The sequence below is a fragment of the Streptomyces exfoliatus genome (assembly GCF_000725545.1).
GTDB lineage: Bacteria > Actinomycetota > Actinomycetes > Streptomycetales > Streptomycetaceae > Streptomyces > Streptomyces exfoliatus.
The window spans coordinates 1-56709 of record NZ_JNZP01000020.1 but is presented as its reverse complement, the minus strand read 5'-3'; the positions used below and the strand labels follow the sequence as shown (position 1 = coordinate 56709).

At 71.7% G+C, this 56709-nt stretch carries 53 protein-coding genes (1 of these 53 only partly in view); 29 read left to right on the top strand and 24 right to left on the bottom strand.

The genetic code is table 11. The features are described from left to right. Positions 1-838, top strand: the 3' portion of a protein-coding gene (locus IO20_RS0124035; RefSeq protein ID WP_030553274.1) for a hypothetical protein. The gene continues 434 nt to the left of window position 1, outside the view; the window shows 838 of its 1272 coding nt (coding positions 435-1272); its start codon lies beyond the left edge, outside the window; its stop codon occupies positions 836-838. A 64-nt stretch (positions 839-902) separates the two neighbouring features. Here the strand turns inward: IO20_RS0124035 and IO20_RS0124030 are convergent, their stop codons facing one another. Continuing rightward, positions 903-2456, bottom strand: coding sequence for a serine hydrolase (locus IO20_RS0124030; protein WP_030553276.1), 1554 nt, complete (start codon positions 2454-2456; stop codon positions 903-905). A gap of 79 nt (positions 2457-2535) precedes the next feature. Beyond that, positions 2536-3273 carry a cobalt-precorrin-6A reductase gene (locus tag IO20_RS0124025; protein WP_030553278.1) on the bottom strand — a complete coding sequence of 246 codons (738 nt, stop codon included), beginning with the start codon at positions 3271-3273 and terminating at the stop codon, positions 2536-2538. A gap of 15 nt (positions 3274-3288) precedes the next feature. Between IO20_RS0124025 and IO20_RS0124020 the strand changes: the two genes are divergently transcribed. The 3 genes from IO20_RS0124020 to IO20_RS42395 all read left to right on the top strand — a co-directional run bounded on the left by IO20_RS0124020 (position 3289) and on the right by IO20_RS42395 (position 5334). Next, positions 3289-4413, top strand: coding sequence for a cobalt-precorrin-5B (C(1))-methyltransferase (locus IO20_RS0124020; protein WP_030553280.1), 1125 nt, complete (start codon positions 3289-3291; stop codon positions 4411-4413). Positions 4414-4492: 79 nt separating this feature from the next. Continuing rightward, complete coding sequence (locus tag IO20_RS0124015) at positions 4493-5041, top strand: GNAT family N-acetyltransferase (protein ID WP_030553282.1); 549 nt, start codon at positions 4493-4495, stop codon at positions 5039-5041. 218 nt (positions 5042-5259) lie between these two features. Then, entirely contained in the window at positions 5260-5334 is a 75-nt protein-coding gene (locus IO20_RS42395) for a 50S ribosomal protein bL37 (RefSeq protein WP_099895366.1), read from the top strand. A 103-nt stretch (positions 5335-5437) separates the two neighbouring features. Here IO20_RS42395 and cobM read toward each other — a convergent pair whose 3' ends face one another. From cobM to IO20_RS42030, 3 genes are all read right to left on the bottom strand, one after another. Continuing rightward, positions 5438-6187: a precorrin-4 C(11)-methyltransferase gene (gene cobM / locus IO20_RS0124010; protein WP_030553283.1), complete on the bottom strand. Its 750-nt coding sequence runs from the start codon at positions 6185-6187 to the stop codon at positions 5438-5440. Further along, entirely contained in the window at positions 6184-7416 is a 1233-nt protein-coding gene (locus IO20_RS0124005) for a bifunctional cobalt-precorrin-7 (C(5))-methyltransferase/cobalt-precorrin-6B (C(15))-methyltransferase (protein WP_030553285.1), read from the bottom strand. The genes cobM and IO20_RS0124005 overlap by 4 nt, the downstream gene beginning before the upstream one ends. A 68-nt stretch (positions 7417-7484) precedes the next feature. Next, positions 7485-7646, bottom strand: a complete 162-nt coding sequence (locus IO20_RS42030; protein WP_169749540.1) for a DUF6126 family protein — start codon at positions 7644-7646, stop codon at positions 7485-7487. A gap of 99 nt (positions 7647-7745) precedes the next feature. Between IO20_RS42030 and IO20_RS0123995 the strand changes: the two genes are divergently transcribed. Both IO20_RS0123995 and IO20_RS0123990 read left to right on the top strand, forming a co-directional pair. Next, positions 7746-8825 (top strand): LLM class flavin-dependent oxidoreductase, encoded by a 1080-nt coding sequence (locus IO20_RS0123995; RefSeq protein WP_030553287.1) that lies wholly within the window; start codon positions 7746-7748, stop codon positions 8823-8825. A 4-nt stretch (positions 8826-8829) separates the two neighbouring features. Beyond that, positions 8830-9453: an FMN reductase gene (locus IO20_RS0123990; protein WP_030553288.1), complete on the top strand. Its 624-nt coding sequence runs from the start codon at positions 8830-8832 to the stop codon at positions 9451-9453. Between the two features lie 22 nt (positions 9454-9475). Here the strand turns inward: IO20_RS0123990 and IO20_RS0123985 are convergent, their stop codons facing one another. From IO20_RS0123985 to IO20_RS0123960, 5 genes are all read right to left on the bottom strand, one after another. Beyond that, entirely contained in the window at positions 9476-10084 is a 609-nt protein-coding gene (locus tag IO20_RS0123985; protein ID WP_030553290.1) for a DUF6879 family protein, read from the bottom strand. Continuing rightward, positions 10077-11303 carry a M50 family metallopeptidase gene (locus IO20_RS0123980; RefSeq protein ID WP_106978639.1) on the bottom strand — a complete coding sequence of 409 codons (1227 nt, stop codon included), beginning with the start codon at positions 11301-11303 and terminating at the stop codon, positions 10077-10079. Before IO20_RS0123980 ends, IO20_RS0123985 begins: the two co-directional genes overlap by 8 nt. Positions 11304-11337: 34 nt before the next feature. Then, entirely contained in the window at positions 11338-12489 is a 1152-nt protein-coding gene (locus IO20_RS0123975) for a ThiF family adenylyltransferase (protein WP_245685018.1), read from the bottom strand. Positions 12490-12968: 479 nt separating this feature from the next. Further along, a complete protein-coding gene (locus IO20_RS0123965; RefSeq protein WP_030553296.1) occupies positions 12969-13835 on the bottom strand; it encodes an ABC transporter permease in 867 nt (288 codons plus the stop codon). Further along, positions 13832-14836 carry an ATP-binding cassette domain-containing protein gene (locus tag IO20_RS0123960; protein ID WP_051874627.1) on the bottom strand — a complete coding sequence of 335 codons (1005 nt, stop codon included), beginning with the start codon at positions 14834-14836 and terminating at the stop codon, positions 13832-13834. Before IO20_RS0123960 ends, IO20_RS0123965 begins: the two co-directional genes overlap by 4 nt. Before the next feature lie 186 nt (positions 14837-15022). On the opposite strand from IO20_RS0123960, the gene IO20_RS0123955 reads away from it, so the two are divergent. Next, entirely contained in the window at positions 15023-15595 is a 573-nt protein-coding gene (locus tag IO20_RS0123955; protein ID WP_030553299.1) for a hypothetical protein, read from the top strand. Here IO20_RS0123955 and IO20_RS0123950 read toward each other — a convergent pair. From IO20_RS0123950 to IO20_RS0123930, 5 genes are all read right to left on the bottom strand, one after another. Next, positions 15553-15957, bottom strand: coding sequence for a hypothetical protein (locus IO20_RS0123950; protein ID WP_030553301.1), 405 nt, complete (start codon positions 15955-15957; stop codon positions 15553-15555). The genes IO20_RS0123955 and IO20_RS0123950 overlap by 43 nt on opposite strands. 83 nt (positions 15958-16040) lie before the next feature. After that, on the bottom strand, positions 16041-16469 hold the full coding sequence (locus tag IO20_RS0123945) for a RidA family protein (protein ID WP_030553302.1): 429 nt from the start codon (positions 16467-16469) through the stop codon (positions 16041-16043). Then, positions 16466-17692, bottom strand: a complete 1227-nt coding sequence (locus IO20_RS0123940) for an MFS transporter (protein ID WP_030553303.1) — start codon at positions 17690-17692, stop codon at positions 16466-16468. The genes IO20_RS0123945 and IO20_RS0123940 overlap by 4 nt, the downstream gene beginning before the upstream one ends. Before the next feature lie 50 nt (positions 17693-17742). After that, positions 17743-18216 carry an RrF2 family transcriptional regulator gene (locus IO20_RS0123935; RefSeq protein WP_030553304.1) on the bottom strand — a complete coding sequence of 158 codons (474 nt, stop codon included), beginning with the start codon at positions 18214-18216 and terminating at the stop codon, positions 17743-17745. Between the two features lie 73 nt (positions 18217-18289). Next, a complete protein-coding gene (locus IO20_RS0123930; RefSeq protein WP_030553305.1) occupies positions 18290-19627 on the bottom strand; it encodes an aminotransferase-like domain-containing protein in 1338 nt (445 codons plus the stop codon). Positions 19628-19709: 82 nt separating this feature from the next. Here IO20_RS0123930 and IO20_RS0123925 point away from each other — a divergent pair, with 82 nt between their 5' ends. The 8 genes from IO20_RS0123925 (at position 19710) to IO20_RS0123890 (ending at position 27653) form a co-directional block, all read left to right on the top strand. Then, a complete protein-coding gene (locus IO20_RS0123925; RefSeq protein ID WP_030553306.1) occupies positions 19710-20507 on the top strand; it encodes an alpha/beta fold hydrolase in 798 nt (265 codons plus the stop codon). A 37-nt stretch (positions 20508-20544) separates the two neighbouring features. Then, positions 20545-20982: a DUF7144 family membrane protein gene (locus IO20_RS0123920; RefSeq protein ID WP_030553307.1), complete on the top strand. Its 438-nt coding sequence runs from the start codon at positions 20545-20547 to the stop codon at positions 20980-20982. A 10-nt stretch (positions 20983-20992) separates the two neighbouring features. Then, the gene (locus tag IO20_RS0123915; RefSeq protein ID WP_030553309.1) at positions 20993-21424 is read left to right on the top strand and encodes a hypothetical protein; all 432 of its coding nucleotides are present in this window, start codon (positions 20993-20995) and stop codon (positions 21422-21424) included. A 5-nt stretch (positions 21425-21429) separates the two neighbouring features. After that, the gene (locus IO20_RS0123910; RefSeq protein ID WP_030553311.1) at positions 21430-22449 is read left to right on the top strand and encodes an endonuclease/exonuclease/phosphatase family protein; all 1020 of its coding nucleotides are present in this window, start codon (positions 21430-21432) and stop codon (positions 22447-22449) included. An 18-nt stretch (positions 22450-22467) separates the two neighbouring features. After that, positions 22468-22704, top strand: coding sequence for a DUF2630 family protein (locus IO20_RS0123905; RefSeq protein WP_030210138.1), 237 nt, complete (start codon positions 22468-22470; stop codon positions 22702-22704). A 165-nt stretch (positions 22705-22869) separates the two neighbouring features. Beyond that, on the top strand, positions 22870-24837 hold the full coding sequence (locus IO20_RS0123900) for an FUSC family protein (RefSeq protein ID WP_030553314.1): 1968 nt from the start codon (positions 22870-22872) through the stop codon (positions 24835-24837). A 207-nt stretch (positions 24838-25044) separates the two neighbouring features. Further along, positions 25045-26520, top strand: coding sequence for an APC family permease (locus IO20_RS0123895; RefSeq protein WP_030553316.1), 1476 nt, complete (start codon positions 25045-25047; stop codon positions 26518-26520). Positions 26521-26654: 134 nt separating this feature from the next. Then, a complete protein-coding gene (locus IO20_RS0123890) occupies positions 26655-27653 on the top strand; it encodes a hypothetical protein (protein ID WP_051874623.1) in 999 nt (332 codons plus the stop codon). Between the two features lie 30 nt (positions 27654-27683). On the opposite strand, the gene IO20_RS0123885 is transcribed toward IO20_RS0123890, so the two are convergent. Beyond that, positions 27684-29741 carry a PhoX family protein gene (locus tag IO20_RS0123885; RefSeq protein WP_030553320.1) on the bottom strand — a complete coding sequence of 686 codons (2058 nt, stop codon included), beginning with the start codon at positions 29739-29741 and terminating at the stop codon, positions 27684-27686. Positions 29742-29999: 258 nt separating this feature from the next. Between IO20_RS0123885 and IO20_RS38065 the strand changes: the two genes are divergently transcribed. After that, positions 30000-31607 (top strand): VWA domain-containing protein, encoded by a 1608-nt coding sequence (locus IO20_RS38065; protein ID WP_030553322.1) that lies wholly within the window; start codon positions 30000-30002, stop codon positions 31605-31607. Between the two features lie 130 nt (positions 31608-31737). Further along, entirely contained in the window at positions 31738-33342 is a 1605-nt protein-coding gene (gene metG / locus IO20_RS0123875; RefSeq protein ID WP_030553324.1) for a methionine--tRNA ligase, read from the top strand. A 63-nt stretch (positions 33343-33405) separates the two neighbouring features. Here metG and IO20_RS0123870 read toward each other — a convergent pair whose 3' ends face one another. From IO20_RS0123870 to IO20_RS0123855, 4 genes are all read right to left on the bottom strand, one after another. Beyond that, positions 33406-33756, bottom strand: a complete 351-nt coding sequence (locus IO20_RS0123870; RefSeq protein WP_106978636.1) for a DoxX family protein — start codon at positions 33754-33756, stop codon at positions 33406-33408. 98 nt (positions 33757-33854) lie between these two features. Further along, a complete protein-coding gene (locus IO20_RS0123865) occupies positions 33855-34421 on the bottom strand; it encodes a Uma2 family endonuclease (protein ID WP_030553328.1) in 567 nt (188 codons plus the stop codon). Positions 34422-34456: 35 nt separating this feature from the next. Further along, on the bottom strand, positions 34457-34723 hold the full coding sequence (locus IO20_RS0123860; protein WP_030553329.1) for a DUF397 domain-containing protein: 267 nt from the start codon (positions 34721-34723) through the stop codon (positions 34457-34459). Continuing rightward, a complete protein-coding gene (locus IO20_RS0123855) occupies positions 34720-35595 on the bottom strand; it encodes a helix-turn-helix domain-containing protein (RefSeq protein ID WP_030553331.1) in 876 nt (291 codons plus the stop codon). Before IO20_RS0123855 ends, IO20_RS0123860 begins: the two co-directional genes overlap by 4 nt. A gap of 155 nt (positions 35596-35750) precedes the next feature. Here IO20_RS0123855 and IO20_RS0123850 point away from each other — a divergent pair, with 155 nt between their 5' ends. The 6 genes from IO20_RS0123850 (at position 35751) to IO20_RS0123825 (ending at position 43617) form a co-directional block, all read left to right on the top strand. Next, positions 35751-36182: an ATP-binding protein gene (locus IO20_RS0123850; RefSeq protein WP_037636155.1), complete on the top strand. Its 432-nt coding sequence runs from the start codon at positions 35751-35753 to the stop codon at positions 36180-36182. A 296-nt stretch (positions 36183-36478) separates the two neighbouring features. Beyond that, positions 36479-37333 (top strand): hypothetical protein, encoded by an 855-nt coding sequence (locus IO20_RS0123845; RefSeq protein ID WP_030553335.1) that lies wholly within the window; start codon positions 36479-36481, stop codon positions 37331-37333. 224 nt (positions 37334-37557) lie between these two features. Next, entirely contained in the window at positions 37558-37995 is a 438-nt protein-coding gene (locus IO20_RS36825) for an SseB family protein (protein WP_425423745.1), read from the top strand. Beyond that, complete coding sequence (locus IO20_RS0123835) at positions 37992-38639, top strand: hypothetical protein (protein WP_030553340.1); 648 nt, start codon at positions 37992-37994, stop codon at positions 38637-38639. The genes IO20_RS36825 and IO20_RS0123835 overlap by 4 nt, the downstream gene beginning before the upstream one ends. Next, the gene (locus IO20_RS0123830; protein ID WP_078946124.1) at positions 38639-43279 is read left to right on the top strand and encodes a putative T7SS-secreted protein; all 4641 of its coding nucleotides are present in this window, start codon (positions 38639-38641) and stop codon (positions 43277-43279) included. Before IO20_RS0123835 ends, IO20_RS0123830 begins: the two co-directional genes overlap by 1 nt. A gap of 17 nt (positions 43280-43296) precedes the next feature. Continuing rightward, a complete protein-coding gene (locus tag IO20_RS0123825; RefSeq protein ID WP_031127631.1) occupies positions 43297-43617 on the top strand; it encodes a hypothetical protein in 321 nt (106 codons plus the stop codon). A 68-nt stretch (positions 43618-43685) separates the two neighbouring features. Here IO20_RS0123825 and aspS read toward each other — a convergent pair whose 3' ends face one another. Continuing rightward, the gene (aspS, locus tag IO20_RS0123820; RefSeq protein ID WP_030553345.1) at positions 43686-45515 is read right to left on the bottom strand and encodes an aspartate--tRNA ligase; all 1830 of its coding nucleotides are present in this window, start codon (positions 45513-45515) and stop codon (positions 43686-43688) included. 214 nt (positions 45516-45729) lie between these two features. On the opposite strand from aspS, the gene IO20_RS0123815 reads away from it, so the two are divergent. Together IO20_RS0123815 and IO20_RS0123810 are read left to right on the top strand one after the other, a co-directional pair. Continuing rightward, on the top strand, positions 45730-47856 hold the full coding sequence (locus IO20_RS0123815; protein ID WP_030553347.1) for an ATP-binding SpoIIE family protein phosphatase: 2127 nt from the start codon (positions 45730-45732) through the stop codon (positions 47854-47856). 105 nt (positions 47857-47961) lie between these two features. Next, positions 47962-48780 (top strand): oxygen-binding di-iron domain-containing protein, encoded by an 819-nt coding sequence (locus IO20_RS0123810; protein ID WP_030553349.1) that lies wholly within the window; start codon positions 47962-47964, stop codon positions 48778-48780. 18 nt (positions 48781-48798) lie between these two features. Here the strand turns inward: IO20_RS0123810 and IO20_RS0123805 are convergent, their stop codons facing one another. The 3 genes from IO20_RS0123805 to IO20_RS0123795 form a co-directional block, all read right to left on the bottom strand. Further along, positions 48799-49872 (bottom strand): AI-2E family transporter, encoded by a 1074-nt coding sequence (locus tag IO20_RS0123805; protein WP_030553351.1) that lies wholly within the window; start codon positions 49870-49872, stop codon positions 48799-48801. An 86-nt stretch (positions 49873-49958) separates the two neighbouring features. Then, positions 49959-50921 carry a pirin family protein gene (locus IO20_RS0123800; RefSeq protein WP_030553352.1) on the bottom strand — a complete coding sequence of 321 codons (963 nt, stop codon included), beginning with the start codon at positions 50919-50921 and terminating at the stop codon, positions 49959-49961. A gap of 174 nt (positions 50922-51095) precedes the next feature. Continuing rightward, positions 51096-51581: an SseB family protein gene (locus IO20_RS0123795; protein WP_030553354.1), complete on the bottom strand. Its 486-nt coding sequence runs from the start codon at positions 51579-51581 to the stop codon at positions 51096-51098. Positions 51582-51711: 130 nt separating this feature from the next. Between IO20_RS0123795 and IO20_RS0123790 the strand changes: the two genes are divergently transcribed. The 4 genes from IO20_RS0123790 (at position 51712) to IO20_RS0123775 (ending at position 56542) form a co-directional block, all read left to right on the top strand. Then, a complete protein-coding gene (locus tag IO20_RS0123790; RefSeq protein ID WP_051751002.1) occupies positions 51712-52164 on the top strand; it encodes a hypothetical protein in 453 nt (150 codons plus the stop codon). Positions 52165-52169: 5 nt separating this feature from the next. Further along, positions 52170-53963, top strand: coding sequence for an alpha/beta hydrolase (locus IO20_RS0123785; RefSeq protein ID WP_030553356.1), 1794 nt, complete (start codon positions 52170-52172; stop codon positions 53961-53963). Positions 53964-54030: 67 nt separating this feature from the next. Continuing rightward, complete coding sequence (locus tag IO20_RS37705; RefSeq protein ID WP_051874624.1) at positions 54031-54513, top strand: hypothetical protein; 483 nt, start codon at positions 54031-54033, stop codon at positions 54511-54513. Positions 54514-54712: 199 nt separating this feature from the next. Continuing rightward, positions 54713-56542 carry an acyl-CoA dehydrogenase gene (locus tag IO20_RS0123775; RefSeq protein WP_030553360.1) on the top strand — a complete coding sequence of 610 codons (1830 nt, stop codon included), beginning with the start codon at positions 54713-54715 and terminating at the stop codon, positions 56540-56542. Positions 56543-56709: the final 167 nt, after the last annotated feature.

Here is a 56709-nt window from a genome sequence, read left to right as displayed (position 1 = left end):
CTACGCCTACGCCGGAGAGCGCGACGGCAGGCTGGAGATGCGGGACTCCGACGGCACCGTGGTCGCGAGCGGACCGGTGGGCTTCCATTTCGTCCCCGGCACCCCGGAGGCGGGGGACCGCACGACGGTGCACGCCCGCGACAAGGACGGCGTGCTCTGGCAGTACGAGAGCACCGCCGACCCCGCGCGCCCCTTCAAGCCGCGGACCCGCGTCGGCGGCGGCTGGAACGGCTACACCGCCCTCACCAAGCTCTCCTGGACCACCGCGTCCGGCCACGGCAGCCTGGTGGCCCGGGACAAGGACGGCGTGCTCTGGTACCACGAGGGCTCCGGCGACCCGGCGGCCCCGTTCAAGCCGCGCGTCCGCGAGGGCGGCGGCTGGAACACGTACACCTCCATCTCCGCCGGATACCACGGGCTGATCGCCCGTGACCGCGACGGCGTCCTCTGGAACTACCCGTACGAGCGCGGCGACAGCACCGGTGCACCGCTCAAGCCCCGCGTGCGGGTCGGCGGCGGCTGGAACGCGTACAACCTGATCAGCACCATCGGCGACCGGGTAGTGGCCCGGGACAGCGCCGGAGTGCTCTGGTCGTACGAGCCCAGGGCGTCGACGGCGCCGGACATGGACCGCGCCCCGTACAAGCCGCGCGTCCGCGTCGGCGGCGGCTGGAACACGTACAACGCGGTCCGGGGCACGGGCGACATCGACGGCTGGAGCGGCCGCGACGGCATCGCCCGCGACACGGCCGGGAACCTCTGGCTGTACAAGGACACCCCGGCCGCCACCCGCATCAAGATCGGCTGGAGCTGGCAGATCTACAACGCCATCGTCTGACCGGCGCACAGCCGACCGTGCCCTGCCGACCCGTGCTCGGCCGAGCGGCCCTGCCGACCCGTGCTCAGCGGGCGCGGGTGAAGGTGCCCAGGCCCTCCTGGTCCAGGTACTCGACGCGGACGGTCTTCCCGTCCGGGGAGAACGTGACGCCCGTGAGGCCGACGGCGTTCTCGCCGCGGGTCGGGAAGCTGAACGTGTTCCCGGCGTAGTGCGTGAGCCGGTACGACTGGGGCTCCGGCCCCAGTCGCAGGACCAGGCCGCCGCCCTCCTCGGCCACCGTCAGCCTGCCGTAGTAGGCGTTGGTGTACGTGCCGGTGTAGGCGCTGTCGGCCTTCGCGGGAGCGGCGTCGGCGGGCTTCTTCGCGTAGTCGGTCGGGGACCGGTCGGCGTCCGCCTGCTGCTGGTAGATCCCGTCGAGGAGCGGCACCCAGTCCCGGCTGGGCTCGCCGTTCTGCGCGGTCTCGAAGAAGTCGAGGGAGACGGCGTCCGCGACGCCCACCGGGGCACCGTTGGTGAGGACGACGATCCCGAGCCGCTCGCCCGGCAGCATCGTGACGTTGGTGTGCGCGCCGAGCTCGAACGCGCCGGTGTGCGAGAGGCGCAGCCGGCCCTCGTCGTCGTACGCCACGTTCCAGCCGAGACCGTAGAAGCCGGTCCGGCCCGCGGGCGCGTGCGCCGGTGAGGCGACGGACTCGGGGTGGTGGGTCAGGTCGAGGGCCTCCTCCTCGATGATCCGCTTCCCGTCCAGCGAGCCGTTCGCGAGCTGGAGCCGCAGCCAGGTCGCCATGTCGCGGCCCGAGGAGCTGACGCCGCCCGCGGGCGACTGGGCGTCCGGGTCCCGTACGGACGCCTTCCACGTCCCGTCGGCCTCCTTCACATGGCCGACGGCCCGGTCGGGGTTCGAGGCGAAGTCCTGGAAGCGGGAACTGGTGTCGTTCATGCCGGCGGGCCTGTAGAGCGTGTCCTCGGCGAGCTTCTCCCACGGCACACCCTTCTCGGCGGCGACGGCCTCCGCGGCAGCCGTCAGACCGAAGTTGGTGTACGCGTAACTCGCCCGGAACGGCGCCAGGGGCTCGTATCGCAGGTGGGACAGGATGTACTCCTGGTCGTAGCCGAGGTCCTCCAGGAGGTCGCCCGCGTGGTCGGGCAGACCGCTGCGGTGCGAGAACAGGTCGGCGACCGTCACGTGGGAGCTCACCCACGGGTCCTTCAGCCGGAACTCGGGCAGCTCGGGGGCGACGGGCTTCTGCCACCCCTCGACGCCGACGGCCCCGGCGACGACGGTGGAGGCGATCGGCTTCGACACCGAGGCGAGCTGGAAGACGGTGTCGCCGTCGACCCGGGCGTCCTTGCCGACCTCGCGCACCCCGTACCCCTTGAGGTGGACGACCTTGTCCTCGTACACGACGGCGACGGACACCCCGGGCACCCCGGTGCGCTTCATCAGCGCCGCGACATCGGCGTCGATCCGCCCGACGGCCCGATCGACGTCCGCCCGGTCGAGCACGGGCGGCGGCTGCGCCGGCGGCGGCTCGGGGGTCGGGGTGGGCCCTGTACCGGAGGCCATGCCCAGAACGGACACGAGCCCTGCTGTGACCAGCCATCGGACGGTCTCCATTCCTCCATTGAACGCCGGGAGGAATCACCTGTCGCGCGGAGGGAACGGGCCGGACGGAGCCGGGGCACCCCGGCACGTCTCAGGTCCCGGTCGGCCCCCGCAACACCCAGGCGGCGGCCTCCTCGGGGGTCGTCGCCACGGGTACGCCCGCCGGGACCGGGGGGCGGCGGACCACCACGACCGGGATGTTCGCCTCGCGGGCCGCGGTCAGTTTCGGGGCTGTCGCCGTGCCGCCGCTGTCCTTCGTGACGAGGACGTCGATCCGGTGGCGGGCGAGGAGTTCCCGTTCGCCGGCCAGGGTGAACGGGCCCCGGTCCAAAAGGACGTCCGCGCGGGCCGGCATCGGGGGCTCCGGGGGGTCCACCGACCGGACCAGGAACCACTGCGGGCAGGCCGCGAACGCCGCCAGGCCCATGCGGCCCGTCGTCAGGAAGACGCGGTCGCCGAGACCGTCCAGGGCCCCGGCGGCGGCGTCGAGGGACGCCACCTCGTGCCAGTCGTCGCCCTTCTCCGGGACCCAGCCTGGGCGGCGGAGCGCCAGCAGGGGAACATGGGCGGTGGCGGCCGCCCCGGCCGCGTTGAAGCTGATCCGCTCGGCGAAGGGATGCGTGGCGTCGATGACCGCGTCCACCGCGTGCTCCCGCAGCCACTCCGCCAGTCCTTCGGCACCGCCGAAGCCGCCGATCCTGACCTCACCGGCCGGCAGCCGGGGGCTCGCCACCCGCCCCGCGAGGCTGCTGGTGACCCGGACCCTGCCGTGCAGCAGGCCCGCGAGGGAGCGGGCCTCGGTGGTCCCCCCGAGAATGAGTATGTGCACCACAGGAGCCCTTTCGTGACGTCAGGCGGCGGGCGTGAGGCCCAACTCAAGCACACCGGTCTCCGGCCGGGCTGGACGACGGGCGCGTGCGCCACGGCCGCGACGACGGCCGCGTACACGGCCCTGCTCACCGGCGAGTTCCCCGACCCGGTGACGATCACGCTGCCCAAGGGCCAGACGCCGTCGTTCGCGCTCACCGCCGAGTCCCTGTCCGGCGGGTCCGCCATGGCCGCCGTGGTCAAGGACGCGGGCGACGATCCGGACGTCACCCACGGCGCCGTGATCCGCTCGACAGTACGGCTCCTGCCGCCCGGTTCCGGCGTCGTCTTCCGGGCCGGCGAGGGCGTCGGCACCGTCACGCTTCCCGGCCTCCCCCTCGACGTGGGCGAGCCCGCGATCAATCCGGTGCCCCGGCAGCTCATGCGCGAGCACGTCGCCGAGGTCGCCGCCCTGCACGGCGGCGGCGGCGACGTCGAGATCACCGTCTCCGTCGACCACGGCGCCGAGATCGCCCGCTCCACCTGGAACCCCCGGATCGGCATCCTCGGCGGCCTGTCGATCCTCGGCACGACCGGTGTCGTCGTCCCGTACTCCTGCTCGGCCTGGATCGACTCCATCCGCCGGGGCGTGGACGTGGCCCGCGCGGGCGGTCTCACCCACGTGGCGGGCTGCACCGGCTCGACGTCCGAGCGGACCGTGTCGACGCTGTACGACCTGCCGGAGATCGCGCTCCTCGACATGGGCGACTTCGCGGGCGCCGTCCTCAAGTACGTCCGCCGCCACCCGCTCGACCGCCTCACGATCTGCGGCGGCTTCGCGAAGCTGTCCAAGCTGGCGGCGGGCCACCTGGACCTCCACTCGGCCCGCTCCCAGGTCGACAAGGCCTTCCTCGCCGACCTGGCCCGTACCGGCGGCGCGTCGGATTCCCTGGCGGCGGAGATCGCCGGCGCCAACACGGGGCTCGCCGCCCTCCGCCTCTGCGAGGCCGCCGGCGTCCCCCTCGGCGACCTGGTGGCCGCCCGCGCCCGCGACGAGGCCCTGTCGGTCCTGCGGGGCGCCCCGGTCGCGGTGGACGTGGTCTGCGTGGACCGGGCGGGGACGGTGGTGGGGCGGTCGGTGGTGGCGGGGCCGGGGAAGTGAGGCTGGGCCGGGCGGGGGCGCGCGGCGGTTGCCGGTAATCCGGGCGACAGGCGGCCGGGGCGGCCCGCAGAATGCCCGGATGCCCGACTTCCTGCACAAGCCCATCCTCACCGGCGACCTGGTGGTCCTCCGACCCGTCACCGAGGAGGACGTACCCGCCCTCCTTCCGATGTTCGAGGACGCGGAGGCGAACCGGCTGACCGGGAACCACGCGCACTTCGACGAGGCGGCGCTGCGGAAGTGGTACGGCTCCCGCGGCGACCAGGACGACCGGCTCGACCTCGCCGTCGTGGAGCGGGCGACGGGCCGGGTCGTGGGCGAGGCGGTCCTCAGCCTGTGGGACGAGCCGAACGAGAGCTGTTCCTTCCGCATCGGGCTCGTCCCCGACGTGGTCGGGCGCGGCCTGGGTACGGAGGCGACCCGCCTGATCGTCGGGTACGGCTTCGGGTCGCTGGGCCTCTACCGGATCTCCCTGGAGGTCTACGCCTTCAACCCGCGCGCCCACCGCGCCTACGAGAAGGCGGGCTTCCGCGCGGAGGGCGTGCTGCGGGGGGCGCTGCTGTGGGAGGGGGAGCGGGTGGACGCGACGGTGATGTCGGTGCTGGCGCCGGAGTGGCCGGCGGGCTGACTAAAGAGCGCCGCCAAAGCCGCGCAGGGCATGCTCATCCTCCGGGAGATCCGACAGGTCAAGGACGGGAGTGGTCGCGCAGTTCCTCGATCCCCGGCAGCGTCCGGGCCACGTCGTAGACGGTCATGGGTCCATCCAAGACCGTGGCACCGACATGCGACGCCGGAGCCCCGAACCTAGGCTTACGAAGGCACACCCCCCGAGCGAGAGGGAGTCCCATGGCGAAGCGTGGCAACAAGAAGCGGGCCCGTAAGAAGAAGAAGGCGAATCACGGCAAGCGGCCGAACGCGTAGGCGCGCGGGACGTGACATGCGCCGGGGCCCCGGGGATCGGACTTCCCGGGGCCCCGCCGCACGCGGTCACGGACGGTTCAGCAGGCGTGGCGGTCGCGGGCGGTCAGCAGACGTGCCGCTCCCGCGCCGGGTCGTACAGGTGGCTGTCGCGGAACTGCGTGGCCGCGAGCGTGCGGCCCACCAGGATGACGGCCGTCTTCGTGATCCCGGCCTCCTTCGTCTGGGCCGCGATGTCCTCCAGGGTGCCCCGCAGCACGATCTCGTCCGGCCGGCTGGCCATCGCGACGACGGCGGCCGGGCAGTCGGCGCCGTAGTGGGGGACGAGTTCGGCGACGACCCGGTCGACGTAGCGGGCGGCCAGGTGGAGGACGAGCAGGGCGCCGCTGCGGCCCAGGGTGGCGAGGTCCTCGCCCTCGGGCATCGGGGTGGCCTGCTGGGCGATCCGGGTGAGGATCACCGTCTGGCCGACCGTCGGCACGGTCAGCTCCCGCTTCAGCGCGGCGGCGGCCGCCGCGTACGCCGGGACGCCGGGGACGACCTCGTACGGGATGCCCAGGGCGTCGAGCCGGCGCATCTGCTCGGCCATCGCGCTGAAGACGGACGGGTCGCCGGAGTGGAGGCGTGCCACGTCCTGGCCGTCGTCGTGGGCGCGGGCGATCTCGGCGACGATCCGGTCCAGGTCCAGGTCGGCCGTGTCGACGAGGCGCGTGTCCGGTCCGCACTCGGCGAGCAGCTCGGTCGGGACGAGCGACCCGGCGTAGAGGCAGACCCCGCAGGACGCGAGCGTGCGCGCGCCGCGCAGGGTGATGAGGTCGGCCGCGCCCGGGCCCGCGCCGATGAAGTAGACGGTCATGCTTCCTCTTCCTTGGTTACGGACCACTGCGTGACCGGCATCGCCTGGCGCCAGCCGGTGAAGCCGCCCACCGGGACGGCGGTCGAGACGGCGAGCCGGACCAGTTCGCCGCCGTGGCGGCGGTAGCGGTCGGCGAGCAGCGCCTCGGACTCCAGGGTCACGGTGTTGGCGACGAGACGGCCGCCGGCGGGGAGGGCGTCCCAGCAGGCGTCGAGGAGGCCGGGGGCGGTGAGGCCGCCGCCGATGAAGACGGCGTGGGGGGTGGGGAGGGCGGCGAGCCCGTCCGGTGCGGCGGCGGTGACGACCTGGAGCGCGGGGACGCCGAGGGCGTCGGCGTTGCGGGTGATGCGCGCGGCGCGCTCCGGGGACTTCTCGACGGCGATGGCCCGGCAGGAGCGGTGGGTCCGCATCCATTCGACGCCGATGGAGCCGGAGCCGCCGCCGATGTCCCAGAGGAGTTCGCCGGGGGCGGGGGCGAGGGCGGCGAGCGTGGCGGCGCGTACGTACCGCTTGGTGAGCTGTCCGTCGTGCTCGTACGCCTCGTCGGGCAGGCCGGGTACGGCGCCGAGCCGGAGGGTGTCCGGGTCGCGTACGCAGTCGAGGGCGAGGACGTGGAGGGCGTCGGTCCGCTCAAGGGCCCAGTCGGCGGCGGTCGCGTCGAGGAGCCGCTCGCGGGGGCCGCCGAGCTGTTCGAGGACGCGGACGCGGGTGCCGCCCCAGCCGGTGGCGCGGAGGTACGCGGCGACGTCGGCGGGGGTTCCGGGGCCTTCGCCGAGGACGAGGAGGCGGCGGCCGTCGTGGAGGGCGGCGGCGAGGGCGGCGAGGGGCCGGGCGACGAGGGAGACGGTCTCGACGGCTTCGAGGGGCCAGCCGAGGCGGGCGCAGGCGTACGAGACGGAGGACGGGTGCGGCAGGACGCGGAGCCGCTGGGCGCCGACGGTCTCGGCGAGGGTGCGGGCGATGCCGTAGAAGGACGGGTCGCCGCTGGCGAGGACGGCGATCGTCCTGCCCTCGTGGGCGGCGAGGAGTCCGGGGACGGCGGGGCGCAGGGGGGTGGGCCAGGTGATCCGCTCGCCGGGGCAGTCGCCGGCGGGCAGCAGGTCGAGCTGGCGGGGGGCGCCGATGAGGACCTGGGCGGTGCGCAGGACGCGGCGGGAGGTCTCGGGGAGCCCGTCCCAGCCGTCCGCGCCGATCCCGACGACCGGCACCACCGATATCGCAGCGTTCACGTCGGGGACTTTACGTGAGCCCGGCACGGACCTTGCTTCTGGGCGTTCCGCCCGAGGTGGGACGGCCCCTACTTCTGGGCGTTCTGCCCGACGTAGAAGAGGAGCCAGACGAAGCCGGCGAAGGCGTGGGTGGCGAAGACGTAGACGAAGACGCGGAGCATCACGCCCCGCTCCTTCCAGCTCTCGTTGTCGTAGGTCTTGTCGTATGTCTCGTCGTCGCCGGGGGTCATGCGCTCCAGGGTACGGGCGGGAATAGAGGAGGGGGGTGCGCCGTTGGAGCGGATAGTTTACGATTCAACCAACAGCCCCCGAGGCGAGAGGTGAGCACGATGCAGTTCGGGATCTTCACCGTCGGCGACGTGACGACCGACCCCACCACCGGCCGTACCCCGACCGAGCACGAGCGGATCAAGAACACCGTCGCCATCGCGCTCAAGGCGGAGGAGGTCGGACTCGACGTCTTCGCGACCGGCGAGCACCACAACCCGCCGTTCGTGCCGTCCTCCCCCACCACGCTCCTCGGGCACATCGCCGCCCGCACGGAGAACCTGATCCTCTCCACGTCCACGACCCTGATCACCACCAACGACCCGGTGAAGATCGCCGAGGACTACGCGACCCTCCAGCACCTCGCCGACGGCCGCGTGGACCTGATGATGGGCCGGGGCAACACCGGCCCGGTCTACCCGTGGTTCGGACAGGACATCCGGCAGGGCATCCCGCTCGCCATCGAGCACTACGCGCTCCTCCACAAGCTGTGGAGGGAGGACGTGGTCGACTGGGAGGGCAAGTTCCGCAGCGCCCTCCAGGGCTTCACCTCCACCCCGCGCCCGCTCGACGGCGTCCCGCCGTTCGTCTGGCACGGCTCCATCCGCTCCCCCGAGATCGCCGAGCAGGCGGCCTACTACGGCGACGGCTTCTTCGCGAACCACATCTTCTGGCCCAAGCACCACACCGAGAAGATGGTCCGTCTCTACCGCCAGCGGTACGCGCACTACGGCCACGGGACGGAGGAGCAGGCCATCGTCGGCCTGGGCGGCCAGGTGTTCATGCGCAAGAACTCGCAGGACGCGGTACGCGACTTCCGCCCGTACTTCGACAACGCGCCCGTCTACGGCCACGGCCCCACCCTGGAGGAGTTCTCCCGGGAGACCCCGCTGACCGTCGGCTCGCCGCAGGAGGTCATCGAGCGCACCCTGTCCTTCCGCGACTACGTGGGCGACTACCAGCGGCAGCTGTTCCTCGTCGACCACGCCGGGCTGCCCCTCAAGACGGTCCTGGAGCAGCTCGACATCCTCGGCGAGGAGGTCGTCCCGGTGCTGCGCAAGGAGTTCGAGAGCCTGCGTCCGGCCGGGGTCCCGGCCACGGCCCCGCTCCACCCCGCCGTCCTCGCGTCCAAGGAGGTCTGACGCCATGCAGACGCTGAAGCTGGTCGCGGTCTCCGCCGGACTCAGCTCCCCCTCCTCCACCCGGCTGCTCGCCGACCGCCTCCTCCAGGCGGCCCGCTACCGGCTGGCCGAGCAGGAGTACGCCGTCGACGTCCAGGTCGTCGAACTGCGCGACCTGGCCGTCGACATCGCGAAGAACTTCGTCACCGGCTTCCCCTCGGCCGCGCTCCAGGAGGCGATCGACACGGTGACGGGCGCCGACGGGGTCATCGCCGTGACCCCGGTCTTCACGGCCTCGTACAGCGGTCTTTTCAAGTCGTTCTTCGACCTGATCGACCCGGCCGCGCTGACCGGCGTCCCGGTCCTCGTCGGCGCGACCGGCGGCACCGCCCGCCACTCGCTCGTCCTGGACCACGCGCTCCGGCCGCTCTTCGCCTACCTGCGGGCCCTCGTCGCCCCGACCGCCGTCTACGCGGCGTCGGAGGACTGGGGCTCGGGCGGCGACGAGTACACGGACGGTCTGCCGTCCCGGATCAACCGGGCCGGAAGCGAGTTCGCGGACATGGTCGCGGCCCGGCCGTCCCGGAACGCCGACGAGGACGAGATCGTCCCCTTCGAGCGGCAGCTGGCGGACCTGCGCCTGGACTGATCAGCTCGCCGCGAGGCCCGGGTCAGACGGCCGGCGCCGCCAGGGGGGCGATCTCGCGCGGGAAGTACGCCGCCAGGTCCTCCCCCTGCGCGTACAGCTCGCGCACGAAATCACGGGCCCGCGCGACGACCTCCGGCTGGTCGTACCGGGTGGCGCCGTCGGGTACGCCCTCGGGGGTGTAGTCGACGACGTAGACGGCTTCGCCGCCGAGGACGCACAGCTCGGGCAGGGGCTCCCCCTGCTCGCGCGGTGCGACCCGCTCCGCGTCGAGGACGGTGACCCGCTCGCCGTAGCCGTTCTTGACGTGCAGGACGTTCAGCTCCCACTGGATGTACGGGGTGACGGGCCGCTCGACGATCCGTACCCGGTGGTGACCGATGCCCGACCGTTCGATCTTCCCGAAGTACTCCTCGTACTCCGGGCGCAGCTCCTCGATCAGCTTCAGCGACTCCTCCCACTCGCCCCGGCGGAACGCCCGCCAGCTGGGGAAGTCGCCCTCGTCGTAGGACTGCATCCGCTCCAGCTTCCAGAACCCCTCGGCCCCGATCCGCCAGAAGCGCTCCATGAAGTCGGGTGTGTAGGCGTCCTGTTCGAGCCGGACTCCGTCGACGCCTTCGAACATCTCACGCATGCGAAGAGTTCCTCCTTCTTCCGGTGGACCGCCGCGCCCCGATGGTCCTCCACCGGACGACGAGCCAGACGATGTGGACAGCGGCGAAGGCCGCGAGGGTCAGGACGGCGTCGGACACGTCGAGCAGGGAGTCCGCCGAGTCCAGCCGGTGCCGGGCCCCGCCCAGCAGGCGCACCTCCGCCGGGATGGTGAAGGCCGCGAACCCGGCCAGGCACACCACGGTTCCGACGACGAGGACGACGCTGTAGAGCCGCACCGCGCGCCGCTCGTGGGCCGGCAGGCCACGGCTCGGATCCTCGTCAGCCCGCCGCTTGCGCATCAGGCGTCCGGCCAGGTGCCGGGCGTAGGCCAGGCCGTCGCCGTAGAGGTCGCGGCAGCCGGTGAGGTCCTGGAGGACGAAGTAGACGTCGGTCCGCATGAACACCATGAGCTGGAAGGTGAGCGGCAGCAGCGCCCACAGCACCGTCGCGGCGAGCACACGGTGTGCCGTCGTGCCGGGGGAGGTCAGGGCGAGCAGCAGCACGGCCAGGGAGGCGAGGGAGAGGTTGACCCCGATACCGGCGAGGTACGCGGTGAGGCGGTGCCGCCGGGGGGCGAGTTCGATGCCGCTGATGTCGGTCTGCATGACGAGGAACTGCAGCCGTGTCCCGAAGCCGATCCTGCCGGGAACGCCCGCCGCCCTCGCCACCGCGAGGTGCGCGAGCTCGTGCACGAGGACGATCGACCAGCCGGCGATCAGCCCGCCCGCCACCACCAGGGTTCCGTACGGGCTCCACAGCAGGTCGCGGTAGGTCGGCGTCAGCCCGGGACGCGCGACGAGCACCGCGACGGCGGCGAGGAGCAGGGCGACCGGGACCCAGGGGAGCAGGGGATGCAGCAGGAAGGCCACATGGCGTGCGCGCAGCCTCGGGAGGCTCGCGGGACGCACCGGGGCGGACGGGACGGTCCGCCCGTCGACCTCCGCCACGAAGCCGAGCGCCATCAGGTCGCGTACGAAATCCGCGATGTCGGGTTCCTCCCCGGTCCTCGCGTGCAGCCGCGCCTGCGCCGAGGCGACGCTCACGCCCTGCTCCAGGAGGTCGAGCGCCGCCACGCCCTGGGCGGGGAGGGCCACGAACACCCGGGTCTCGCGGCGGCCGACGATCCACTCGGAGCCGTCCGCGCGCCTGCTCAGCGGATGCAGCAGCACCCGGGAGCCGGGTCCGACGGGGACCTCCACGGCCCCGCCCCCCTCGTCCCGGCCCCCGGTCACCTCACACACCGCCGCAGACGTGGCAGTCGGGGCGCCGGAGCACGGGTTCGAGACCGGGCTCGCCCGGAAGCACGAGGTTGAAGTCGAGGCGGAACCCCGGAGGGAGCGAGGGAACACCGGTGAGCGCCGCGATGGCCGCGTACACGAACAGGGCGCCCGCGAGGGAGGCCGTGACGGCGTTCACCGGGCTCCAGGGCATCCGGGGCGACACCGTGTCCTCGTCCGTGCCCGGCGGGAGCCCGAGGTCGCGGGACTCCGCCTGCGCGACCCGGTGGCACTCCAGGCAGCCGCTGCTGCCGGGCGTGTACAGACCGGCGGTGACCAGGGGGCCTCGGTAACCCCCGTCGACCCAGGGGGTGTTCGTCCGCAGACAGGCCCGGTTGGTCCAGGAGCGCAGGGCGGCCGGGCGGTCGGCGCTCAGCACCAGGAGGTCGTACGCAGCACCGTCCGCCGTCCCGGCGCGCAGGAGCCGTACGAGGTCGTCGGTGCCCCGCACCTCGCCGGCCTCTCCGGTCACCGTGACGTCGGAGTTCAGGGCCCGTAAGGACTCCAGGGCCGCGTCCACCTTGCCCCGGCCGATGTCCCGTTCGCGGTAGAGGACCTGCCGGTTGAGGTTGGAGAGTTCGACGACGTCGGGGTCGACGCAGTGCAGCCGGCCCACGCCGGAGGCCACCAGGCCCTGGGCCGCGATCCCGCCCGCGCCGCCGAGGCCGATCAGCAGGACACGCGCGCGGGCAAGGGCGAGCTGCAGGTCCCAGCTGTTCGTCCGGGGCGAGGAGTCCATCCAGCGGAGCAGCGGCACGCCCCGGCCGTAGCGGACCCTCTCCCGCTCGGACAGCTCCCCGGGCACGGTCGCCGCCGCGTCCTGGAGGAATCCGGCCTGCCGCAGGTCGGCCATCGCCCGGAGTACGTCGTCCTCGTCGGGGGCCGGGTGCGCCCCGGCGACCTCGGCGGCGATCCGGCGGGCGTCACGGGTTCCGTCCATCGCCTGGACCAGTGTCCAGACCCAGCCTTCGGGGTCCTCGATCTCCGCGCCGATGCCGTGCACCACGCTTCCGATGCGCACGTGCCCGTCGACCGTCCGGTAGGGCCGGTGCTCGGGCTTGACGCACGGCCGCACCAGATCGGCGGCCGTGTCGCTTCGCTCTCGCACCGTCCTCAACTCCCGGAGGCTGAAACGCATTTGCCCTCGCATGTCACCGTGGCAACGTTGGCATGCTAGCGCCACACCCACGTCGAGGAGGCAGAAATGGCCATCAAGATCACCATACGACCGCTGGACAAGAAGGAAACGACCAGCGACAGCAACGGCTCGAGCAACTAGGACCCGCTCCGGGAGCCCCGCCTCCCGGCACACCCCGAACCCGCGCGGGCCCGTCCCCGCACCGGGGCGCAGCCGCCCGGTGCGGGGACGGGGCCGGAAGGCGCTTGAGTTCCGGTTCCGGTACGACCGCCGACAGGCCGTCCGTGCACAGCAGCCAGCGGTCTCCCGGCCGGCCCTCGTGAAGGCTCAGATCCGGCACGGGGGCGGTCGTCCCCACGCCGTCGAGGCCTTCAGGAGCAGCGCCCGGCACCGCAGATGCTGGGCCTTCCCCGCGCGGGAAGGTCAAGGAAGGGCCCGGCAGGGAGGTCCTACTTGCGGTTGTAGAGGCGCATCGTGACCGCGCCGAAGACGGCCACCAGGGCGACCGACCAGCCCAGGGACCAGGCGATGTCCGTCGCCGGCCAGTTCCCGGCCATCAGTTCGCGGACCGACGTGGCCAGGTGGGTCACCGGGCTGTTGTTGACGAAGGCCTGCAGCCAGCCCGGCATGGTCTTCGGGTCGACGAAGACGTTCGACAGGAACGTCAGCGGGAAGATCACCATCATCGAGACGCCCATGACGGACTTCTCGCTGCGCAGCAGCAGGCCGAACATCGTCCAGACCCACGAGAACGAGAACGCGAAGACGAGGAGCAGCGCGACGCCGAGCAGGACGCCCGCCACCCCGCCCTCCGGCCGGTAGCCGATGATCATGCCGACCGTCAGCATCACGGCGGAGGCGATCAGATAGCGCACGACGTCGCCGAGGAGGTAGCCGACCATCGGCGCGGGCCGCCAGATCGGCAGCGTGCGGAAGCGGTCGAAGACGCCCTTCTCGATGTCGGTGTTGACCGAGACGCCCGTGTACATCGTGATCATCACGACGCTCATCACGAGGATGCCCGGCAGCAGGAACTGGATGTACGACGAGACCGAGCCGGCCAGCGCGCCTCCGAAGAGGTACGTGTACATCAGCACCATCATGATCGGGAAGGCCGTCACGTCGAACAGCTGCTCCGGCACGTGCTTGATCTTGAGCATGGCCCGCCAGCCGAAGGTCAGCGACGCGGACAGCGCGCTGGGGCGCGGGGGACGCTCGTGGCCGACGAGGAGGGCCGCCAGGTCCTCCGCCCTGGGCGCCTCGAACGCGAGGGCGTCGGTCTGCCGGGGATCCTTGCCGGTGGTGACGGTGGTCATGCCGTCGTTCCCTTCCGGTCGGGGTTCGGGGGCGGGGTGCCGTCCGCAGGTCTGTCGGTCAGGGCCAGGAACACCTCGTCGAGGCTGGGCTGGCCGAGCCCGAAGCTGTCGACGGTGATCCCGGCCCTCGCCAGCTCCGCCAGCGCCCGCGCGGCCTGCTCGGCGGCGCCGAGGTCCGTCCCGTGGCCGTCGACGGTGGCGGTGAGCGCCACCGGGTCCGGTTCGAGCGTGACGGACGCCTTCAGGGCGGCCCGCAGGACCCGTTCGGCCTCCGGGCGCCGCTCCGGGTCCCTGAGCCGTACGTGCACCGAGCCCGAGCCGACGGACGCCTTCAGCTCGCCCTTCGTGCCTTCCGCGATCACCTTGCCGTGGTCGATGACGGCGATGCGGGACGCCAGCTGGTCCGCCTCGTCCAGGTACTGGGTGGTGAGGAGGACGGTGGTGCCCTGGGCGACGACCGCGCGGACGATGTCCCAGACCTGGTTGCGGCTGCGCGGGTCGAGGCCGGTCGTCGGCTCGTCGAGGAACAGCAGGTCGGGGGTGTTGAGGATGGACGCGGCGATGTCGATGCGGCGCCGCATGCCTCCCGAGTAGTTCTTGATCTGCTTGTCGGCCGCCTCCGCGAGCCCGAACGCGGTGAGCAGCTGCGCGGAGCGCTCGCGGGCGGCCGGCCGGCTGTGGCCGAGGAGCCGGCCGAGCAGGACGAGGTTCTCGGTGCCGGTCAGGTCCTCGTCGACGGAGGCGTACTGCCCGGTGAGGCTCACCCGGCCGCGCACGCTGTCGGCGTCCTTGACGACGTCCTTGCCGAAGACGCGGGCCCGGCCGCCGTCGGGTCTGAGGAGGGTGGCGAGCATCTTGACGGCGGTGGTCTTGCCGGCGCCGTTGGGCCCGAGGACGCCGTACACGGTCCCTGCGGGGACCCGCAGGTCGACGCCGTCGACGGCGCGGTTCGTACCGAAGACCTTGACCAGGCCCTCGGTCTCGATGGCGAGGTCGGTCATGTCGGTCATACCTTTCCCCTCCGGGGTGCGGGAGAAGAGAGCACGCTCCTGTCAGTCTCCGTCGCCCGGCCTCGTACCGCCAGAGCGCGGAGGCCTCACCGGCTGACCCCTCCTCCCCCGTCCGGCGGAGGAGGACGGGCCTCCCGGCCGACGTCCGGGCCCACGTGGCGGCGGGACGCTCAGGGCATGATGCGAATCCGAGCCCTTCCCGACGTGCCCCGCTGGGCCGTCCTCGCCGCCCACGCCGTCCCCCTGGCCACTCTCCCGTCCGGCCTGTGGCGGCTCGCGCTCGTCGCCGGTCTCCCGGTCACGCAGGACGCCGAACTCGGCGCGATGTCCGCCGGCGAGTCCGTGTACGTCGTCTCCCTCAGCGTGGTGTCCGAGCTGCTCGCCCTGCTCACCCTGGGGCTCGTCCGCTCCTGGGGCGAGGTCTTCCCCCGGTGGCTGCCGTTCCTCGGCGGACGCCGGGTGAACCCGGCCGCCGCGACGGGCGCCGCCTTCGCGGGGGTGGCGGGGCTGTGCGCCATCGCCGGATGGGGCGTGTACGCGTCGTACGCGGACCTGGGGCCGGGCATCCCGGCCACCGCGGCCCAGGACGCCCTGCTGATCGCCTGCTACGCGCCGCTCGTGGCCTGGCCTGTGCTGCTCGCCGCCGTGGCGGCCGCCTACTACCGGCGGCGGCGCCACGGCGGGAAGCGTGAGGGTGGCGGCGGGCGTCAGTACGGCGCGGGCCGGCCGGCCGCGTCCTCGTGGGTGTAGAAGAGGTAGTAGGCGGCGGCGCCCGCCACCACGGCGAAGGCGAGGCCGAGCCCGCTCGACGACAGGATGCTGGCGTCGGACAGGCTGAAGAGGAAGCCGACCGCGACTCCGGTCAGGGTGCCCCAGGCGACGGCCCGCAGCTCGCGGGGGAGGACGTGGCCGTGACGGCGGAGCACGTAGATCCCGCCGGCGAGGACGGCGGCGGAGATGAGGCCGAGCCACAGCTGTCCCAGGGTGGCGGGGCCGCCGTGGCGGGCGACGGTCGTCGCGTAGAGGCCGTAGAGGACGCCGAAGATGACGGGGAGTCCCCAGCCGTGCGTACTGATCTGGCGCCGGACGGGTACCGCTGCGTGTGCCGCCATGGCAGGAGCTCCTTCGTCTCTCGCCCCCCTGCTGCATCCCGCACCCTCCAGGGCACACCCGCGCCCGGCGCCCCGCAAGTGGATCAGGCGGCGGGCCGTACGGCGACGGCGTCGATCTCGAAGAGCATCCCCGGCAGGGCGAGCGCCGCGACCCCGCTGAGGGTCTGCGCGGGCAGGCGCTCGCCGAAGTGGGCGTGCAGGGCCTTGCCGAGGACCTCCAGCTTGGCCATGTCGTGCTCGACGATGTACGTGCCGAGGCGGACGACGTGGTGGAGGCCGAGGCCGACGCCCTCCAGGGCGAGCCGCAGGTTCGTCAGGGAGAGCTCGACCTGGGCGGCGAAGTCGCCGGGGACGGGGGCGCCGGTGGCGTCGGAGGCGTACTGGCCGCCGATGAAGACGAGTTCACCGGGTGCGGCCACGGCGTGGCTGTAGCCGAAGGGGGTCGGGTCGTGGAGGGTGCCGGGGTTGGTGATGGTGCGGTGGTCGGCGGTGCCTTCGGCGGTGGAGGTCATGGCTGATCGTTCCTTCCGGAGAGTGCGGCCACCGGGCAGGCGGCCAGGGCGAGTGCGGCGCCCGCGAGGAGCACCGACGTGAGGGAGTACGCGTCGGCGAGGAGCCCTCCGAGGAGGGCGCCGAGCGCGATGGCGAGGCAGAAGACGCTGACGTTGAGGCCGGTGGCGGTCTCCACGTCGTCGGGTGCGGCGGCCATGAACCAGGACTGGAGCGCGACCGACACCCCTCCGTGGGCGAGCCCCCACAGGAGGAGCAGTCCGGTGCCGGCCGGGGCCGAGTCCCCTGCGAGGAAGGCCGCCAGGAGTACGGCGCCGAGCGCGGCGGCGATGGCGGTGAGCGTGCGGCGGGGGGAGCGGGCGGCCCGCGCCCCTGCGAGGAAGTTGCCGGCGACCCCGGCGACGCCGTACCCGAGGAGCAGGGCGCCGAGGAGGGGGGCGGGGATCTTGGAGTGGTCGGTGAGCAGCGGGCGGACGAAGGAGTACGCGAGGAAGTGGCCGGTGACGAGGGTGAGGGTGAGCAGGAGCCCGGCCCGGACCCGCTGGTTGCGGCGGGGCAGGGCGAGGAGCTTCCGCAGCCCGCCGCCGGTTGCGCCGGACGTTTCGAGGGCAGCCCTCGTCCCCGTGCCCGGCAGTCTCGGCAGCAGGGCCCTGAGGGCGAGGGCCGCGAGCAGGCCGAGTGCCCCGGTGGCGGCGAACGCCCAGCGCCAGCCCGCCTGTTCGGTCACGAGGGTGGCGGCGGGGACGCCGAGGACCGAGGCGGCGGAGACGCCGCCGAAGATCAGGGCGGTGGCCCGGCCGACGGCGGCGGAGGGGACGAGCCGGGGCGCGAGGCCGCCCGCGAGCGCCCAGAACCCGCCGATCGCGACGCCGAGGAGCACCCGGGCGGCGAGGACGGTCGCGAGGTGTCCTGCGAGGGCCGACACCAGGTTGGCGGCGGCGGCGAGCAGCAGGAAGGCGACCAGGAGGGTACGGCGGTCGGCGCCGGCCGCGCGGGCGGTGACGAGGGGCGCGGCGAGGGCGGCGACGAGTCCGGGCACGGTCACCATGAGGGCGGCGGTGCCTTCGGAGACGCCGAGGTCGGCGGCGGCCGGTGTGAGCAGTCCGACCGGCAGGAGTTCGGCGGTCATGACGGTGAAGATGCCGAGCGTGACGGCGGCGACGGCGGACCGTCCCGTGGCGCGGGGCCGGGCCCCCTTGGTATCACTGATCTGGATGTCTAACATCCAGAATCACCCCCTTCGGAAGCCCTCCCGGCGGGGAGGGCGTGGCCGTGTCAGACGTTCGCGAACCAGTGCCGGATCCGGTCGGGCGCGGCCGGCGCCTGGAGTTCCGCCCGCTGCCGGACGTCGTCCAGGGTCTGGGCCATGAGTTCGCGCCGCCAGGCGAGGTCGGCCCGTCCCATGGCTCCCGCGATGGCGCACTCGGCGGCGTACGTCCCCGGCGCCCCCGCACCGGGTCCCTGCTGCCGGATCTCGGTGCAGCGGAAGGCCTCGTCAGGGCCTTCGACGGCGGCGACGACGTCCATGAGCGTGATCCGGTCCAGGGCGCGGGCCAGCCGGAAGCCGCCCTTGGGGCCGGAGACCGAGGCGACGATCCCGGCGCGGGCGAGGGCCTGGAGCTGCTTGTTGAGGTAGGCGGGGGGCAGCTCGTGATAGGCCGCGAGGCGCGCGGCGGTCACCGCCCGCTCGGGCCCGATCCAGGCCAGGTTCAGGCAGCTGTGCAGCGCCCATTCCACGCCGTCGCTCATCTTCATGATCCTGGACTTTACATGTCCAGGATGGGGAGGGCAACGAGACAGTGCCGTCACCTCCGGCGCGCGTTCACGCCCCCTCGGCCGCCAGCTCCGCGAGGCGGGCCAGTGCCCCGTCCAGGACCGCGTGGGGCGGCGAGGCGAGGCCGATCCGGATCGCGTCGGGGGCCGGGGCGGTGCCCGTACCGACGGCGAAGGCGCTGCCCGGGGTGACCGCCACGCCCGCGCGCGCGGCGGCGGCCGCCGTGAAGGTCTCCGCCCGCCAGGGCGCGGGCAGTTCCCACCAGCAGTAGTAGGCGTGCGGGGAGGTCCTGAGAGCGTGTCCGGCGAGCCGTCGCAGGACCAGGGCGTGCCGGGCCTCCGCGTCCGCCCGCTTGGCGGCGACCACCTCGGCGACGGTGCCGTCGCCGGTCCAGCGGGTCGCGGCGGCGAGCGCGAGGCCGCCCGCCGTCCAGGCGCCGGAGCGCAGGGCCTCCGCCGCCGCCGTACGCAGCCGGCCGGGCACGACGAGGTAGCCGACCGTCAGGCCGGGGGAGAGCCGTTTGGAGAGGCTGTCGACGAGGAGGACCCGTTCGGGGGCGTGCGCGGCGAGCGGGGCGGGCGCGTCCGGTACGAGGAAGGCCCAGGTGGTGTCCTCGACGGCCGTGAGGTCCAGGCTCCGCAGCGCTTCGGCCAGTTCGGCCCGGCGTCCTTCGCCTGCGGTCGAGGAGGTCGGGTTGTGCAGGGTCGGCTGGAGGTAGACGGCGGCGAGGGGCGCGGCCCTGTGCGCCGCGTGGAGGGCTTCGGGCCGTACGCCCTCGGCGTCCAGGGCGAGCGGCACGAGCCGGATGCCGAGGCGTTCGGCAACCGCCTTGACCAGGGGGTACGTGAGCGCCTCGACGCCGAGCCGGCCGCCGGGCGGGACGAGCGTGGAGAGCGCGGCGGCGATGGCCTGCCGGCCGTTGCCCGCGAAGAGCACGCGCGCGGGGTCGGGGGCCCAGCCCGGCCGGGCGAGCAGGGACACCGCCGCCTCCCGGGCCTCCGGCGTGCCGGTGGCGGCGGCAGGCCGGGAGACGGCCTGGGCCATCACGTCGGGCCGGGCGAGGGCCGCGAGCGCGCGGGCCATCAGCTCCGACTGCCCTTCGGCTGTGGGGTAGTTGAGCTGGAGGTCGACGGGCGCGGTGCCGGTCGCCTCGGCGAGCGCGGGCCCCGGCAGCGGGGGCGCGGCCCGGACGAAGGTGCCGCGCCCGACCTCCCCGACGACCAGGCCACGGCGCGCGAGTTCCCCGTACACGCGGATGGCCGTCGAGTTCGCGATCCGGTGGCGGCGGGCGAAGACCCGCTGCGGCGGCAGCCGGTCACCGGCCTTGAGGCGCCCGCCCCGTACGGCCGCCTCGACGCGGTCCGCGATCCGCCGGTACTCCTCCATCCCGCCCCCGCCCCTTCCTTCATTGCACCGAGAGCATTGGATCTTATTGCACCGAGCAGGAGGCCGTCCCTAGCCTCCGACCATGGACTTCGCACAGATCGACGACCACCTGACCGCCTACGAGGACCGCGGCTCCGGCCGTGCGCTTCTCCTCGTCCACGGCCACCCCTTCGACCACACCATGTGGCGTCCCCAGATCGAGCGCTTCTCGCTCACCCACCGGGTGATCGCCCCCGACCTGCGCGGATACGGCGCCACGCCCCTCGGCGACACGACCGGCTCCACCGGGCTCGGGGTCTTCGCCGAGGACCTCGCCGGCCTCCTCGCCCACCTGGAGATCGACGACTGCGTCGTCGTCGGCCTCTCCATGGGCGGCCAGATCGCCATGGAGCTCCAGCGCCGCCACCCGGAACGCGTCCGCGGCCTCGTCCTCGCCGACACCTTCCCCGCCGCCGAGACCGACGAGGGCAAGGCCGCCCGCAACACCATGGCGGACCGGCTGCTGCGGGAGGGCATGCGGGGGTACGCCGACGAGGTGCTCGACCGGATGGTCGCCCCGTACAACACCCACGCCGCGCCCCACGTCCACCGCATGATGTGCGCGACCGACCCGGCCGGCGCCGCCGCCGCGCTGCGCGGCCGGGCCGAGCGGCCCGACTACCGCGAGACGCTGACCACCGTCGGCGTGCCCGCGCTCGTCGTGGTCGGCAGGGACGACACGTACACCCCGGTCACGGACGCCGAGGAGATGCACGCGCTGCTCCCCGACTCCACGCTCGCCGTGATCGAACGGGCCGCGCACCTGCCCAACCTGGAACGGCCCGAGGAGTTCGACGCCGTACTCGACTCCTACCTCCGCTCACTCGTTCGGCCCAGTTGAAAGTTCGGAATCGTACGAACGCTCCGACGATGGGCTCATGAGCCAGAACACCGCACCCCGCGAGCCGCGCACCACGCCGAGCACCTCCGGCGCCTGGGCCTCCGGCGGCACCCTCTTCGCCGGCGTCCTCATGCTGGTCACCGGCTTCATGGACGTCTTCCAGGGCATCGCAGGCATCGCCGAGGACGACGTCTACACCCGCGTCGGCGACTACGTCTTCAAGTTCGACCTCACCACCTGGGGCTGGATCCACCTGATCCTCGGCGTCATCCTCGCCCTCGCCGGATTCGGCATCCTCAGGGGCGCCGAGTGGGGCCGGGTCGCCGGTATCGCACTGGCCTCCCTCAACGTCCTCTTCCAGTTCCTCTTCCTGCCCTACCAGCCGTGGTGGGCGCTCTTCTCCATGGCCATCTCGATCTTCGTGATCTGGGCCCTGGCCACGGACGACGCCTACGGCCGCGACAAGACGTTCTGAGGCCGGGCCCATGAGACGCACCACGGCAGCAGCCCTGGCCCTCGCCGCGGCCACGGCCCTCACCCTCACCGGGTGCGACGCCGCCCAGGAGAAGGCGGGTGACGTCTTCTCGTCCGCGACCGCCGCCGTCGCCTCGGCCGCCGAGGAGAAGATGAACGAGGTCAAGGACGGGGTGAACGCCGGCGGCGACGTCGAAGCCGGACCGACGAGCACCGACGGGGACCGCACGGTCGCCCAGATCACCGCGACCAACCCGAAGGACACGGCCGCCGACTACACGATCATGGTCAACTTCCGTGACGCGGAAGGGAACTTGCTCGACTCCGTCGTCCTGAGCATCAGCGGCGTCGAACCGGGAGCCTCCAAGTCCGGTACGGCACGCAGCAATCGGACCCTCACGGGCGCCACCAAGGCGGAGATCTCCCAGGCCCTGCGACACTGAAGGGCGTGGACCGAGCCCTCACAGCCGAGCCCGTGCCGAACGCCGCACCGGCAGCCCCAGAACCGCCGCCCCTCCGGCCCAGGCACCGCCTCACCGCCTGGGCCGCCGGGCTGCTCCTGGTCGTCCCCGCCGCCGTCAGCGGCGGCCGCCTGCTCGACACGGACGGGGTCACGCCCCTCCCGCAGCTGCTCTCCCTGCTGCCCTGGTTCGCCGTGCCCGCCGCGCTCGCGGTGCTCCTCGCCGCCGTCGCCCGGCGCCGCGGCCTCACCTTCACGGCCGTCCTCGTCCTCACCGCCGTCGGCTGGGCCTCCGTACCGCACATGCCGCAGCTCGTCACCTCCTACGGCCTGCCCCTCGCCCAGGTCCGGGTGCTCGCCGCCAACGTCGAGTTCGGCCAGGCCACCGGGGCGCTGACCGACACGATCCGGCGCGAGCGCCCCCAGCTGGTGTTCGTCTCCGAATGCGACCGCGCGTGCGGGCGCGCCCTCACCGACGCCTTCGCCACCGAACTCCCCCACCGGGCCTCGGTGGACGCCGACGGCTCCGTCGGCTCGGTGCTCCTGAGCGCCTACCCGCTGACCGACGAACGGGTCGTCCCCGCGATCATGGGCATGCCCGGCGCCACCGCCGAGATCGCCGGAGTGCCCGTACGCCTCCAGCTCGCCCACCCGCTGCCGCCGCTGCCGGACCAGGTGGACGTGTGGAAGCGGGAACTCGGCCGGATCGAGGAGGACGCCCGGCAGAACACCGGCCCCCTCCTGATCGCCGGGGACTTCAACGCCTCCCAGGACCACGCCGCCTTCCGCTCGATCCTGGACACCGGCCACCTCAAGGACGCCTCCCGCGTCGCGAACGCCGGCCGCACCCCGACCTGGCCCATGGAGGGGCCGCTTCCGCCGTTCGTCCAGATCGATCACGTCCTGATCAGCAACGACTTCAGCGTCCGGGGCATCCGCTTCCTCGACCTCGCGGGCTCCGACCACCGGGCCGTCCTCACCGATCTCGACCTGCGCGGCGAGCGCTGATCGGCCACGCTGGAAGGCATGGACAACGAGGAGATCCTGGACGACATCGGCGCCCTCGTCGAGGAGGAGCGCACCCTGCGGCAGCGCACCGGCGGCCTCCTCCCGGAGGAACGCGCCCGCCTCGCCGAGCTCGAGGTACGCCTCGACCAGTGCTGGGACCTGCTGCGCCAGCGCCGCGCGAAGGCCGAATTCGGCGAGGACCCCGACACGGCGGCCCTCCGCCCGGCCACCGAGGTCGAGTCCTACCGCAACTGAGCCCGATCCGGACGACAGGCCTCACGCCCACGTGTCGGGGCGGCGAGGAGATCGCCCGCGTACCGACCGACGACTTCGGCAGCGCGGCACCGGCCGGTGTGCCGCCGGCCTCGGCCGAGGCCCAGGAGCGGGAGCCCTCCGCCGCAGCCGACGTAAGTTGGTCGCATGGCACGACCCGCAGGCCCCGTACGGCTCTCCCCGCCCGCCTGGCTCACCGCCGGGCTGAAGCCCGCACCCACCCCCATCCCCTGGGCCGCCGTGCTCCGCGCCTCCGTCGCGCTCTCGGCGCCGCTCGCCGTGGGGCTCGCGGTGGGGCAGCCGGCGTACGGGGCGCTCGTCTCGATGGGCGCCCTGTCCGGGGTCATCGGCGACACCGCCGACGCCTACCGGATGCGGGTCTTCAACATCGCCGTGCCGCAGCTGTTCGGGGCGATCGGCGTCACCCTCGGGACCCTGGTCTTCGGCCAGGGCTGGCTCGCGGTCGCCGCGCTGACCCTCGTCGCGCTCGTCTCCGGGATGATCTCCTCGATCGGCGCCGTCGCCTCCGTGTCCGGGCTGCTCCTGCTCCTCAACGCCGTCGTCGGCGCCGGCCTGCCCATGCCCGACCCCTGGTGGAAGGCGCCGCTCCTCCTCACCCTCGGCGGGCTCTTCGTCCTCGTCCTCACGCTGCTCGGCTGGCCCCTGCGCCGCGCCGCGCCGGAACGTTCCGCCGTCGCCGCGACCTACCGGGCCGTCGCCGACCTCTACGAGGCCACCGGCACCGCCTCGTACGACGACAAGCGGCACGCCGTCACCGCCTCGCTGAACCACTCGTACGACCTGATCCTGGCCCACCGGGCGCGCCAGCACGGCCGCGCCTCCGCCCTGGTCCGGCTGCTCGCGCAGCTGAACGTCGTCATCCCGCTCGCCGAGGCCGCCCCCGCCGCCCATCTGCGCGCCCAGCTGTACGGCCCGCTGTCCGCCGCGATCCCGGCGGCCGTACGGGAACTCGCGGACGCCGTCGAGGAGGGTCGCACCGGGACCCCCGTACTGGATCTGCCGACGCCCGAGCGGCCCGCCGAGAAGGCCGTCGACCACGCCCTGCGGCACGCCGCGACCGTCGTGCACAAGGCGGAACCCGACCCGTACAACGTCGACGACCGGCTCGGCCGGCCCGCCGCGCTGCGGGTCCGGGTCCGCCGGGCCACCCGCGCCGTGCTGTTCTCCGAGGCGTCCTGGCGGTACGGCCTGCGGCTCGCGCTCTGCATCGGCCTCGCGCAGGCCCTGGTCTCGCTGATCGCCGTGCCCCGCTCGTACTGGGTCGCGCTCACCGTCACGTTCGTCATGAAGCCCGACTTCGGCTCGGTCTTCTCCCGGGCCGTGCTGCGCGCCTTCGGCACGGCCCTCGGGCTCCTCCTCGCCGCGCTCGTCCTGGCCGAGGTGCCGCGCGGCTGGTGGGACGTGCCGGTGATGTGCGTCCTGGCCGCCCTCGTCCCGGCCTTCTCCGCGAAGGGGTACGCCTTCCAGACGGCGGCCATCACCCCGGTGATCCTGCTGCTCTCCGACACCCTCAACCAGGAGGGTTTCAACCTGGTCATGCCCCGCCTGTACGACTCGCTCATCGGCTGCGGCATCGCGCTGATCGCCGGCTACCTCCTCTGGCCCGAGTCCTGGCACACCCGGATCGGGGACAAGCTCGCCGACGCCGTCGCCGACGCGGCCGCCTATGTGGCCTGCGCCTTCACAGGAGACGCCGCGGCGCACGGAGGCGACGGCGGCGCGCGGCTGCGATCCCGGCGGAAGCTCTACCGCGATCTGTCCGGCGTCCGCTCGGAGTTCCAGCGCGCGCTGACCGAGCCGCCGCCCACCGGCGCCCGCGCCGCCGCCTGGTGGCCGCTCGTCGTCGCCGTGGAGCGGATCGTGGACGCGACGACGGCCGCCCGGATCCGGGTCGACCACGGCGCCCCCGCCCCCGACCCGGCGGAGGTCGCGTCCGTGGAGCGGGAGCTGCGCGAACTCTCGGCCGGACTCCGGGAGTCCGACATCCTCGTGGAGGTCCGCACGGAGCTGCCCGGCGACGAGAACGGAGTCCTCGAACCGCTCCGCCAGGAGGTCCGCGCGGCCCGCGCCATCGCCGGTCCCGACCTGCGGTAAACCTCCGCCCGGGGGCGTACGGGCGGACTTACCGGCGGTCACGGAACGGAAGCCTCCCCACCGCCGTTACCCGAATCCATCCGGGCGACTACGATGCGCTCGATTCACCGTGATCCGCGCCCGCCGCCGTCGGCAACCGGCCCGGCGGACGGGCCACTTCGCCCTGCCACCGCACCGCCTCACCTCTCGCGCCCCGAGGACCCCGCCATGCGCACCACCACGAACAGAGGGCTCCAGCCCAATGTCCTCGGTACCTTCGACACGATCGTGATGGCCGTCGCCGGCAGCGCCCCCGCCTATTCGCTGGCCGCGACCACCGCCGTCCTCTTCGGCGCCGTCGGCTTCGCGGGTCCCGCGGCCCTGCTGTACTGCGCGATACCGATGTTCGGCATCGTCCTCGCGTACGCCCGCCTCGGCCGGATCGACGTCAACGCCGGTGCCGGCTACTCCTGGGTGGGCCGTACCCTCCACCCCTTCCTCGGCTTCCTCTCCGGCTGGGCGCTGGTCTTCGCCGCCACCGTCTTCATGGTGGCCGGCTCGCTGCCCGCCGGGTCCCTCACGCTCTCCCTGATCGACCCCGATCTCGCCGACAGCACCCCGCTCGCGACCGCCGTCGGCGCCGCCTGGTTCCTGCTGATCCTGCTCGTCGTCCTGGGCGGCGCGCGGCTCACCGTGCGGGCCCAGCTGATCATGTCCGGCGTCGAGATGCTGATCCTGATCGGGTTCGTCCTGGCGGCCGTGGCGCACCGGGGCCGGGCCGCCGCCTTCGACTGGTCCTGGTTCGGCCTCGGCCAGTTCGACGGGCCGCAGGGCTTCGCCGCCGGCGCGCTGATCGCCGCGTTCTACTACTGGGGCTGGGACGTCACCAGCAACCTCAGCGAGGAGACCAGGAACAGCCGCCGCACCGCCGGACTCGCGGCGCTCGTCGGCGTCGGCTTCGTCTTCGTCCTCTTCGAGGCCTTCACCGTCGCCGTGAACGTACTCCTCAGCGCGGAGGAGATCCGTACCGCCGGACCGAACGTCCTCGCCGTCCTCGGCCAGGAGATCTGGCCCGGCGTCGGCGGCAAGCTCCTCGTCGTGGCCGTCGTCCTGTCGACCGTCGCCACCCTGGAGACCACCCTCCTCCAGGTCACCCGCTCGCTCTTCGCGATGGGCCGCGACCGGACCATGCCGGCCGCGCTCGGCGCCGTGCACCACCGCTGGAACACGCCGTGGGTCGCCATCGCCGCCGTCGGCGGCGCCGCGCTCCTGATGTTCGCGGCAGCGGCGGCGGCCGGCTCCGTGCAGCAGATCCTCAGCGACGCGGTCTCCGCGATCGGACTGCAGATCGCGTTCTACTACGGCCTCGCGGGCATCGCGGCGGTCGTCGCGTACAAGTCGGTCCTGTTCCGCTCCGTACGCAACCTGGTCCTCGGCGGCCTGTGGCCGCTGCTCGGTTCCGCGTTCATGCTCTGGGCGTTCGTCGAATCGCTCGGCGAACTCTCCACCACCGCCCTCACGATCGGCCTCGGCGGCCTGCTCGTCGGTGTCGTCCCGCTGGTCGTGTACTGGCGGAAGGGCAGCGACTACTACCGCCCGGCCCGCCTGGACGCGGTCCGGGCGCTGGCCGCGACGGAGGACTGGGGCCCGGTCGCCCGCCCGCGCACGGGCACGAGCGACAAGAGCTACGCGACGGACTTCTGAGCCGCTCCCTCCCGGAGCACCGGCCCCGCGGCCTCCGGAGGGAAGCCGGACACCTCCCCGCCACCGACCTCCGAGCGAAACCGAGCCCCTCTCCCACGACTTCTGACGGCAGCCGAACCCGAAGGAGGCCACCGATGGCCGTACGCCGACGCTCCGCGCGCTCCGCGCGCACTCCGCGTCCGGAACGCTTCGTGCCCGACTTCGACCCGGACTTCGGGGACCGCGCGCTCACCGAGGCCCGCCACGACATCGTCATCGGCCGCTGGCAGGGCGTACGGGACCTGCTCGCCGCCACCGGCGAGAACTGGGCCCGCCGTACGCACCGGATACGGCTCCTCTCGCACGCCGCGGCGGGCAGTTCCACCGTGGAGACCTGGCGGGCCGCCGAGCCGGGCAACCCGGACGCGGCCGTACTGCGGGCCGCGACCGAGGTGGTCCGGGTCTTCGACGCGGCCATCGCGGCCGGCCGGGGCGCCGCCGTGGAGCGGGGCCGTGTCGACGCCGCCGTCGACGCCTGCCGGGGCGCGGCCGACGCCGCCCCCGCCGACCCCATGCCGTGGGTGTCGCTGCTGTCGGTGGCGAGGCTGTACGAGGGCGGGGTGCCGCGCCGTGAACTGCGGCACTGGTTCGACGAGCTGCGGCGCCGGGACCCGTACAACACGGAGGGCCACATCCAGGTCCTGCGCTACTGGTCGGCGCGGTGGCACGGGACGCACGGCAGCATGTACGACTTCGCCCGCGACGCGGCGGGGGTGGCGCCGCCCGGCTCGCCGCTGCCGGTCCTCGTGCAGGTGGCGCGGGTCGAGGAGTACCGTTACATCGCGGACGGGGCGCTCGGCCGGGGCCCCGTGCGCGGCTTCGACCAGCACTGGAAGCACGAGCTCGCGGTGACGGAGCTGCGCCGTACGCACGCGCGGTGGATCGGCGGCAGGGACCCGGGGGAACCGGTCGCGCCGGAGGAGGTCGGCGACCTCAACTTCCTGGCGCACGCCGCCTGCTACGCGGGCCAGGTGGAGATCGCCCGGGAGGTGCTCGGGATGCTGGGCACGCGGGCGGCGTGGGTGCCGTGGGCGTACACGGGGGAACCGGCGGAGCAGTTCACCAGGTTCAGGGAGGGCCTGGGGGTGGAGTAGGAACCCACCCCCAGGCCCGCCCCGGTGTCATCAGACGCCGATGTCGCGGCCGTCCGTACGCCACACGGAGACGACCGAGGGGCGGACGAGCTTGCCGGGTCCGTCGGGCCACTCCGACTTCGGGGTCTCGACGGAGGCGCCGTCGAGCTCGCCCGGGTGCTGCACGGCCACCAGGACACGGCGGTCCTGGATGATCGGGCCGCAGGTCTCGGCACCCTTGGGCACGGTCAGGAACTGCTTCAGCTCACCGCGGCGCTCGCCGTGGGTGGCGACGCCGAACAGGCCGTCGTGCGAGCCGAGCTGGTTGCCGTCGGTGGAGATCCACAGGTTGCCGTGCGGGTCGAAGGCGACGTTGTCGGGGCAGGAGATCGGGGAGACCTTCTCCTTGGGGTAACCGGCGAAGTAGGTGGCCGGGTCGTTCGGGTCGCCCGCGACGAGGAAGAGGCGCCAGGCGAAGCCGTCGGAGGACGGGTCGTCCCAGTGCTCGGCCAGTTCGAGGATCTGGCCGTGCTTGTTGAGGTTGCGCGGGTTGGCCTCGTCGGCGCCCGGGTTGGTGCCCTTGCCGCGGTTGGAGTTGTTGGTGAGCGCGACGTAGACGCGGCCGGAGCGCGGGGACGGCTCGACGTCCTCGGGGCGGTCCATCTTGGTGGCGCCGACCTTGTCACCGGCGAGGCGGGTGAAGACGTACACCTCTTCGGCGGTCATGCCGGGCACGTGGGAGACGTCGCCGGTGGCGAGCGGGATCCACACGCCGGAGCCGTCGAACTCACCGTCGTTGGGAAGCTTGCCGGTGCCGTCGATCTCGGCGGCCGGGGAGTCGCCGGTCAGCTTGGCGACGTACAGGGTGCCCTCGTCGAGCAGGGTGAGGTTGTGCTCACGGGCGGCCCGCGAGCCGCCCTTCTTCATCCGCTTGCTCGACACGAACTTGTAGAAGTAGTCGAACCGCTCGTCGTCGCCCATGTAGACGACCGGGCGGCCGTCGGCGGTGAGGCGGGGCTGCGCGGCCTCGTGCTTGAAGCGGCCGAGCGCGGTGCGCTTGCGGGGCGTGGAGTCGGGGTCGTACGGGTCGAGCTCGACGACCCAGCCCTGACGGTGCGCCTCGTTGGGCTCCTGACGCAGGTCGAAGCGCTTGTCGAACCGCTCCCACTTGCGCTCGGAGGCGCCGGTGCCGATCCCGTACCGCTTGTCGGTCGGCGACGAGCCGTACGCGAAGTACTGGTTGAAGTTCTCCTCGCCGTGGAGGGTGGTGCCCCACGGGGTGGTGCCGCCCGCGCAGTTGTTGAGGGTGCCGAGGACGGTACGCCCCTCGGGGTCGGCGGAGGTCTTGAGCAGGTCGCCACCTGCGGCGGGCCCGGTCAGCTCGAACTCGCTGGTGGTGTGCAGGCGCCGGTTGAGGTGGTGGCGGGTGACCGGCGTCAGCTTGCCGGAGCGGTGCTCCTCCTGGACGACGACGACCGAGAGGCCGTGCGCGGCCCAGGCGATCTCGACCTGCTCGCGGGTCGGGTTCTCGGAGTCGTATCCGCGGAACATCAGGACTTCGTCGGTGTACTCGTGGTTGGCGACGAGGACCTGGCGGCCGTGCTCCCCGCGCAGCGGCAGCAGGGAGAGGAAGTCGTTGTTGTAGCCGAACTGGCCGGCCTGGGCCTTCGCGGTCTGCTTCTCGGCGTCGAAGGCGGGGGCGCCGCGGAGGATGGGCTCGCCCCAGCGGATGACCACGTTGTGGGTGTAGCCGGCGGGAACGGTGACCTGGTCGGCGGTGTTGGGCGCGACCGGCGCGAAGCGGAGGCCACGGGCGCCGTCGGTCTTCACCTTGCCCGGCTTCTGCGGCCTCTCCGCCAGGGCCACCGCTTCCGGGGCGTTCCCGAGGACGACGGCACCGCCGGCGGCGGAGGCGACGGTCACGACGGCGGCGGCGCGGAGGGCGGAACGGCGCGACAGGACACCGGCTATGACGTCGCCGACGTACTCGTTGTCGCTCGTGTTGGGCACCTCGTGGAAGCAGGCGTCACCACACCGGAATCGGCAGGTGAGAGCGGAACGGCCGCCTCCGTGGGGGTTCGTGCTCAGGAGCGGCAGCAGTTTGCGCACTTCGTCCTCCTCCGGCGCACACTGCGCCGACATGCTGTCGGGATACCTACGGCGGCGACGCTATGTGCGTAGATCTGCACGGGAACGGCGGCGGAGTGAACGCCGAATGAATGCACGGCAACCGGGGGCGACCGGGTCACGGAGGAGGGAGGGGGTGGCCGCTAACCTTACGTGTCCGCCCTGGCCAGGGATGAACGTCCTGAAACGCCCAGTTCGGACATTCCCACTGCACCCCCACTCATGCGAAAGGGTTCGCCCATGGGTATTCGGAGCATGCTGCGCAAGGTATTCGGTCGGGACCGCGAGGACACCCCGGCAACCTCCGTCCCGCCCCAGACGCGTGAGACCTCGTCCACGTCCACGTCCTCGGACACCCCCGAGGACGCGGCCCGCCGGGCGGCGGACGACCTGGTGGCGGCCTCGTTCGACAACCCCCAGATCCCGAAGGCCCGCGCCAGGGCCAGGGCGGGGGCGCCGGTGACGGCGACGGCGCCGGCGCCGGTGACGGTGGATACGGCTGAGGCGACTGAGGCGACTGAGGCTGAGGAGCCGAAGGCGACGCCGGCCGTCGAGGCGGAGGCGGAGACGCCGGTCGTCGAGGCGGCGACGCCGGAGCCGGTGAAGGCTGAGGAGCCGGTTTCGGCCACGGCGCCGGAGGCGGAGACGCCCGAGCCGGTGGCCGCCGAGGAGTCGGTTTCGGCCACGGCGCCGGAGGCGGAGACGGAGGTTGCCGCCGCCGCGGCCGAGTCGGCGAGTGAGCCGACCGCGCCGGTCGCCGAGGAGGAGCCGGTCACCCCGACGGCGGAGGCGGAGACCGAGCTCGCCCCGGAGGCGCCGGAGCCGGAGGTGACGGCCGAGGTGGAGGACGCCCCCGCGACGGCCGCCGCCGACGAGCCGCAGCCCACGGAGGAGGCGGAAGCGAACGCCGACGCGGACGCCGACGCGGAGGAAGTCGCTGCGGAGCAGGAGCAGCAGCAGGAGGTGGCGGCGGCGGCGGTCACGGAGCCGGCGGAGCCGGAGACGGACGCCACCGAGGAGCCGCAGGCCGAGGCCGTTCTCCCGGCGGAGCCGGAGACGACCGCCGACGTGAACGCGGACGCACCCGCCGCCGAGGAGCGGGAGCCCGTGGCGGCCGCCGCCGAGGCCGAGGCCGCCCCGGCGAGCACGGACACGGACGCGGACACGGACGCCCCGCAGTCGGCCGGTCCCGCCCTCACCCTCCCGGCCGTGAAGGCCGCCGCCCCGCACCTCGCTGACGCCTACAAGGCCGCCGGGGCCCAGCTCAGGAAGCAGGGGCTCGAAGGGGCGCGGGCCGCCGTGTACCTCGTGGTGGACCGGTCGGGTTCGATGCGCGGGTACTTCAAGGACGGCTCGGTGCAGCGACTGGCCGAGCAGGTCACCGCGCTCGCGGCGCACCTGGACGAGGCCGCCACCGTCACCACCGTGTTCTTCTCGACGGACATCGACGGCACCGTGGACCTGACGCCCGCCGACCTCACCCCCACCCGGGTGGAGGAGATCAACGGCACCCTCGGCCGCCTGGGCCGTACGAACTACCACCGCGCCGTGGAGGAGGTCCTCGCCCACCACGAGAAGGCGGACCCGGCCCGCCCTGCCCTGGTGGTCTTCCAGACGGACGGCGCCCCGGAGTCGAAGACGGCGGCCACGCAGGCGCTCATGGAGGCGGCGGGCCGCCCGCTGCACTGGCGGTTCGTGGTCTGGGGCGAGGAGGACAACAAGGCCTTCGACTTCGTCCGCAAGCTCGACGGGGCGCCCCGTACCGCCGCGTACTTCGCGGGCGTGACCCCGCTGGAGACGGCGCACGCCGCCTTCTACCGCGGTCTGCTGGCGGGCCTGGAGTTCTAGGAAGGACCCCCAGGGGGGCGGTGGTGACCGACAAGGTCGCCACCGCCCCCCTGGCGCACCGGGGCGGCCCCCGGCGGCCCCCGGTATATGGATGTGAGTGGATCTTCGTCCGACGGTTAGGATTTCGACCATGGCGGCCACTGGATCCGAGAAGCAGGGGGCGAAGGCGTTCTACGTCACGACCCCCATTTACTACGTCAACGACGCTCCTCACCTGGGCCACGCCTACACGACCGTCGCAGGCGACGTGCTCACGCGCTGGCACCGTCAGCGCGGCGAGAAGGTGTGGTACCTCACCGGCACGGACGAGCACGGTCAGAAGATCATGCGCACGGCCGAGGCGAACGACGTCACGCCCCAGGCCTGGTGCGACAAGCTCGTGGAGGAGGCGTGGAAGCCCCTCTGGGAGCACCTGAACATCGCGAACGACGACTTCATCCGCACCACGCAGAAGCGTCACACGGACCGCGTGCAGGAGTTCGTGCAGGACCTGTACGACAAGGGCGAGATCTACAAGGGCGGGTACGAAGGCCCGTACTGCGTGGGCTGTGAGGAGTTCAAGCTCCCCGGCGACCTCATCGAGGCGGAGGACGGCACGAAGCTGTGCGCCGTCCACAAGAAGCCGGTGGAGATCCTCAAGGAGGAGAACTACTTCTTCAAGCTGAGCGAGTACGGCCCGAAGCTGCTCGAGTTCTACGAGTCGAACCCGGGCTTCGTCCAGCCGGAGTCGGCCCGCAACGAGGTCCTGAACTTCGTCAAGCAGGGCCTGGAGGACCTCTCCATCTCGCGCTCGACGTTCGACTGGGGCATCCCGGTCCCGTGGGACGACAAGCACGTCGTGTACGTGTGGGTGGACGCGCTCCTGAACTACGCGACGGCCGTCGGCTACGGCGCCGACCAGGCGAAGTTCGACGAGACGTTCCCGGCGAACGTGCACCTCATCGGCAAGGACATCCTCCGCTTCCACGCGATCATCTGGCCCGCGATGCTGATGGCGCAGGGCCTGCCGGTACCGGGCCGCGTGGCCGCGAACGGCTGGCTGATGGTCGGCGGCGAGAAGATGTCGAAGTCGAACCTGACGGGCATCAAGCCGCAGGACCTGACCTCGCACTTCGGCGTGGACGCGTACCGCTGGTACTTCCTGCGGGCGATCGCGTTCGGCCAGGACGGCTCGTTCTCGTGGGAGGACTTCTCCGCCCGCTACACGAGCGAGCTGGCGAACGACTACGGCAACCTGGCGTCGCGCGTCGCGGCGATGGTCGGCAAGTACTTCGGCGGGAAGCTGCCGGCCTCGGCGGCCGACGGCGCGGCGGAGACGGCGATCCACGAGGGCCTGGCCAAGGCCGTCGCGACGGCGGACCAGAAGATCGGCGAGGACCTGGACTTCCAGGCCGGCATCCTGGCGATCTTCGACTTCGTGAAGCAGGTCAACGGCTACATCACGGAGCAGGAGCCGTGGAAGGTGGCCAAGGACGAGTCGCCGGAGGGCCAGGCCCGCCTGGCGACGATCCTCTACACGGCCGCCGAGTCGCTCCGCGCGGTCGCGGTCCTGCTGAACCCGATCATGCCGGAGACCTCGCAGGCCCTGTGGGAGTCGCTGGGCGCGGAGGAGTCCCTGGGCGCCCTGGCGACCCAGCCGGTCCAGTCCTCCGCCACGTGGGGCCAGCTCCCGGCGGGCGCGACGGTGACGAAGGGCGCGGTGCTGTTCCCGCGCCTGGAGGAGAAGAAGGACTGACGTCCTCCCGTACGACGAAGGCCGCCGTCCCCTTTCGTAGGGGGCGGCGGCCTTCGCCGTGTCTCACGCAAGCGCGAGGGCGGCGACGGCGGGGGCCATGTAGACCAGCGGGAAGGGCACGTGGGCGTACGAGCGGGCCCGCAGGATGGTGATCACGGCCCCGGCGAAGTACAGGACGAGCCCGATGGCGGCGAGCGTCCCGATGACGGGCACGAAGAACCCGACGAGAAGCCCGACGGCCCCGGCGGCCTTGGCGGCCCCGAGCCAGTTCCACCACGCCCGGGGCACCCCGTACGCGGCGAGCGGCTCGACGACGAAGGCGGCCTTGAAGAAGATCGCCGCAGCGGAGAACCCGGCCATGAAGGCGGCGACGGCGGTGACGACGACTGCGGTGGTGGACATCTCGGCGAACATCACGACGGCTCCTTCAGCCTCTCCCGTGTCCGCCCCGACCGAGCCGGACACAGCACTGACGGAGCCCGGAAGGGATGTGTGACAGCCCGCGCGAAAACTCAGTGGACCCAGTTCTTCAGGGGCTCGGTGTCGAGCTCCATCCCCACGGGCTCCGGCAGCGTGACGCTCTTCCCGAAGGGCACGGTCACGACCATCTCGTACCGCTCGCCGTCAGGTTGGGAGTGCACCCTGACCTCACCGGCGGTCCTGTCGACCAGCAGGTACACGGGAATCCCGGTCTCGGCATAGGCGCGCGGCTTCTCGACCCGATCCCGCCGCCCGGTGCCCGAGCCGCCGGAGGTGACCTCGATGGTCATCAGAACACCGTCGGGGGCGGCCCACTCCCCCTGCCCCACGAAGGCGTCGAGCGGCACGAGGCATCCATCAGGGCGGGCATTGCCCTTGCGGTACTTCTCAGCCCGGAGCCCTTGGCGGGGATAGAGCCACCAGCCGGCGTAAACCTGGATGCACCGGCGCGTGAGCGACTCGATGATCCGCCCGTGGCTCCCGTCGGGCAGCACCTTCTCCTCGATCTTCCCGTTGAGGAATTCGAGGCGCAGGGATTCGTCCACCCGTTCGCCAAGACGGGCGAGTTCCTCGAACCCCTCCTGAGTCAGAACGCTCACGCAGACTCCTACTGGTTACGGAGGTGAGCGGCGGGTCAGCCGGTCGTCGCGTACGAGACGAAGCCCGCCCAGGCGCCGGGCATGAAGGCGAGCTGCGGGCCGTCCACGCACTTGGAGTCACGGACGTGGACGGTGGCGGAGGCGGCAGCGACCTCGACGCAGGAGTCGCCCTCGCTGCTGCTGCTGTAGCTGCTCTTGCGCCAGGCGACCTCGATGCAGGACTCACCGTCGTTGCCGCCGCTGTAGCTGCTCTTGAACCACGCCAGTTCGGAGGCGTCCCCGGCGGAGGCCTTGCGACTCATGTTTCTCCCAGCAGTTGCTCGATGAGGGCCAGCGACTCCCGTGGAGGGAGGGCCTGCGCCCGGATGGTGCCATACCGCAGCTCTAGGATGCGGAGCTGCCTCAGGTCAGAAACAGGCCGCCCGCTGAACGCCCCATCAGAGCGCCCCACCGCCGTACCGTCCGCGAACTTCAACAGCTCGATCCTGCCGTCCAGGCCGGAATGGACCTCGCTGTGCGTCGGCATCACCTGAAGCGTGACGTTGCGCAATCGTCCCACCTCCAGGAGACGTTCGAGCTGCCTCCGCCACACCATTGTGCCTCCGAGAGGGCGCCGCAGCGGAGCCTCTTCCAGCACAAAACTGAGCGACGGTGCGGGGTCCCGAGCGAAGACGGACTGCCGGGCCACGCGGGCGGCGACCATGCGCTCCACATCGTCCTGCGAGTACGGAGGCTGCGCCGCCTCGATCACGGCCCTCGCATGCTCCTGCGTCTGCAACAGACCGGCGACGATGTTGCACTCGTACACACCGATCTCGACCGCCTTCCCTTCCATCTTCGCCAAGGCCCGCACCTTCTTCGGGTAACGAACCTTCGCCACGTCCTCCTTCATGGCCGAGATCAGCCCGTCCGCCCCCAGCACCTCGTCCGCCTTGTCCAGGAACTCGGGTCGCGGGATCCGCGCACCGCTCTCGATCTTGTAGATGAGGTCCTCGCCGTAGCCCGTGGCCGCCCCGAGCTCGGCGGCCCGCATGCCCACCGCCTCCCTCCGCAGCCTCAACTGCCGTCCCACGGTGGCGACTACGGCCACTCCCCAGTCATCATCCGGGTCGACCTCCCACCCCGGCTCGTCCGCCTCGGTCTTGAGCCGCTGTGCCCCACCGTCCACCGACATACCCGCACCCTTCCCTGGCCCCTTCGTGGCGCGATGCCCCTACCCCTGAGGAAGGTCCGGACAGCCCGGACAGCAGTGGACAAGCGCCGGACAGTGACTCTACGCATCGGCTCCGTCACTGTTCACGGTAGCTCGGGGCGGCCACGCTCGGTGACGTGAATCAGCAGAAGATCGCCCAAGTCCATTCCCCCACCAGTCACTTCAGCGTCCTCCTGTCCCCCACGCCACGTGGGGCCCGGCTCGCCCGGCTGCTCGCCGCCGAGTGGATGCGGGATCACGAGGTGCCGTACGGCGTGACGGAGGCGGCCACCCAAGTCGTCGCCGAGCTGGCGACGAACGCCGCCACGCACGGCCGGGTCGCCGGCCGGAGTTTCCGGCTCGCACTGCTCGGTCTCGACGGAGCCCTCCGCATCGAGGTGACGGACACCCGAGCCGAGAACCTCCCACGCGTCCAACGCACCTGCCCCGACGACGACTCCGGCCGAGGACTGCTCCTGGTGGAGGCACTGACCGACCGATGGGGCGTAGGGCTCGGCCCCGTACCCAGGAAGACCGTATGGGCCGAACTCGACCTCCCACACCCCTGACCTGCGGAAACGACTCCAGCACCGGATGCCGGAAACGTGGGCTTCGGTGAGGCGGACGGTCTTCCCAAGGACAACAACAAGAGAGAAAGAAACCAACCAAGCCCCACCCCTCCCCCCGCTGCGGCAGCACTCACTCACTCGGGTGAAAAAGGCCAACACAGCTGGCTTCGGGGTGGGTTGGTTGATCTACGCTCTGCCCAGCTGGCATATGACCGCCAGGCCGACATGCGTCGGCCCCCGCCGGGACGGCAATCCCGAGGCGAGGGCCTGACCATCAAGGAAGTAGACCCTTCCCGATGGATACTCAGCACACTAACGTGCGCCCGTCCGCCCAGTCCCGTAACGACGGGAAAAACCACCCCTCCCGGCGAACCGGGACGACGGCCGCCTCCTGCGGCGGGGGTGTCACCCACGACAACGCCCGCCACACCACCCGCTTCACGGTGATCGGCAACCACCTCGCCCAGCACGCGGAGTTGTCGCTGCTGGCCATCGGACTGGCCGTTCACATCCAGTCGCTGCCCAGCGGCGCATCCGTCGGGATCAGGAGCCTCGCGGCCCGCTTCCCGGAGGGGACGACGCGGATCGCCGCCGCCTTGCGCGAGCTGGAGACCCACGGCTACCTGCGCCGTACGCGCGAGCGCACGCAGGACGGGCGCATGGTCACCCGTACGGTCTCCTGCAACCAGCCGGGCCGAACCGGCGCCACGCAGGAACCGAAGCCGCCGCGCCCGGCCCGCCGGGAGGACAAGCCGCCACCGCGCCGCGCGCTGCCGGCCGTGCCGCAGCCGGCGTACCCGGCCCCCGACCTCCTCCAGACCGCCCTGGGGGTCCTTTCAGGCCTCCGCCGCACTGATCCGCGGCTCCTCATCTCGGCCACGGACGCCGAACACCTGGTGCCGGGCGTCGCCGCCTGGCTGGAACGGGACCTCACCCCCGAGGCCGTCCACAGCGCCCTGACCACCGACCTGCCACCGGAACCGCTCCACCGCCCGGCCGCCCTCCTGGCCCACCGCCTGAGCGCCCAACTCCCGCCCCTCCCCCTGTTCCGCGGCGCCCCGGCCACCCGCCACCCCCTCCAGAACTGCGACACCTGCGACCGCGCCTACCGCGCCCCGGAACCGGGAACCTGCGGGGCCTGCAGAAGCTGAGGGCCAACGGCCGGACCTCCGATCCGCAGGCGGCTCTCCGGCGGGTTCCACGGCATTTCCGATCACCTCACCGACGTGACGAATCGGACCTTTGTTCGTTGCTCGCGTGAACGGTCACCTGGCAACATGCCCGGGTGACTGAGGACGGGGACGGGAACAGGGACGACATAGCGGAACCGCAACGGGTGTCGAGGCTAGCCGACTTGGCGGGCGGGTCGGCCCCCGTGGCCGTACCGGAGACGCGCGCCGCTCCGGAGGGCCCGGCCGCGCGGGACGAGCGGGATCTCGGGGGCGGCAACGAAGTCGCGGCGGCGCGGCGGGAGTTTGCGCGTTTGCTGGGGGAGTTTCGGCGTACCGCCGTGCTGGTGCCGTTCGACGCCCAGGAGAGTCTGTGGACCGCCGACTTCGGCGGCGTGCGGTGGATCTGTGCCTTCTCGGACGAGGAGGCGCTCGCGCGGTTCGCGGTCGCGCGGGGAGAAGCGGGGCGGGAGTGGACGTACCGCACGGTCCTGGGCGCGCGGCTGCTCGATGTGATGGTGCCGATGCTGCCCGGCCCCGGCGGGGTCGCACTCGACGCGGGAAGTGAGGACGGGACGCTGTTTCCGCCGGTGGCGGGGATCGTCCCGGATGCGGTGGCTGTCGATCTCGGGGGGACACGATGAGCGGGAACGAACCTGATCTCGCGGCGCCGGCGGCGGCGCTCGCGGAGATAGCGAAGGGCATCGACCTGGCGCATGCCGAGCTGAAGGAGCTCGGCATGATCGGGGAGGCGTCGGCGGGCCGCGGGTTCTCCGATCTCGGCCTGTCAGGAGTCGAGTTGGGGCACGGGGGTCTGACGTCGGAGTTCGAGACGTTCTGCGACCGGTGGGAGTGGGGCGTCCGCTCCCTGACGCTGCAGGGCAACGGGTTCGCGCAGGCGGTCGGCCTGTCGGCGGGCTCGTTCGCCGAGCAGGAGCAGTACATCAAGGACTCGATCAAGATCGGCGCGAACTCGCTGAACGGCAACCCGCACCTGTCCGAGGACGAGGTCAAGCAGATGCGCTGGGACACCATCCGCGACCAGCACATGTGGTCCAACCCGGACTGGAGCCCCGAGTCGGCCATCAAGGCTCAGCAGGAGGTCGAGCAGACCTGGCGGAACACCGGGTACGACGTCATGGACTCGGGGCTTGACTCGATGGAGCGTTCCGGAGTGATCGACCCGGGGGCGCGCGACCACATGGACGAGCGGCTCAGGGAGGAGCTCGCCCCTGATCAGGCGACCGTCGAACAGGCCGAGCAGCCGCGCTGGGGGGAGAGCCGCTGATGGTGGACATCGGTGGTCTGTTCGACAAGGGCATCGACAAGTTCGGTGACGCCGTCGACAAGGGCAAGGAGATCGTCGGCGAAGTCGTCGACGAGGCGACCGACAAGGTCGGCCAGGGCCTGGAGAGGGTCGGCGCGCACGACTGGGCGGACGCGGTCGAGGACTGGGGCGACGGGGCCGCCTCCTCGCTCGGCGCGGAGGTCGGGGAGCAGCAGCTCGGGCAGACCGAGGAGGCGAACGAGCTCGTCCACGGCAAGCCGGAGAAGATCGCCGAGACGGTGAAGAACCTCCGGGACTTCCACCGGGCGTTCGACCTCGTCGGCAGCGGGATGAAGAAGCTGGACGCCGGTCACTGGAAAGGCGAGGCGGCCGACGCGTTCCGGGAGAAGTTCGCGACCCTGCCGACGGACTGGCTGCACGCGGCGGACGCCATGGAGAGTGCGGCCAAGGCGCTGGAGACGTACTCCAGGGCGGTCGTGAGCGCGCAGGGCAAGGCGCGTGAGGCGATAGCGCTCTACAAGGAGGGCGACCAGGACTCCAAGGCGGCCGTCGACGCGTACAACAAGAAGGTCGACGCCTACAACGCGGCGCGCACCGGGGACAGTCCGCTCCCGGACCCGGGGACGTTCTCCGACCCCGGCAAGGCCAAGCGGCAACGTGCCCGGGAGATCCTGAACGACGCGCGCACGGCACGCAACGAGGCCGGGGAGACGGCCAGGAGCGCGGTCCGGGCCGCGCTCGCGCACGCGCCGAAGGAGCCGACGGGCCGCGAGCGGGCCAAGGCGGAGCTGATGGACTTCAGCCTGAGCCAGGGCATCGAGCTGGCCCACTTCGGCGGCGGAATCATCAAGGGCGGCGCCGGCCTGATCAACTTCGTCCGGTCGGTGAACCCGACGGACCCGTACAACCTGACCCATCCCATGGACTACTACAAGGGCGTCAACATGACGCTCGCCGGCCTGGTGTCCACGGTGGCGAACCCGGACCGCGCCCTGAAGAACGCCTGGGAGGCGGCGAAGGGCGACCCGTCGGAGTTCCTCGGCCGACTGGTCCCCGAGCTGCTCGGGACGAAGGGCGCGGGGCTGGTGCGGGGCGGGCTGCGCGCCGGTCTGAACGGTACGAAACCGGGGGGCGTGAAACCCGAGGGGACGAAACCCAGTCGCCAGGACCAGGAGAAGGACCCGCCCACCACCTGCAAGCAGGGCAAAGAGACCCGGTGCGAGCGGGATCCCATCGACATCGCCACCGGTCGGATGCTGCTGCCGCAGACGGACATCACCCTCCCCGGCTCGCTCCCCCTCGTCTTCCGGCGTGGCTTCGACTCCTCGCGCCGGTCGGGACGCTGGTTCGGCCCGACGTGGTCGAGCACGGTGGACCAGCGGCTGGAGATCGACTCGGAGGGTGTCGTCTTCAGCTGTGACGAGGGCAGCCTCCTCGCGTACCCCCATCCGGCCCCCGGGGTCCCGGTCATGCCCACCCACGGCCGGCAGTGGCCACTGGACCGGGTCGAGGGCGGCTACACGATCACGGACCCCGTCACCCGCACGGTCCGGCACTTCGTCGACCACGGCGACGAGCTCGCGCTCCTCGCCCAGATCGACGACCGCAACGGGCGCTGGATCGCCTTCGAGTACGACGAGTCGGGCACCCCGACGGCGATCGCCCACCACGGCGGTTACGTACTGAAGCTCACGACCGCCGAGGGCCGGGTCACCGCCCTCCACCTCGCGGGTGCGGCGCCGGACGGCTCCGACCAGGAGATCCTGCGCTACGGCTACACCGAAGGACACCTGACCGAGGTCACCAACTCCTCCGGCCGCCCGCTGCGCTTCGGCTGCGACGAGCACGGCCGCATCACCTCGTGGACCGACACCAACGGCAGCCGCTTCGACTACGTCTACGACGACCAGGACCGCTGCACCTACCAGTCGGGCACGAACGGCCACCTCGAAACCACGTTCACCTGGGACGACGTCGATCCCGCGACCGGGCTTCGGGTCACCACCCTCACGGACGGTCTGGGGAACACCGATCGCCATGTGATCAATGACCTTGCGCAGGTCGTCGCCGAGATCGACGCGTTGGGCGCGGTCACCCGCTTCGAGTACGACCGCCATCACCGGCTGCTGTCCCGGACGGATCCGCTGGGCCACGTTAGCCGCTCCACCTACGACGACCAGGGCCGCGTGACGGCGGTGGAGCGCCCGGACGGACGGCAGGCGCGCGCCGAGTACGACGAGGCCGGCTTCCCCATCCGGATCGTCGGCACCGACGGCAACGTCACCCACCAGACCTTCGACGAACGCGGCAACCGCACGTCGGTGACGGTCCCCACGGGCGCCCGGACCCAGTTCGCATACGACGAGGCGGGCCGCCTCACGTCGGTGACGGACCCGCTCGGCGCGGTCACCCGGCTGGTCATGGACGACCGCGGCCTTCCCGTCGAGATCACGGATCCGCTGGGGGCCACGACCCGGTACGCGCACGACGCCTTCGGCCGTACGGTCCGGATCACCGACCCCCTGGGCGCGGTGACCCGGATGGAGTGGACGGTCGAGGGCCGCCCGTCCCGGCGGACCGCGCCCGACGGCACGGTGGAGTCCTGGACGTATGACGGCGAGGGGAACTGCCTCAGCCATACGGACGCGATGGGCGCCACGACCCGCTTCACGTACACCGACTTCGACCTGCTGACGTCCCGCACGGGACCGGACGGGGTCAGGTACGAGTTCTCCCACGACACGAACCTGCGGCTGACGCAGGTGACCGACCCGCATGGTCTGACCTGGGACTACGCCTACGACCCGGCGGGCCGCGTGGTCAGGGAGACGGACTTCGACGGCCGGACGCTGAGCTACGACCACGACGCGGCGGGCCGGCTCTCCTCCCGCGCCAACGGGCTCGGCCAGACGATCCGGTTCGACCGCGACGGCCTCGGTCAGATCGTCCGCAAGGACGCCGAGGGAGCGGTCAGTGCCTACGAGTACGACGTCTTCGATCAGCTGGCGTCGGCGACCGGCCCTGACGCGACCCTGCAACGCCTCCGGGACCGCTACGGCCGCCTCGTCTCCGAGACCGTCAACGGCCGTACGCTCTCGTTCACGTACGACGCGATGGGGCGGCGAACGGGGCGGACGACGCCGGGCGGGTCGACGAGTACGTGGTCGTTCGACGCGGCGGGCCGTCGCACGGAACTGACGTCCTCGGGCCGGACGCTTGCCTTCACCCACGACGCCCTCGGCCGGGAAACGGCCCGCCACATCGCCGACTTCGCCGCCCTGACGTCGACGTTCGACGCGATGGGCCGGCTCACCGACCAGGACGTCACCGGCGGTTCGGGGCACCGCCTCCAGCACCGGGCGTACACGTACCGCGCGGACGGCGGCCTCATCGGCGTGACCGACGCGCTCTCCGGCAGCCGGCGCTTCGACCTGGACCCGGCAGGCCGCGTCACGGCCGTCCACGCGCGCGACTGGACGGAGCGGTACGCGTACGACGAGGCCGGCAACCAGACGGAGGCGTCCTGGCCTTCCACGCACCCGGCCCACTCGGCGACGGGCGCACGCGCCTACGAGGGCACGCGCATCACCCGCGCGGGGGCCGTCCGCTACGAACACGACGACCAGGGCCGGATCGTCCTGCGCCAGAAGACCCGCCTCTCGCGCAAGCCGGACACGTGGCGCTACGAGTGGGACGCGGAGGACCGACTCACCTCGGTGACGACACCGGACGGCACGGTGTGGCGGTACGCGTACGACCCTCTGGGCCGCCGCATATCCAAGCAATCCGCGCTGGAGACGGTCCACTTCACCTGGGACGGCACGACCCTCTGCGAACAGACGACGGCCGACGTCACCCTCACCTGGGACCACGCGGGGCTGCGCCCCCTGGCCCAGACGGAACGCCGCACGACCCCGGACTCCACCGACGAGCGCTTCTTCGCGATCGTCACCGACCTGATCGGCACCCCGACAGAACTCGTCGACGAATCAGGCGACTTGGCGTGGCGCACCCGCACGACCCTCTGGGGCACGACGACCTGGACCCGCGACGCCACCGCGTACACCCCCCTCCGCTTCCCGGGCCAGTACTTCGACCCGGAATCGGGCCTGCACTACAACCACTTCCGCTACTACGACCCGGAAAGCGCCCGCTACCTCACCCAGGACGCACTGGGCCTGGCCCCTGCCCCGAACCCGACGACGTACGTCCACAACCCGCACACGTGGAGCGATCCGCTGGGCCTTGCGCCCGACGGGTGCCCTCCCCGAGTCGACGGCGGCGGGTGGGATCTGCGAGAGCGGAACCCGCTGGACGTCGTTCCGGAGGATGCCGAGATGCGGCAGTTGACCCCAGATTCAAATGGCGGGGCTCAAAAGGGTATCGAGTACAAATGGACAGACCCGGTGACAGGGAATACTGCCCGACTTCGCGTGCACGACGCTGACGGAACCGCGCCCCCCGGATCCAACGCCGCCAACGGCGACGTGTACCGGATCTCGATCGGCGGCCGTTACCAGGACGAGGCGGGAACGCTCTATCATCGAAATGTTCACAAATCGGCGAGTCCACATTACGACCCTGATGCCGCGAACGACACACACATCCCGTGGCCGAGCGCCTATCCACTGCCCTACTGACCCGAGAGGTGCTCTCGATGCCGATTTCCGCTTCTCAACTCCTTGAATTCGTGCAGCACATTGCCGCCGCCGACCCAAGAATCCGGGAATTAGCGGCGGATCAGGTCACTGATCTCGTTTCCGGCTATTCATTGGCTGACGGGCGAGTCCTTACCGGCGTGCTCGCGGCTGCGGCAGCGTGCGAAAGCGACCCCGGCGCCTTGGAAGCGCAGTTGAACGCGATCATCCAGCTCGGTTCCCTGGCCGAGCCGGATATGGTTGCGGCCCTGCGGACCCTTGACATCGAGAAACTCCCCGGAGAACTCGGCGACTATGTGATGGACATCCTCGAAGGCTGAGGAAGAGGAGAACGCCAGAGGGGCCCGGAACCGTCGTCGGTTCCGGGCCCCTCTGGCGTCAGTACTGCTTACCGCGCCGCGTCCGGGTGGACCGCGTCCGTGATCGGGCGGTCCTCCGTCGGCTTCTCGACGAGCTTGGACTCCACCGGCTTGCGGAGCTGGATGTTCAGCTCGCGCAGGCGGGACTCGTCCAGTTCCGTCGGGGCGCCCATCAGGAGGTCCTGGGCGTTGCCGTTCAGCGGGAAGGCGATCGTCTCGCGGATGTTCGGCTCGTCGGCGAGGAGCATCACGATGCGGTCGACGCCCGGGGCGATGCCGCCGTGCGGCGGGGCGCCGTACTCGAAGGCGCGGAGCATGCCCGCGAACTCGTGCTCGACGGTCTCCTTCGAGTAGCCGGCGATCTCGAAGGCCTTGAACATGATCTCGGGCTCGTGGTTCCGGATGGCGCCGGAGGAGAGCTCGATGCCGTTGCAGACGATGTCGTACTGCCAGCCGAGGACGTCCAGCGGGTCCTGGGTCTCCAGGGCCTCAAGGCCGCCCTGCGGCATCGAGAAGGGGTTGTGCGAGAAGTCGATCTTGCCGGTCTCCTCGTCCTTCTCGTACATCGGGAAGTCGACGATCCACGCGAAGCGGAAGACGTTCTCCTCGAACTGGCCGGCGCGCTTGGCGGCCTCGACCCGGACCGGGCCCATGATCTTGGAGACCTCGTCGAACTCGCCCGCGCCGAAGAAGATCGCGTGGCCGGGGGCCAGGCCGAGGCGCTCGGTGAGGACCTTGACGTTCTCCTCGGTGAGGAACTTCGCGATCGGGCCGGTCAGGGCGTTGCCCTCGCCCACGCGGACCCACGCCAGGCCCTTCGCGCCCAGGGAGACCGCGAAGTCGCCCAGGGCGTCGAAGAACTTGCGCGGCTGGTCGCCCGTGTTCGGGACGGCGAGCGCGCGGACGTGCTTGCCGGCGAAGGCCTTGAACTCCGATGCCTCGAACACGTCGGAGATGTCGACGAGCTCCAGGGACGTACGCAGGTCGGGCTTGTCGTTGCCGTACTTCAGCATCGACTCGCGGAACGGGATCCGCGGGAACGGCGAGGTGACGTGACGCCCGCCGCCGAACTCCTCGAAGATCTCCGTCATCAGCTTCTCGATCGGCTGGAAGACGTCCTCCTGCTCGACGAACGACATCTCGACGTCGAGCTGGTAGAACTCGCCCGGCGAGCGGTCGGCGCGGGCGTCCTCGTCGCGGAAGCAGGGCGCGATCTGGAAGTACCGGTCGAAGCCGGAGATCATGAGCAGCTGCTTGAACTGCTGCGGCGCCTGCGGCAGCGCGTAGAACTTGCCCGGGTTCAGGCGGGACGGGACGACGAAGTCGCGGGCGCCCTCGGGGGAGGTCGCGGCGAGGATCGGGGTCGCCATCTCGTTGAAGCCGAGGGCCACCATCTTGGAGCGGATGGAGGCGATGACGGCGGAGCGCAGCATGATGTTGCGGTGCATGCGCTCGCGGCGCAGGTCGAGGAAGCGGTACTCCAGGCGCCGCTCCTCGTTCACGCCGTCGTCGGTGTTGATGGTGAAGGGGATCTGCTTCGCGGCGCCCAGGACCTCGACCTCGGCGGCCTCGATCTCGATCTCGCCGGTCGCCAGCTCGGGGTTGACGTTGTCCGCGCCGCGGGAGACGACCTTGCCGTCCACGCGGACGACGGTCTCCTTCGTCAGCTTGTCGAGGACCTCGGCCGCGGCGGTGCCGGGGCGGGCGACGAGCTGCGTGATGCCGTAGTGGTCGCGCAGATCGATGAAGAGGATGCCGCCCAGGTCGCGCCGATTGTGCAGCCAGCCGCTCAGCCGGACGTCGGTGCCGACGTCAGAGGCGCGGAGCTCGCCGCAGGTGTGGGACCTGTACCGATGCATCGTCGTTCATCCAGTCTTCGGGATCTGTGGGTCGTGGGCCGCCGCCCGGGGTCGCTGTGACGGGACTCGGGACTCGGGACCCGGGAGTCACGAGTCAGGCGTCGCGGATGTCACAGAACACGCGGGCAGACCCACCCAGGGTACCGGCCGGGCGTCCTCGCTTTTCGAATACGCTCAGTGGCGACCTGGTGTCCGATATTCATAAAGTAGGGCAATGCGCACCGAGGACGTCCTGGCCGCGATCGCGACCGGCCTGTGGCGCTGGGACAACGCGTCCGGGATCGTCTCGCTCGACGCCGAGGCAGCCCGGCTGCTCGGGCTGCCCGCCGAGCCGGTACGGCTCACCGAGGCGGCCGTCCGTTCGCGTTTTCATCCCGTCGACTGGAACGAGATCGACGGGGTCGTCAACCTCGCCGTCGCCGAAGGCACCCTCGCCGAGGCCCGGCTGCGGATCATGGACGAGCACGGCCGGGTGATCCGTACCGTACGGAGCAGATCGAAGCCGCTCATCCGGGGCAACGACTACCAGCTGGTCGGCACCCTCCAGGAGGTCGCCGAGCAGGTCCCCGGGACCGCCGCCCGCACCCCCATCACCGGTGACTGGCGCCGCTCCCGCGAGGCGTTCCTCCTCGACGCGGGACGGGCGCTCGCCGAGGCGCGCTCCACGGCCGAGGTGCTGCGGGTCGCCGCCTCCCTGTCCATGCCCGGCTTCTCCCCCGACGGGCTCGCCGTCTTCGGCGTGGCCGGCGACCGGTTGACCGTCATCGGGCACCACGGGCACAGCGACGGCGACGAGGGGCCGTTCTCGTCGATGTCGCTCGACACCGACTACCCGGCGGCGGAGGTCGTACGAACCGGCCGCGCGCTCTACCTGCCCACCCCGGACGAGTACCGGCGCCGCTTCCCCATGACCTGGCCCCTCGCGCAGCGCTTCGGGCGCCGCTCCTGGGCCTTCGTGCCGCTGATCGTCGCCGGGCGCACCATGGGCACCTGGATGGCTGCCTTCAAGCACCCGGTGGCGTTCACGCCCGACGAGCGTTCGGTGCTCACGACGGTCGCGCGGATGCTGGCCCAGGCCCTCGCGCGCGCGGGCGTGGCCGAGTCGGAGCGCGAGCTGTCCCTCGGCCTCCAGCGCACCATGATGCCGGTCCTCGGTCCTGGCATCCCCGGCATCCAGGTCGCGGCCCGGTACGTGCCGACCGGCGGCGGACTCCAGGTCGGCGGCGACTGGTACGACCTGATCCGGCTCCCCGGCGGGACCTCCCGCACGGACGGGCGCGGTCCCGGCCGCGTCGCCCTCGTCATCGGCGACGTCCAGGGGCACGACGTGCGGGCGGCGGGCCTGATGGGGCAGCTGCGGATCGCCCTGCGCGCGTACGCCTCCGAGGGCCACCGGCCCGACGCGGTCCTCTCCCGCGCCTCGCGCTTCCTGTACGGGATCACCGACGGGGACGACGGCGAGGAGTACGGCGGGCCCCGCTTCGCGACCTGCCTCTACCTGGAGGTCGACCTGGAGACGGGGACGGTCGACATCGCGCGGGCCGGGCATCCGGACCCGGCGGTGCGGATGAATGACGGAACGGTTCTCCTCAGGCCGACGGCCGGCGGCCTCCCGCTGGGCATCGACCCCGACACCGACTACCCCACCACCCGGCTCACCCTCGACCCCGGCGAGACCCTCATGGTCTGCACCGACGGTCTTCTGGAGACCGGCGGGCACGACCTCGACACCGGCTGGGACCGGGTCAGGAAACTCCTGGAGGCCCACGACGGCGAGGACCTGGAGCAGCTCGCCGACACGCTCGTGGAGGCCGTCCACGGGCCCGGCTCCCACCACACGACCGGGCCGCTGGCCGACCGCCGCGAGGACGACATCGCCGTCCTGCTGCTCTCCCGCCGGCCCGTGGGACCGGTGGTGGAGGCCCCGCGCCGCACCCTGATGACGATCGCCCAGGCCGAACCGGAGCGGATCGCCGAGGCCCGCGAGCAGATGCGGCAGCTGCTGCACGACTGGACCGACGGGGACCAGCTCGACTCGGCCGTCCTCATGGTCTCCGAGATGGTCACCAACGTCCTCGTCCACACGGACGGCGACGCCCTCCTCGTCGCCGAGGTCGCCTGCGCCGCGAAGTCCCGGCGGCTGCGGGTGGAGGTCTCCGACACCAGCGACGAACTGCCGCACAAGCGCCACCCCGGCGAGATGGCGTCGAGCGGCCGAGGCCTGGTCCTGATGGAGATGCTGGCGGACGCGTGGGGTGTCGACCCGCGCGGCGAGGGCAAGGCGATCTGGTTCGAGCTGAACGAGGCTCCGGGCCCATCCAGGGAGGGCTGCTGCGGGTAGGCGGACCCCGGTCCCGCGCCGCTCGCGGTCCCGGCGCGCAGGGGCCCGTCCGGCGGCGCAGACTTGTCTCGTACGGCCGCCTCCGGGGGGAGCACGGAGCTTGCCATGGACACCCACAAGGTCGGCAGCGACACCACCGTCCTGGCCGACAGCCTCGAAATACCCGGGATCGGGCACATCCCCGTCAACGCGTACGTCCTCACCGCCGCCGAACCCGTCGTCGTCGACACCGGGCTCTCGATAGCCGACCGGAACTTCGTCAACACGCTCGGCTCGGTCATCGACCCGGCCGACGTCCTCTGGATCTGGCTCACCCACCCCGACCGCGACCACACCGGCGGCATCTTCGACCTGCTCGTGGCCGCGCCCCGGGCGAAGGTCGTCACCACCTTCATCGCCGCCGGGATCATGACCACGGAACGCGCGCTGCCGATGGACCGGTTGTACTTCCTCAACCCCGGTCAGTCCCTCGACGTCGGCGACCGCATGCTGCGCGCGTTCCGGCCGCCGCTCTTCGACAACCCCGCCACGGTCGGGTTCTACGACGAGAAGACCAGGATCTGCTTCTCCTCCGACTGCTTCGGCGGGCCGATGCCGACCGCCGAGCTGGCGGAGAGCGGGCACGCGAACGACCTCAAGCCGGAGGAGCTGCGGCAGGCGCAGCTGCTGTGGGCGACCCTGGACAGCCCGTGGGTGCACGTCGTCGATCCGGACAAGTTCCGGACGACGATCGACCCGCTGCGGGACATGGCGCCCGAGATCGTGCTGTCCACGCATCTGCCGCCGGCGGTGCGGATGACGGCCTCGATGGCCGACACGATCTCGATGGCCCCGGACTCGGACCCGTTCGTCGGTCCCGACCAGGCGGCCCTCGAGCAGATGCTCGCGTCCTTCGAGCCGGGCGGACTGCCGGCCGCGACCTGAGGAGCGGGACGAGCGGGCTCACCCCCCGGCGTCCGGCTTCGGCGGTGGTGGTGGAGCCCCGTACCGCGCCTTCAGCTCGCTGAGGACGCCGGTCACGGCGGCCGTCAGGGGTACGGCGAGCAGCATGCCGAGGACGCCCGCGACGGACGCCCCGGCCGTGATCGCCAGCATCACCGCGGCCGGGTGCATCTGCACGGTCCGGCTCTGCACCACCGGCTGGAGCACGTTCCCCTCGATGACCTGGACGGCCAGGACGATGGCCAGCACCCACAGGGCGATGGCGAAGCCCCGGTCGGCGAGGGCGACGAGCACGGCGACGGCGCCGGAGAGGAAGGCGCCGAGGTACGGGATGTAGGCGGTGACGAAGACGAGCGCGGCGAGTCCCACCGCGCCGGGCACGTCGAGGACGACGAGGCCGACGCCGATGAGGAGGGCGTCGACGAGGGCCACGAGGGTCGTGCCGCGCATGAAGCCCTCGACGGCCTCGAAGGCGCGGCGGGCCATGGCCTCGACGAGGTCCCCGGTGACGGCGGGGACGAGGGAGCGCAGGGCGCCCGCGGCCCGGTCGGAGTCGCGCAGGAAGAAGAAGATGAGGAGGAGGGCGAGGACGGCGGTGGCGAGCACCTCGCCGACGACGCTGAGGCCGCTGATGACCCCGGAGGCGGCGGTTCCGCCGAACCGCTCCAGGAGCGTCCTCGCGTTCTTCGCGAGGTCGTCGAGGGAGGTCCCGGCCGCGCCGAGGTGCTTGGCGATGTCGGTGGCGGCCTGCCGGAGGGAGGCGATGATCTGGTCGCCGGTCTCGATGAGCGCGACGACGACGATGTACGTGGCTCCGCCGACGACCGTGAGGACGGCGACGACGGTGAGCGCGGCGGCGAGCGACTTGCGGACCTTCATCCGGAGCAGGCGCCGGTAGAGGGGCCCGAGGAGGGCGGTGCCGAGGATCGCGAGCAGGACGGGCGTGACGGCCGTCTTGAAGACGACGCACAGCCAGATCCCGACGGCGGCGACCCCGGCGACGAGCAGCAGGACGGCGCACCAGGCGGCGACCCTGCGGACGGGTTCGGGAAGGAGCGGGGGCGACGTCTGCACCCGATCACCGCACCACGCCCGCCGGCGTGTCGTCGTGCGCTGACGGACCGTACGGGTGACGGCCCGTCAACGCCTGCCGCGTGCCGCTACTCGCCCATCCCGTGGACCGCCGGGACCGTCCCCAGCCGGCCGGCCTGGAAGTCCTCGAAGGCCTGGCGCAGTTCGGCCTGGGTGTTCATGACGAACGGGCCGTAGTGGGCCATGGGCTCGCGGATCGGGCGGCCGCCGAGGAGGACGACCTCCAGGTCCGGGGTGTTCCCGTCCTGCTTCTCGTCGGCGCGGACGGTGAGGGCGCCGCCCTTGCCGAAGACGGCGGTCTGGCCCATGTGGACCGGTCGCCGTTCGGCGCCGACGGTGCCGCGTCCGGCCATGACGTACGCGAGGCCGTTGAAGTCCTCGCGCCACGGCAGGGTGATCTCGGCGCCGGGGCGCAGCGTCGCGTGGATCATCGTGATCGGGGTGTGGGTGATGCCGGGGCCGTCGTGGCCGTCGAGCTCGCCGGCGATGACGCGGAGCAGCGCGCCGCCGTCGGGGGAGGTGAGGAGCTGGACCTGGCCGCCGCGGATGTCCTGGTAGCGGGGCGCCATCATCTTGTCGGCGGCGGGCAGGTTCACCCAGAGCTGGAGGCCGTGGAAGAGGCCGCCGCTGACGACGAGGGACTCCGGCGGGGCCTCGATGTGGAGGAGGCCGGAGCCGGCGGTCATCCACTGGGTGTCACCGTTGGTGATGGTGCCGCCGCCGCCGTTGGAGTCGTGGTGGTCGAAGGTGCCGTCGATGATGTAGGTGACGGTCTCGAAGCCGCGGTGGGGGTGCCAGGGCGTGCCCTTGGGCTCTCCGGGCGCGTACTCCACCTCGCCCATCTGGTCCATCATGATGAACGGGTCGAGGTACTGGTAGTTGATTCCGGCGAACGCGCGGCGCACCGGGAAGCCCTCGCCCTCGAATCCCTGGGGAGCCGTGGTGACGGCGAGCACGGGGCGGGCGGTGGCGTCGGCCTGGGCCGCGACGCGCGGCAGGGTGAGCGGGTTCTCGACAGTCACGGCGGGCATGACGGACCTCCTGGGTGCGGCCTTGGCGACCTTCTGCGTCCACTTTAGTTGAACGATGAACTTTCTGCCACCCGGAACGCGGAACGCCCGGGAGGAATTCCTCCCGGGCGCCCCCGTGGGTACGAGATCCCCGTACGTCCCGGCTTCGTCCGGTTCCGTACGTCCCAGCTTCGGTCAGCCGTACATCCGCCGCATCGCGAAGTCGACCATCTGCTCCACGGCCTTCGCGTCGAAGACCATCCGGTGGTCGCCCTCCATGTCGAGGACGAAGCCGTAGCCCGTCGGCAGCAGGTCGATCACCTCGGCCCCGGTGATCACGAAGTACTTCGACTCCTTGCCCGCGTACCGCCGCAGCTCCTTGAGCGAGGTGAACATCGGGATGACCGGCTGCTGGGTGTTGTGCAACGCGAGGAAGCCCGGGTTGTCGCCGCGCGGGCAGTAGACCTTCGAGGTCGCGAAGATCTGCTGGAAGTCCTCGGGCGCGAGCGTGCCCGTCGTGAAGGCGCGCACGGCGTCGGCGAGGGAGGGCGGCGAAGGCTCGGGATAGAGCGGGGCCTGCTGCTGCCCGTACCCGCCCTGCGCCGCACCCTGCGGGTCGTACTGCTGCTGCGGGGGAGGCGCGTACTGCTGAGCACCCGGATTCTGGTCGTAGCCGTACATGGGCTCCAGCCTATCGACCGGGCGACCGGGCGGGGCCGCCCATCCGATTCTTCTCACGCTCCGGGATCCCTTGCTAGGTTCGCACCAGCAATCTGACTGTCATACACAGGGCTTTGACACGGGGGCGGGAATGACGCTGAACGCACGATGGCAAGGGCTCTTCGAGGACACCGCGCCATCCGGCCCGTCCGAGCGCCCGGCCGCGATGACGCTCGCGGGCACCACGGCCGGGGACGGCGGCGCGAGCGGCAGCGGTGGCACCGACCTCAAGGCCGACGTCGGCCCCTGGCACCAGGCGGGCAACGCCTCGGGCGAGCTGCGCGTCTCCACCGGCACCTCGCTGACCGACCTGGAGCGGGGCAACGAGGGCGTCGCAGGCGGAACGGCCGGATTCGACTCCTCCGCCGCGCTGACCGAGATCCTCGGCACCTGGAAGGCCCGCCTCACCTCCGTGCGCGACGAGTGCGGACGCCTGGAGGGTGCCCTCAAGAGCGCGGGCCGCGACTTCGGCGAGCGCGAGGCCGACACCCAGCGGCGCATCGCCGCCGGGGCGCCCGCCCCCTCCCGGACGAAGGAGGGCTGACCCGGATGCCCACCTGGCAGCAGCTGCGCGACGTGAAGCTGAGCGAGTACACGGACGCCGCGGACGACTGGGGCCGGATCTCCTCCCGCTCCAACGCCGACAAGGACCGTGTCGACAACGGCATGTTCGCCCGGATCAACGACACGCAGAAGGGTGAGACGGCCGATCGTGCCTCCGCCGACGTCCGGCAGCTGTCCCGCAACTTCCAGTACCTGCACACCGAGTGCGGCCTGATCCGTACCGCCCTCAACGGCTTGGCCACCGAACTCGCCGCGCCGCAACGGAAGCTGAAGCAGGCCCTGGAGGAGGCGGAGAGCGCCGGGTTCACCGTCCTGCCGGACGGCAGGGTGCAGTACCCCACCCGGTCGTTCGTCCTCGCCCCCGGCAGCGGGACGGCGGAGGCCGGCGCACCCGTCCCGTATGCCCCCGGCATGGGCGAGGGGGTCGGCAGCGCCGACGCCAACAAGGGCAGGGCCGAGGACATCGCCGAGCGGATCGCGCAAGCCGTCCGCGAGGCCGCCGAGATCGACGGCCGCTACGCCGCGGCCCTGCGCGGACTGAAGGCCGAGCCCGGCCTCACCGTCAGCGACGAGACCCTCGCCGACGCCGCCAAGGACACCAAGGCGATGCAGGAGGCGGCCGGCAAGTACGCCGACGACGACAAGATCCCGAAGGGCAAGTCCCCCCAGGACAACGCCGAGTGGTGGAAGTCGCTCACCCAGGAACAGCGCGACGAGTACGCCACGCTGTACCCGGCCTCCGTCGGGGCACTGGACGGCCTGCCCTCCGCCGTACGCGACGACGCCAACCGGATGGTGCTCGCGGAGACCCGCGCCCAGACGCAGCTGGAGCTCAACGCGATCCCCAAGCCGCCGCAGCAGTACCTCCCCAACCCCAGCGGCTCCTATCCCGCCGTGATCACGAACCCCGCGTACCGGGAGTGGCAGGACAAGTACGGCGACCGGAAACCGGAGCTGGAACGGATCAAGAACGGCATCGACGCCGTCCAGGGCCGCTTCGACGCCACGGGCAAGGACGGTCTGCCCGAGGCGTACCTCCTCGGCTTCGACCCGCGCACCAACAACGGCGACGGCCGGATCATCCTCGCCAACGGGAATCCGGACACGGCCGACCACACCGCCGTCTACGTCCCGGGGACGGGGACCGAGATCGGGGGCATCGGGGGCGACCTGGAGCGGGCCAACAGGCTGTGGACGGCGTCCACCCGGCAGGGGGCTGACGTGTCGACCATCATGTGGTTCGACTACGACGCCCCGCGCTCGGCCTACCCGACCGACAAGGGCGACGTCTTCCCCGAGGCGGCCCGCAACGAGTACGCGGAGAAGGGCGCCCCGACCCTGCACACGTTCATGGAAGGCACCCGGGCCGCGCACGAGGCGGCGAGCGGCTCCAGCGGGCACACCACGCTCATCGGCCACAGCTACGGGTCCACGCTGGTCGGCGAGGCCACGCAGGCCGGCCGGATCTTCGACGGTCCGATCGCCGACGACATCGTCGTCGCCGGAAGCCCGGGCATGCAGGCGAACCGCGCGGCGGACCTCGGCATCTCGGGCGAGCACATGTGGGCCATGGGCGCCGAGGGGGACAACGTGCCCCTCGGTGGCAGCCTGGTGGGACTCGGTGAGGACTGGGTCGTACCGACGGACCCCGAGTTCGGGGGCAACGTCATGAAGACGGACACCCATGGCCACAGCGACTACTGGAACGAGGGCACCCTCAGCCTGAACAACCAGGCCAAGGTGATCGTCGGCGACTACGAAGGTGTGATTCTTGAATAGCAGGCGCAGTCTCACGGCCCTGGCCGGCGCCGTCTCCGCGGCCCTTCTGATGACGGGATGTTCCAGCATGTCCGAGAAGACTCCGGAAGAGATCCTGGGCTACCAGCCCGAGGTCCGGGAGTACAAGCCCGCGAAGCAGCAGGTCAACGACGTCTCCAGCAGGCTGCTTGACTGGATGGCCGTCAAGGGGGCGCCGACGCAGGTCAGCGCACGCGTCACCATCTGCGAGTCCGTGGATCCCGACTTCAAGACCCACTACCTCGTCGAGCACCCCTGGGCCGTCTACGACCTCACCAAGGGCTCCTTCGAGCAGGCGATGCAGAACCTCAGGGAGCAGCTGCCCCGCAACGGCTGGAAGATCGTCAAGGACGGCTTCACCGAGTCGAAGCGCAAGGACCCGCAGATCGTGGCCGAGAACGACACGCTGCGCCTCGGGCTCAACGTCGAGTGGATGCGCAACCGCTCGGGCGACCTCAAGGACGGCATCGCCGTCACGGTCATCTCCCGCTGCTACCGGGCACCGGAGGGAACGACCCCTTACGGTCAGTGACGTCGGACACCCGGCGAGTCAAGGGTCCGAGAAGGGGCGCAGCCCCTCTCGGGCCCTTTTTCCGTGCGGCTCGGGTCACATGCGCCGACTCAGGGGTTGCTTATATTACTGATGGGTAGCATCATCGGAGAGAGCGTTTTGCTACTTGCTGGTACGTCTACGAGGAATCCGCCTCCCCGAGCCTTACGGAGCCGTCGCCATGGGGCACTACAAGTCGAATCTCCGCGACATCGAGTTCAACCTCTTCGAGGTGCTCGGCCGCGACAAGGTGTACGGCTCCGGGCCGTTCGAGGAGATGGACGTCGAGACCGCCAAGAGCATCCTCGACGAGATCCGCCGCCTCGCCGAGAACGAGCTCGCGGAGTCCTTCGCCGACGCCGACCGCAACCCGCCGGTCTTCGACCCCGAGACCAACACCGCCCCCGTGCCCGCCACCTTCAAGAAGTCGTACAACGCCTTCATGGAGTCCGAGTACTGGCGCCTCGGCATCCCGGAGGAGATCGGCGGCACCGTCTCCCCCCGCTCCCTGATCTGGGCGTACGCGGAACTGCTCCTCGGCTCGAACCCGGCCATCTGGATGTACTCCTCCGGCCCCGCCTTCGCCGGCGTCCTCTACAACGAGGGCAACGAGGCGCAGAAGAGGATCGCCCAGATCGCGGTCGAGAAGCGCTGGGGCTCCACCATGGTCCTCACCGAGCCCGACGCCGGCTCCGACGTCGGCGCCGGCCGCACCAAGGCCGTCCAGCAGGAGGACGGCTCCTGGCACATCGAGGGCGTCAAGCGCTTCATCACCTCCGGTGAGCACGACATGGAGGAGAACATCCTCCACTACGTCCTCGCCCGCCCCGAGGGTGCGGGCCCCGGCACCAAGGGCCTCTCCCTCTTCCTCGTCCCCAAGTACGAGTTCGACTGGGAGACCGGCGAGCTGGGCGAGCGCAACGGCGTCTACGCCACCAACGTCGAGCACAAGATGGGCCTCAAGGCCTCCAACACGTGCGAGATGACCTTCGGCGACCAGCACCCCGCCAAGGGCTGGCTCATCGGCGACAAGCACGACGGCATCCGCCAGATGTTCCTCATCATCGAGTTCGCCCGCATGATGGTCGGCACGAAGGCGATCTCCACCCTCTCCACGGGCTACCTCAACGCCCTGGAGTACGCCAAGGAGCGCGTCCAGGGCACCGACCTGGCCAACTTCATGGACAAGGCCGCGCCCAAGGTCACCATCACGCACCACCCCGACGTCCGCCGCTCGCTGATGACGCAGAAGGCGTACGCCGAGGGCATGCGCTCCCTCGTCCTCTACACGGCCTCCGTCCAGGACGAGATCGCGATCCAGGAAGCGGCCGGCGAGGACACCAAGGCGCTCCACGGCCTGAACGACCTGCTGCTCCCGATCGTCAAGGGATACGGCTCCGAGAAGGGCTACGAGCAGCTCGCGCAGTCGCTCCAGACCTTCGGCGGCTCCGGCTTCCTCCAGGAGTACCCGATCGAGCAGTACATCCGGGACGCCAAGATCGACACCCTCTACGAGGGCACCACCGCCATCCAGGGCCAGGACTTCTTCTTCCGGAAGATCGTCCGCGACCAGGGCGCCGCCCTGAACACGCTGTCCGAGGAGATCAAGAAGTTCCTCGCGGTCGGCACCGGCGGCGACGACCTGGCCGGCGCCCGCGACGCGCTCGCCAAGGCCGCCGTCGACCTGGAGGGCATCGTCGGCACGATGATCACCGACCTCACCGCCACCGGCGAGGACGTCAAGAACATCTACAAGGTCGGCCTCAACACCACCCGCCTGCTGCTCGCCTCCGGCGACGTCGTCGTCGGCTACCTGCTCCTGCGCGGCGCCGCTGTCGCCGCCGAGAAGCTGGCCGCGGGCGCCACCGGCAAGGACGTCGCCTTCTACCAGGGCAAGATCGCGGCCGCGAAGTTCTTCGCCGCCAACGTCCTGCCCGGCGTCTCCGCCGAGCGCGCGCTCGCCGAGGCCGTCGACGGCTCGGTGATGGACCTGGACGAGGCCGCGTTCTAAGACGCGCCCACGTCCTGCAGGGAACGGCCCGTCCCCGGGGAGGGGGGCGGGCCGTTCTGTGTTTTCTGGGGCTCGGTTCGCCTCCGGGGCGCTCAAGCCGGGCTCACAGGGCCGACCGTGCTCGCCTCCCTCGTTCCTCGGGAGGCTCCGCGCGCTCGGCCCTGTTC

Coding starts and splice junctions, on each gene's coding strand:
- IO20_RS0124030 (WP_030553276.1), bottom strand. CDS start 2,456: ATGGAGACCGTCCGATGGCTGGTCACAGCAGGGCTCGTGTCCGTTCTG.
- IO20_RS0124015 (WP_030553282.1), top strand. CDS start 4,493: ATGCCCGACTTCCTGCACAAGCCCATCCTCACCGGCGACCTGGTGGTC.
- cobM (WP_030553283.1), bottom strand. CDS start 6,187: ATGACCGTCTACTTCATCGGCGCGGGCCCGGGCGCGGCCGACCTCATC.
- IO20_RS42030 (WP_169749540.1), bottom strand. CDS start 7,646: ATGACCCCCGGCGACGACGAGACATACGACAAGACCTACGACAACGAG.
- IO20_RS0123995 (WP_030553287.1), top strand. CDS start 7,746: ATGCAGTTCGGGATCTTCACCGTCGGCGACGTGACGACCGACCCCACC.
- IO20_RS0123990 (WP_030553288.1), top strand. CDS start 8,830: ATGCAGACGCTGAAGCTGGTCGCGGTCTCCGCCGGACTCAGCTCCCCC.
- IO20_RS0123985 (WP_030553290.1), bottom strand. CDS start 10,084: ATGCGTGAGATGTTCGAAGGCGTCGACGGAGTCCGGCTCGAACAGGAC.
- IO20_RS0123965 (WP_030553296.1), bottom strand. CDS start 13,835: ATGACCACCGTCACCACCGGCAAGGATCCCCGGCAGACCGACGCCCTC.
- IO20_RS0123960 (WP_051874627.1), bottom strand. CDS start 14,836: ATGACCGACCTCGCCATCGAGACCGAGGGCCTGGTCAAGGTCTTCGGT.
- IO20_RS0123955 (WP_030553299.1), top strand. CDS start 15,023: ATGATGCGAATCCGAGCCCTTCCCGACGTGCCCCGCTGGGCCGTCCTC.
- IO20_RS0123950 (WP_030553301.1), bottom strand. CDS start 15,957: ATGGCGGCACACGCAGCGGTACCCGTCCGGCGCCAGATCAGTACGCAC.
- IO20_RS0123945 (WP_030553302.1), bottom strand. CDS start 16,469: ATGACCTCCACCGCCGAAGGCACCGCCGACCACCGCACCATCACCAAC.
- IO20_RS0123940 (WP_030553303.1), bottom strand. CDS start 17,692: ATGTTAGACATCCAGATCAGTGATACCAAGGGGGCCCGGCCCCGCGCC.
- IO20_RS0123935 (WP_030553304.1), bottom strand. CDS start 18,216: ATGAGCGACGGCGTGGAATGGGCGCTGCACAGCTGCCTGAACCTGGCC.
- IO20_RS0123930 (WP_030553305.1), bottom strand. CDS start 19,627: ATGGAGGAGTACCGGCGGATCGCGGACCGCGTCGAGGCGGCCGTACGG.
- IO20_RS0123925 (WP_030553306.1), top strand. CDS start 19,710: ATGGACTTCGCACAGATCGACGACCACCTGACCGCCTACGAGGACCGC.
- IO20_RS0123920 (WP_030553307.1), top strand. CDS start 20,545: ATGAGCCAGAACACCGCACCCCGCGAGCCGCGCACCACGCCGAGCACC.
- IO20_RS0123915 (WP_030553309.1), top strand. CDS start 20,993: ATGAGACGCACCACGGCAGCAGCCCTGGCCCTCGCCGCGGCCACGGCC.
- IO20_RS0123905 (WP_030210138.1), top strand. CDS start 22,468: ATGGACAACGAGGAGATCCTGGACGACATCGGCGCCCTCGTCGAGGAG.
- IO20_RS0123900 (WP_030553314.1), top strand. CDS start 22,870: ATGGCACGACCCGCAGGCCCCGTACGGCTCTCCCCGCCCGCCTGGCTC.
- IO20_RS0123895 (WP_030553316.1), top strand. CDS start 25,045: ATGCGCACCACCACGAACAGAGGGCTCCAGCCCAATGTCCTCGGTACC.
- IO20_RS0123890 (WP_051874623.1), top strand. CDS start 26,655: ATGGCCGTACGCCGACGCTCCGCGCGCTCCGCGCGCACTCCGCGTCCG.
- IO20_RS38065 (WP_030553322.1), top strand. CDS start 30,000: ATGGGTATTCGGAGCATGCTGCGCAAGGTATTCGGTCGGGACCGCGAG.
- metG (WP_030553324.1), top strand. CDS start 31,738: ATGGCGGCCACTGGATCCGAGAAGCAGGGGGCGAAGGCGTTCTACGTC.
- IO20_RS0123870 (WP_106978636.1), bottom strand. CDS start 33,756: ATGTTCGCCGAGATGTCCACCACCGCAGTCGTCGTCACCGCCGTCGCC.
- IO20_RS0123860 (WP_030553329.1), bottom strand. CDS start 34,723: ATGAGTCGCAAGGCCTCCGCCGGGGACGCCTCCGAACTGGCGTGGTTC.
- IO20_RS0123855 (WP_030553331.1), bottom strand. CDS start 35,595: ATGTCGGTGGACGGTGGGGCACAGCGGCTCAAGACCGAGGCGGACGAG.
- IO20_RS0123845 (WP_030553335.1), top strand. CDS start 36,479: ATGGATACTCAGCACACTAACGTGCGCCCGTCCGCCCAGTCCCGTAAC.
- IO20_RS0123835 (WP_030553340.1), top strand. CDS start 37,992: ATGAGCGGGAACGAACCTGATCTCGCGGCGCCGGCGGCGGCGCTCGCG.
- IO20_RS0123830 (WP_078946124.1), top strand. CDS start 38,639: ATGGTGGACATCGGTGGTCTGTTCGACAAGGGCATCGACAAGTTCGGT.
- IO20_RS0123825 (WP_031127631.1), top strand. CDS start 43,297: ATGCCGATTTCCGCTTCTCAACTCCTTGAATTCGTGCAGCACATTGCC.
- aspS (WP_030553345.1), bottom strand. CDS start 45,515: ATGCATCGGTACAGGTCCCACACCTGCGGCGAGCTCCGCGCCTCTGAC.
- IO20_RS0123815 (WP_030553347.1), top strand. CDS start 45,730: ATGCGCACCGAGGACGTCCTGGCCGCGATCGCGACCGGCCTGTGGCGC.
- IO20_RS0123810 (WP_030553349.1), top strand. CDS start 47,962: ATGGACACCCACAAGGTCGGCAGCGACACCACCGTCCTGGCCGACAGC.
- IO20_RS0123800 (WP_030553352.1), bottom strand. CDS start 50,921: ATGCCCGCCGTGACTGTCGAGAACCCGCTCACCCTGCCGCGCGTCGCG.
- IO20_RS0123795 (WP_030553354.1), bottom strand. CDS start 51,581: ATGTACGGCTACGACCAGAATCCGGGTGCTCAGCAGTACGCGCCTCCC.
- IO20_RS0123790 (WP_051751002.1), top strand. CDS start 51,712: ATGACGCTGAACGCACGATGGCAAGGGCTCTTCGAGGACACCGCGCCA.
- IO20_RS0123785 (WP_030553356.1), top strand. CDS start 52,170: ATGCCCACCTGGCAGCAGCTGCGCGACGTGAAGCTGAGCGAGTACACG.
- IO20_RS37705 (WP_051874624.1), top strand. CDS start 54,031: ATGTCCGAGAAGACTCCGGAAGAGATCCTGGGCTACCAGCCCGAGGTC.
- IO20_RS0123775 (WP_030553360.1), top strand. CDS start 54,713: ATGGGGCACTACAAGTCGAATCTCCGCGACATCGAGTTCAACCTCTTC.